We start from the raw sequence: 57671 nt of genomic DNA, 5'->3' as shown, positions 1-57671 counted from the left end.
AATAACCCAATTTGGTATGGGTTTGGTGGCACAGCTTTATGCAGGGTTGAATGAAGTAAAATAAGAATTTCTATCGATGATTAACCCTTCACTTCAGATTAAAGAAAGGAAGTTTGATACATGTTTAAATCAATTATTTCCCTCCAAACCTTTCAACTTTCGCTTCCAGAATTAAGCTTTTAATGACGTCCAGATCAAAATCGGTCAATTTCTTAATTTTCAAATGACGCATCAATTTACCGGTACCTTGGAGTAACTTTTTTTCATCAGGCAAAATCGCACCTCTGAAGAAACCAAGATTCACACTGTCCTTAAATGGTGCGATGTAAATAATCAGGTCCTTATCTGACCTGCTTTCGCCTGTTCCGTAACTGATGTTTTTCCAGCCTTCGTAAAAAATCTCTTCTGCTTCAGGAAGTAGTTCTTTGGCTAATTTTCTGAGTTGCAAAAAAGCGTCCTGAACCTTTGGGTCGTACTGGGCTATGAATTCTTCAACTGACATTAGTAATTAATTTATTTTTCAAATGAAGTAATCCCAAAAGTTAAAACAAACTTTTCCATGTATAAAAATAGAAAAGCCATCCAATTTCTTGAATGGCTTTGTGGGCCCACCTGGAATCGAACCAGGCACCTACTGATTATGAGTCAGTTGCTCTAACCGAATGAGCTATAGGCCCTTTATAATCTTATACCATCTAAATTTTCATCACGATAGCGATAAGACTTTCTTAAACCTCAAATTTCCAGCTCAATTGGCCTCAAACCTTGGTTTTGGGAGTGCAATGTTACATATTTGAGTTCATATACACAACCCGTTTTGCGAATGAAAAATGCGATTGATGCAGACTTTTTGATCTTTGACCTTGGCAATGTGATTATCGATATTGATTATCACCGATCCCTGAATCTCATTAAATCATTGCTTCCCAGTTCGTTCGAATTGAAAGTAGATTCCTTTTACATCACAGATTTTCATAAGGCCTATGAAAAAGGTGGAATAGATTCACCAACTTTTCGAAATGAAGTAAGAAATTATTTCCAACAAAACTGGGACGATCAGAAGGTGGATGAACTTTGGAACAGTTTGCTGGGAAAGATTCCAAAGGAGCGCTTGGAATTAATTTCCAAATTGAAACAATCCTACCAAGTAGGAATTCTCAGCAATACCAATGAGATACATATTGATGCCGTCTATGAGATGTTGAAAACTGATTTTGAGATGGATCGATTTGAACCGCTTTTTGATCGAGTATTTTACAGTCATGAGATGGGCTTGGCAAAACCATCCAAAGAAATCTATACTAAAATGCTTGACGAATTGGGTACTTCTGCTGATCGGGTGGTATTCTTTGATGATTTGGCAGCGAATGTTCAAGGGGCGGCATCTGTAGGCATTCAGGCAGTTCATGTGACCGGTCCGAATGTGATTTTTGATTTTTTCAAACATGTATAAACCCAAAGAGTACCTCATTCACGGATTTCTTTTGATTCTTACTTTCATCACCACGACGCTGGCTGGTGGTGAGTGGGTTTATGGCAAATCAGTCATGGCCGACGGAGACTCATTTTTGACTTGGGAATATTTCGTAAAGTCCATGGCATTTTCGATTCCATTTGTAGGAATCCTTCTTATCCACGAGCTGGGACATTTTTTTACCTCAATCTACCACAAGGTAAAGTGTACTTTGCCCTTTTTTATTCCGGCTTGGTTTGGATTCATTGGCGCACCATCAATTGGGACTTTCGGTGCGATAATCCGTATGAAAGGCTCTATCAACAGCCGTAAAAAATTCTTTGATATTGGAGTAGCCGGCCCGCTGGCAGGTTTTGTGATTGCATTTGGAGTATTGGTTTACGGGTTTACTACTTTACCACCTGCTGATTTTATTTATTCGGTACATCCGGAATATGCCGACCCTGATTTTGAAGGGTATGGAGAAGATGTGTTGGATTTTGAATTGGGAGGGAATTTACTATTCTGGGCGATGGGGGAGGTCCTTGCAGATCCCGAGCGATTGCCCTCGATGTCTGAGATGATCCATTACCCCTTTTTATTTGCGGGCTATTTGGCGCTTTTCTTTACTGCGCTTAATCTTCTTCCTATCGGACAACTTGATGGAGGTCACGTGGTTTTTGGGCTTTCCCCAAAGTATCATAAGCAAATTTCTATCGCAGTCTTTACGCTATTTCTAGGGTATGCTGGGGTAGGGATGATCAGTCCGGCAATGCCAGTGGAGGAGCTCATCATCCGGTTGCCGCTGTATATAGGATTCTTATATATCTGTTATTCCCGAACTGATTTTACGGCTCAAAATAAACTCACCATTGTACTGCTACTTGCCGCAAGTCAATACGTCTTGGCATTTATCAAACCCGAATGGGAGGGATATCAGGGATGGCTTTTTTACGGCTTTTTATTGGGTAGAGTGATGGGAGTTAATCATCCTGAAGTATCGGGATTTCGACCTCTCGATACCAAAAGAAAAATACTTGGATGGATCGCAATCCTGATTTTCGCGGTGTGTTTTTCACCGCGGCCTTTCATTTTTGAATAAAAAATAATTCCAAGTTACTATTCAAACTCGGGCCTTAATATTAAAGTGATCTGTAGGCTAGAATTCCTCCAAGGACATTCCTTACTTGACTGAATCCCTTGCTTTCCATGAATTTCTTAGCATTGCCACTTCGAGCTCCAGACCTGCAGTGAACGACGATTTCCTCATCCTTGAATTTCTCAAGTTCTGAAATTCGGTGGGGCAGTTCTCCTAGGGGAATATTCATTGCACCAAGATTGTCTTCTTCGTATTCCCATTCCTCTCGTACATCAAGAAATTGAAATTTCTCTCTCTTATCGAGTCGATTTTTGAGTTCTGATACTGTGATATCTTCCATTTTATTTAGTGACTAAGATTCGAAATGATTTTGATCCGACTTCGGTAATCAAATTGATTACATAGACTCCCGGCCTTTGTCCTTCAAAATTAACAATTTCTCCTTCATCGGTTCGCTCTCTTGGTAACAAAATCTGCCTTCCAAAGGAATCGAAGATTAAGATTTCTGAAAACTTACCCTCAATCATTACTCGATTAATTGCAGGATTGGGGAAGATTCTATAGTTTGATGGAGGTGCTTGGCTTTGTTCAAACGGGGCAGCTAATGATACATGTGGTCGGATCATGAGGGAGCCTTTGACATCTTCGTTTTGCACCCAGCCTCCGCCGACATTGTAGTAAATTTTTGATCCTTGATCGTTGACCTTATCTAAGCCCACATGAATAAATTCATTTGAAAACTGAGTGAAGCCAACGAAAAATTCTCCTGATACCCTGATGTTTGTATCCAAAGCATAATAGGAGAAATCCTGTCCAGGCACTTTTTCCGGGATTAGTGATTCTTTCGAAAAAATAGGACGTCGATCAATTTCATCCCAAATCACAATATCTATTGGCTGATTAGCTTGACTTGCGTTGGTGAAATTGATTGAAATTCCCTTTATGAAAACAGGTTCAGGAGAATCATATTGTACTGCCAATTGTCCGGAGCGTTGATTTATACCGGCAGAATAATCCGCTGAGCCATTGTCATATGCGAAGAAATCCCGAATGGGGAAACTTGTTTTTATAGTATCATTTATTCGATAGTCCACCGAATTTGATCGGATGGTATCTCCATTCTGTATGGTGAACAAAAAGCCATCTCCTGAAGTGAGGGAAGTCGTGATGATTATGTCAATTTCTTCAAGTGGAATAGGAATATTGTCAAATTCTCTGCTTAAAAAAGTTCTTCTTTCTAAAGAATTTGGTACTGGATTAAATGGTGTGTCGTCATTGACTATCACTAGTGGATTACCCAGGTTATCTTCAATTTGTATTGAATATTCCATTGCGCGAAAACGATTCTCAAGATTCAGAAACTGATTTTGGATTCTTGACCAAAGTCCTTTTTGATCGGTTTTCAGCAACTCCAAAGGATAAGCACTATAATCTCCAAAATTCACCTGATTGGTTTGGGTCAATGCTCTATCCCGATAGGTTAGGTCATTTTGATTTCGATTGGAGTTCAGGTAAACATAATCCAATAGCCAACTATCAAAAGGACCAATTTGTCTTCCTCTGGAAAAAAACCGAAACTGAAAACTTGAATGCTGCCATTCGGGTAGGATTTTTATGATTTCCTGGGTGAATGTCGTCCTGTTAAGATCATTTCCTCCATTTTGAAACCAGACCGTAATCCATTCTCCAGCCTGATTTAGAATTTGAAGTGTAAAACGGTCATTTGAATCAGGAGCCTCAGCTTTTCCACCAGCTTGCCAAAAGAAGCTTAGGTATAAGCTTTCTTTTTCTGAATTCGATAAAGAACTGAGGTTAAAAGGTTTGCTGGTAAGAAAATCGGTTTCACCTTGATCACCAATCTGATTTGAATAAGGTCTACCATTTTGATCCACTCCATTGAATAGAACTGAACCAAAAGAGGGTGGGTTTTGAGCGATAGTCTCGGTATAGGATGAGCCCCTAGTTGTCCACTTAAGTGTGTCAATTCCGGTCGAAAAATCATCCCAAAAGGGAAGGGAATTTATATTTTGAATTCTTCCTGAAGTAGAAGTCTCAGTATTTGATGTAAACTTTTGTTTATGAATTGGAGCGATCTCGACGAACTGGGCAAAGGCTAATTGTCCTTGTAAAAAGATGATTACAAAGTTGAAAATTAGGGGCCAAGGTTTCAAGAACTTTCTCAAACGATTAATTTTTGGATATCCAAATATTGATTAATTCACCGGTTCTCACTTCCATGCCTGGACCTGGTGACTGCAAGAAAACTCTCCCTGATGCCACAGAATCAGTTGAGGAGTAATTTTTATTACCGAGGCGAAGTCCAGATCCTAAAATTAGAAATTCAGCCTCTTCTTCTTCCAATCCTTTGAGATCAGGCACAAAAAGTAATTGATTCCCCATACCATCACCTACTAGGAGGTCTATAGTAGCTCCTTTGGGTATTTCAAAGCCTTCTTTCACACTTACTCCTCTGTAACGTTGGTCCAACACTACGTTAATTCCTATATCAGGTACATAGACGATATCTCCTCTTTGCAAGCCAATGTTTGAAAGAATTTCTTGCACATTCTTCAACGGCATGTTGACAAGGTTTGGCATTTTGAGGAGCGGAGCATTTCTAGCATTCAAGGTCAAATAGACTCTTCTCCCTGTTTTGACTTGAGAACTTGCATCAGGAATCTGTTTCAAAATAGCCAAGGCTGGCAGATCTGCACTGAATCCTGAGTCCACAGAAACCTCATATTGGAGTCCCGTATTTTTTAACAATTGACTGGCTTCAAGAAACCTGTAACCGGATAAGTCCGGTACAGTAACGGTCTCCCCATGGTGCGTATAGAAGGGGAGATAGACTTTTAGGAAAAGGAATCCCAAAAGGGCAGTCAAGCCGATAACGATCAGTAAATTGACCAGAATTTTTTTGAAAGAAGAACTAAATGAATTCATTGATACAATTGAAACAGACTAAGTTAATGGGATTTTTGGACGCACAGCGAACAAAAGTGATAAAAACACTTTGAATTAGCAGACAAAAAATAAGCCGAAAGACCTCTTTTCGGCTATTTTTAAGATCAATTAATCAACAATCGTTTCATTTCTTGCAGTGAATTACTGCTAATTCGAATGATATAAACTCCCGGCCGAAATAATTCTGTGCTAAAGGTATAGGTCTGGTTCAAAGTTCTGGCATATTCAACTTCATGGACAATCGCTCCTGTAGCCGAAATAATCTGGATCGTCACATCATCTTCCTCAGGGAAATTGAAAGCTAAGCTAAAGAAGTCTCTCGCTGGATTTGGATATAAAACACTCGATCCTTGTGAAGGAATTACCGGATTAGGATTTGCATTAAGGAAGAGTTCCAAATTATCGAGATAGACTGGGTCATTATTACTTCCTGATATGGTAAGGACAAATGCCAGTCTTACATTTGATGCATCCTCTCCGGCAAAATCGCTGAGGTTGACATAGGTTCGAGTATAATCTCCCGGATTATTTGGATTAGCTTGACCAGAAGTTACAGTCGACAATGCTTGCCCTGTCGCTATCCAAACTGTATCATAATTTATTCCTCCATCTTTGCTCGCTAGCAAGTATAAGCTTGTCGCTGCATCTACTTGGCCCGCTGCCAAATCAAAGAAAATACTGGCTTGTCTGGATATGGTCAAGTCAAAAGCCGGAGATCCCAGCCAATAACTATTTCCTGCCTGACCATTTTGCATTCTTGCTGCGTTGTTAACTCCTTGCCCATTTGAAATTGGAGTCACTGTCCAAGCTGGTGAATCATTCTCAGGATTGATTGTCAGCCAGGGTGCAAGGGTTGTGCTTGTATTAAAATTTTGCCTCCACGGAGCAGTAATTGCTTCTGTATTTTGTAGATGATATCTACTCAATTCAGAGATCGGTCGTGGATTTTGATCGAAGTTAGGTTCTCTCACCGAATACCGTAATCTGTTTTTTGCACCAAATGTGGATTTTGGTATATCAAGATCAATAGAGGCGTTAGGTGCGATATTTACCCCTGATACCAAAAACGTTTGTGGTGAAGAGGTATTGGAGGTACGCGTAAAGAGAAATTTCGAAAATGGTAGGTTTCCAGTGTTGGTAACCCTTACGATTTCCTCTGTGTGATTTCCGGAGCTTATCGGCGTGGGCACTAATATTTCGGCAACTTTGACCCCGTAGTTTAATTCCTCTACAGGAAGGATTCTGATATTTTTTAAATAAATATTGTTGCCGTATGCATTTCTGGTAATGATTGAAACCCTCACCTTGCCAAGATTTTTGAAACTACTCAAATTGAATACTTCGGTTCTAAATTGTGAATTCGAAGTAGGTATAAATTCGTCCAATGTTGGTGAAGAAGTTTCGAGTTTTTCACCGGATTTCTGATAATTTACACCCACCAAGTTGAAGTTTGAACCACAATCCTCTGAGACAGAAATAATCAATTCGTCCTGAAATCCAGCCTGAGCGTAAGGGGCATGTGCTACTTCAAAGACCAGCTGTGCATTGGGGAATTTGGCGAGATCAATAATTGGTGAAGTAAAATAATCCAATTGACCTTGCCCTTCATATTCATAATGGCGGATAAAAATCAGTTGCTGCATCTGACCACCGATTACAACATTAGTTCTTTGCCAAGTAAAGGATTGGTCTGGATTATTGATTACCCAATCACTTGGGAAGGCTTGGATGTTGAAATTATATGGTAAAGTGATTTCTCCCTGTAAAATCGGATTTGAGGTCTTGGAGTTATTTGCAGGATTTTCGTCTAATTGATCATTTACTTGAATAATCCGAAATTCAATTTGGTTATTTCCTTCGGCAAGTTGATTTGGATTGAATGTCAGTATTTCCGATCCGCCGGTAGCCAAGTTTAAGGTAAATCTTCTGGACTCCAGGACGGATCCATTTCTCCGGAATTCTATCAAAGCAGAAGTTATGGTAGATGAACCTGCATTTCTTACTTCTATTTGCGGAGAAATAGTTAATTCACAAATTGCATCTACGGGTTGGATGATTCGTAAAATGGCTAAGTCTAAATTAAATAATTCAGGTTCTTGGGTAGCTCTATTATTTATCAGAGTCACGCGACGAGGACTATTTTCAAGAACAACATTGAATCGCTCCACTTGCCCTTTGGTAAATAAATTCATACAGGCATCGGGCGTGTAATCCATGTAGTTTTGGACCATATCATTGGATCCGCATGAAGTTCTGCTTAGGGTCGGATTACATGCGGTATTGGGGTTGTCCTGTTCGGGAGTGTCAAGTACGAAATCATCTACTCCACACCCTCCATCTCCCCAAATATGCCTAAGTCCGAAATAATGCCCCACTTCATGAGTTGCTGTTCTTCCCAATGAAAAAGATGAAGCATTTCCACCAATTCCAAAAAAACGATAATCAATCGTCACTCCATCAATTAATGCTGGAGTTGGGGAGAAATTCAATCCGGGTAAATTAGATATTGGGAAAGAGGCGTATCCAATGAAAGGTTGGACCAATGGGACCACATACATGTTCAAATACTCTGCAGGGTTCCATTGACTAAGTTGTCCAATAAGAACTGCATCATTGTCAGGGCTGTAGGAGTTTTTAGTCCCTTGAAGCCTAACGATTCCCGAGGTCGGTATTCCCATAGGATCCTGCTTTGCAAGAACGAACTCAATATTTGCATCTGCTGCCACAGGAAGAAATTCTGCAGGCGTTCGATTGGCATCGGCGTTGAGCCTTCTGAAATCTTCATTTAAAACTCTTATTTGCTCAAAAATCTGAGTATCAGGAATGTTGGCCCCCGAACCTACCGGTGTGCCATTATGAATAACATGAACCACGACGGGGATTAATCGACGTTCGTTTTGAATTCGTGCGATTGGTGGGGCCTTCCTTTTAAGTATAATTTGTTGATCTATCCAATCCTCAAAAAAATCTTGGGATCCGAAATAGCCCATTTCTTTCTCGATTTTCGACTCAATAATTGTATGGGCGCATTTCTCAGAGTGGTCATGCAATATTGTCGTGCCGATAACGGGAGAGAGATCTACAGGTGAGATCTTCTGTCCAAATGAGGTCAACGAAAAGATCAGAAATCCTTTGAGGAAAAATAGAATGCTGAAAATCCGAAAACCTTTTCTCATTTAAAGGGGATCAAGCCACAATAAGATTTACTGCTTCCACCCGGATGATTTCAGGAATGGCCCGCTTTATAGCCTCTTCAACTCCCGCTTTTAAAGTCATGGAAGACATAGGACATGATCCACAGTTGCCCATCATCTCAATCTTTAATATGAGATCATCAGTTAATTCGACCACACGCACATTTCCACCATCAGCCTCTAAATAGGGCCTGATTGTGTCTAAGGCAAATTCAATTTTTTCTCTTAGTCCGGCTTGCATTATCTCTAATTACGCTTTTACTTCTACAATGGATGTTTTCTTAATTGATGCATTTCGGATAGCAATCTGTCGAGCCACAGTTTCTGCCAAGTCCATGTATGCATCTTTTGTTAATCCGTTTTTCAAAACTGCTGGATAACCCGTATCCCCACTTTCTCTGATGCTTTGGACAATGGGTATTTCTCCAAGAAACGGCACATCATATTTTTCGGCTAATTTTCTCCCACCTTCTTTGCCGAAAATATAATATTTATTTTCAGGCAATTCCTCGGGTGAAAAGTAAGCCATATTTTCTACAACACCTAAGATGGGAACGTTAATTTGTGGCTGCTTAAACATAGACAAACCTTTGTTTGCATCGGCTAAGGCTACTTTTTGAGGCGTTGTCACAATTACTGCTCCTGTGACAGGCACTGTCTGCACCATCGTAAGGTGAATGTCTGAAGTTCCTGGTGGCAAATCAATGAGTAAATAATCTAATTCGCCCCATTCTACATCAGCGATAAATTGTCTTAACGCAGAACTCGCCATGGGACCTCTCCATACCACTGCACTATCTGTGGGAGTCAAAAAACCAATAGACATCAATTTTACACCATACTGAAGGATCGGCATAATGATGTTTTTTTCACCTACCTTTTTTACGGAGGGCTGTTCCCCTTCGACATTGAACATGAGCGGAACAGAAGGACCGGAAATATCAGCATCAATCAAACCTACTTTTGCTCCCAATTGAGCTAGAGCTACCGCTAAATTTACAGCAGTAGTGGATTTTCCCACTCCGCCTTTACCTGAGGCGATGGCAATGATATTTTTTACTTCAGGCAAAATTGGCCCGGCATCCCGTACTGTTGTTACCTCAGAAGTCATAAAAATATCCCACTCCCACTCGGATCCATGATCCTGTTCGAGCACTTCCAGACAATTGTTTTTGATTACTTCTTTCAAAGGGCAGGCAGGCGTTGTAAGGACCACTTTAAAGCTTACTTTATTCCCATCAATATGAATTCCTTGAATCATTCCCAAAGTCACCAAATCTCTTTTGAGATCCGGATCTTGCACTTTGGAAAGTGATTTCTTTATTAAATCCGCAGTCAATTGCATGCCTTATTTTAAATTTTTCGCAAGTTACTCTAAGAAAGTGGCTTTATAAAACCACTTTTGACCCAGTCAAAGTGAAACTCAGAGCCTTTGCAAATAGTTCTCAGTTTCTGTGTTCTTAATCTAATCTGAGCGCTTAACTTTGTTTACTTTCCCATTTCATGAGCATAAGCAAGCTGACTTCTGATAAAGTAAAAGAACGCGCCGACATTGTAGAGGTAGTGGGTGATTACTTGCCCTTAAAGAAAAAAGGTCAGAATATGTGGGCTTGCTGCCCTTTTCACGGAGAAAAATCACCCTCCTTCTCAGTTTCACCCAACAAGCAGATCTATAAATGCTTCGGATGTGGCAAGGCTGGCGATCCGATTCAATTTGTGATGGATATCGAAGGGGTGGGCTTTCAGGAAGCGATCCGTCACTTAGCCGGTAAATATGGGATAGAAGTAGAGGAAGATGAAGCTCGTACGCCGGAGCAGAATATTGAGCAAAACGAACGGGAAAGTCTTTTTATAGCCTTGAATTTTGCCAAGGACTTTTTTGTGAAAAATCTCCAAACCGATGAAGGGAGGTCAATCGGCTTAAGTTATTTTAAAGAAAGAGGATTTAATCCTCAGATTATTGAAAAGTTCGACTTGGGATATGCCTTGGATGGCTGGGATTATTTTCTGAAGGCTGCAAAAACTGCCGGATTTGAAGAAGAGATCCTCTTGAAAGCAGGATTGATTCTTCAAAAAGAAGGAGATCCAAGCCGGCTCTATGACCGCTTCAGGGGTCGGGTTACATTTGCAATCCACAACATCAGCGGGAAGGCAATTGGCTTTGGTGCAAGAATCCTGACCAAAGACAAAAACCAACCCAAATACATCAACTCTCCGGAGACACCCATTTATCACAAAAGTGATGTGCTCTATGGGATGTTTCAAGCCAAAAAAACCATTCGGGATCTTGATAATTGCTTTCTTGTAGAAGGCTATACGGATGTGATTTCGATGCATCTGTCGGGTATTGAAAATGTCGTGTCATCTTCTGGTACTTCGCTGACAGATGGTCAGATCAAGCTGATTAAGCGCTTTACCAATCAAGTGACAGTGCTCTATGATGGTGATGCCGCAGGGATCAAAGCATCCATTCGTGGCATTGACCTCTTGCTTGAGGGTGGCTTGAATGTCAAAGCTGTCGTTTTTCCTGATGGAGATGACCCGGACAGTTATTCAAGAAAAGTCGGTTCACAGGCATTTCAGGATTATCTCAAAGAGAACAGCAGAGATTTCATCGGTTTTAAGATTGGGTTATATCAGGAGGAGTTTGCAAAAGATCCCATTCGAAAGGCAGAAGTAATCCGGGAAATCGTTCAGAGTATCGGTAAAATCCCGGATCCGATTATTCGGTCAGTTTATGCCAAAGAAGCCTCAGGACTCCTTCAAATCGAGGAAGAGATTATTCATGCTGAGCTCAATAAGTCCTTAATAAAGAGTCAAAAGGATCATTTTCAAAAAGTAAAAGAAGAAGCCGAAGCTGAGGAAAAACTCGAGGAGTTGATTCCAACTCAAACGCAGATTTCGGTAGAAGACACGCTTAGAATTCAGGAAAAAGAAACTATTCGGCTTTTGCTCAATTATGGTTGGCAAAAAATAGATGATGAAGAATTACACCTGTGTCAATATTTGATGACAGAGACAGCGGATATCGAGTTTCAGACACCAATCTATCAGAAGCTTTTAGATCTCTACAGGAATAAACTTGCACAAGGAGAAATACCCAAAACTGATTTTTTTGTTTCTTCTTCTGATGCCGAGGTAAGGCAGGAAGTGATCGATTTGATTTCCCCTCGACATGAGATTTCTGTACACTGGCACGAGCGTCATCAGATTTTTATTACAACGGAATCCGATGATTTGGCCGGTACAGCCTTCAAGTCTATTCTGAGACTTAAAAGAAGGCTAGTCCATAAAATGATGGATGAAGCGAAGCAAAAAATTAAATCTGCCGAAATGGAACATTTGGATGCGGACAAAGTATTTGAGCTTCAGCAGGTTTATTTTGAATTGAAAAAAGTCCAGCTTCAAATAGACAAGGAACTAGGAATTGTGATCGGATAAAACCAAACTTTCTTTGGTCTGATCCTGTTTTAATGGGAAAGCGGCTAACTTGCGCCTTGAAATATCACCTCAAAAACTACAAAGTGGAAAACTATACTTTAGACCCGATAGAAGATGCAATTGAAGCTATCAAAAACGGTTCAGTAATCATCGTTGTGGATGATGAAGACCGTGAAAATGAGGGTGATTTTGTATGTGCAGCGGAAAAGGTTACCCCGGAAATTGTCAATTTTATGGCCACTCATGGGAGAGGCTTGATATGTGCACCACTTATTGAGGATCGTTGTGATCAATTAGGGCTGGAATTGATGGTTGGTAATAATACGGCTGCTTTTGAGACACCTTTTACTGTATCTGTGGATTTGGTAGGTCATGGTTGTACTACCGGGATTTCAGCTTCGGATCGAGCCAAGACGATCAAAGCATTGATTGATGATTCGATTCATCCAAGCGAATTGGGTAAGCCGGGTCATATTTTTCCATTGAAAGCAAAACGAGGTGGAGTCCTCCGAAGAGCAGGTCATACTGAGGCGGCAATTGATTTCTCCAGATTGGCCGGATTAGCTCCCGCAGGAGTTTTGGTGGAGATTATGAATGAAGACGGTTCAATGGCCCGGTTGCCAGATTTGGTGAAAGTGGCTGAGCGATTTAACCTGAAATTGGTCTCCATCAAAGATCTGATTGCCTACCGTCTTAAAAATGAATCTCTCATCAAACGTGAGATAGGAGTTGATTTACCAACCAACTGGGGTGATTTTGATTTGATAGCTTTCAGACAAACCAATACAGATGAGATTCACATGGCACTAATTAAAGGAACATGGGAGCCCAATGAGTCCGTATTGGTGCGAGTGCATTCATCCTGTGTGACGGGAGATATATTTGGTAGCTGCCGATGTGACTGCGGACCTCAGTTGCATGCAGCCATGGAAATGGTTGAAAAGGAAGGAAAAGGAGTCGTCTTATATATGAATCAGGAGGGCAGGGGAATTGGCTTGATCAATAAACTCAAGGCTTACAAGTTACAGGAGCAAGGTATGGATACCGTTCAGGCAAATCTTGCTTTGGGCTTACCGATGGACAGTAGAGACTATGGAGTAGGGGCTCAGATTTTGCGTGATTTAGGGGTAAGTAAGATACGGTTGATTTCCAATAATCCTCAGAAAAGAGTAGGGCTACTTGGTTACGGATTGGAAATAATCGAACAAGTTCCCATCGAAATTCTCCCCAACCCACATAACGTTAAATATCTCACAACTAAAAGAGATAAAATGGGACATAATATTCTGAAGTAGTAAAAAGTTATTAACTTATAGTGTAGCGGTCAAAAAAATTCAAAAACCCAACTTGGTTTTGATCGTTTATTCAAGGCAAGATAATGACCATGAAAAAGACAGCAATTACATTATGTTTGGTTTTTTTGGGCTTGATTTCAGGCTTTGCTCAAAATAGTCAGTTTCCTTCTCAAGTATGGCATAAGGGGAACATCTATCTTACGGATGGTACGACTCGCACTGGACAGATCAAATATGATCTTGATAATAACCTTGTTCAACTTCAGACTGAAACAGTAGATACTTTTACGGCTTCCAATGTTTCTAATTTTGAAATCTTCGATGAGATCTTTGGTGGAATGAGAAGATTTTACAGTCTTCCTTATGCCATCAATGGAGAATATGAAGCCCCTACTTTCTTTGAAGTATTAACTGAGGGAAATGACCTTGCATTGTTATGTAGGGAGTATATCGCAACTGATACTCGAGGAATGAACAACTGGGGCCCCATGGGGATGAACCCGTTTTGGGGTCCGCAAAACAATTTTGGATATCGCCTTGCTTTCAATTATTATTTTTTCAAAAATGGCCGCTTACAACGCTACAGTCTGAAAAAGAAAGATCTCTTTGCCATGCTTCCCGGATATGATGACGAAATAGATCTGTTCATGAGAAAAAACAGACTTGAGCATGATAAGCGCGGGGATTTACTAAGAATTACCGCATATTATAACGAATTGAAGAATTAATTTTTATGTCAAAGCCGCTTATCCTCGTTTCCAACGACGATGGAATTACCTCTAAAGGAATCAGAGTTTTGGTTTCTGTAATGAAGAGAATTGGGGACGTTGTAGTAGTCGCTCCCGACAGTCCTCAATCCGGAATGGGACATGCCATTACGATAGGAGAGACGCTGAGATTATATGAGGAAGATATTTTCGAGGACGTTTTAGCCTTCAAATCCAGCGGCACCCCAGCGGATTGTGTCAAGCTTGCCAAGCATTATGTTTTAAAAGACAGGACCCCAGACTTGGTTGTCAGCGGAATTAATCATGGTTCTAATACCTCTATCTCTGTTTTGTACTCAGGGACCATGTCAGCTGCCATCGAAGGAGCGCTTGAAGGCTTACCATCCATTGGATTTAGCCTATGTGATTATTCTTCCAAAGCAGATTTTTCCCATGTGGAGGAGTGGGTTGAGAAAATTGCCCATCAGGTTCTTGAGCGAGGGATTCCTAAAGGAGTTGCTCTAAATGTGAACTTCCCGCCAAAGCGCAATGAGGCTATAAAAGGAATTAAAATCTGCCGTCAAGCTGATGCCAAATGGCAGGAGGAGTTTGCAGAGCGTTATGACCCAACGGGTAGGAAGTACTTCTGGATGGCCGGAAATTTTGTGAATTTTGACAAGGGAGAAGATAATGACGAATGGGCGATAGCCAATAATTATATTTCCATCGTTCCTTGTCAATATGATCTCACAGCTCATCATGCAATTACACAGATCAACAAAGACTGGGATTGGGATAATCTTTAACCCGAAATATGCATTAGAAAATCTATTGCGGATTCATCCGCTGCGGCGGACTCGCTCTCCAAAGTGACCGTTTTTTTTTGCAGTTTGAACCCTCGCTACGAATCCTAATGCATAATCCGGGTTTAATTGTAATAAGTTTTTTTAATTTTCGAGACAGAGAAAGCATAGCTTATCTCTGATAATCTCTATTTTGCAGCGAGTTTTGATCAAGAGAAATATTGTGAGTCGCCCGATTCTAACCCTTTTATTTTCATTCTTACTTTTAGCTTACTCTGGAGATGGATTTTGTCAAAATTCAACTGTAGATAGCCTGAAATTGCTTTTACCTGATAAAACGAATGAAGATCGTGTCAATTTATTGAATCAAATCGGTACAACTTTAAGGGAAAGTTTCCAAAAAGAGGCCATGGACTATTCTTTCGAGGCCGATTCTTTGGCTAATGACTTGGGTTATCTTTCCGGTAGAAGTAGGGCATTGGAAAATATTGGCTGGATTTATTACCGACAAGGCCAATGGCAAAAATCCTTTGAATATTCTGAAAAAGCCTATGATTTTGCCATTCAGGCCAATGATCAACTTCAGGCTGCAAGATTGATGAACAACATGGGAGCGCTCTATTATGAGCAACAGAATTACTCCATGGCGATTCAGCAATTCAAAAAAGGTTATGAGCTAGCGACTCAAGTAAATGATCTTGCCACCCGAATTCGTTCATTGAATAATGTTGCATTAAATCTGGTCCAAACCAATCAACTTGATTCTGCCTTGGCCTATGCCTCAAGGTCTATCAAATTGAATGAGAATGCCGGCTCCCCTTATTTGACATCTTTTGCTCATCGAGTCATTGGAGACGTGTATTTAGCAAAGGGAAATTACGATTCCGCCCAGTCCATTTATTATCGCGCCTTGAATATGGCCCAAGCCCAAGGTGTCAAATCTTTTGAAGCAGGAGTTTTGCATCGGTTAGGAAATGCATACCTACTAGATGGAAAGTTTGATCAGGCCGAGAAGATTCTGTTATATTCAATTGAACTCTGTAGCCAAAATGGATTTTTGGATGAACTCTCCAAAAGCCACCGTTATATTGGGCTTCTGTACGAGAAAACTGGAGAAATTCAAAAAGCCTTTTTTCATCAGTCTGAGTATCTTGTTTTAAATGATTCACTTCTCAATAAGGCAAACAGAGATCGACTGGTATTGCTTCAGGAAATGTTTGAGAAAAATTTGAAGGAATCTGAGCTTGAACTTTTAAAAGCTCAAAATGAGAACCAAGCATATCGGCTTCAAACATCAGGTCGCTATTCCATCTTTTTTGCCATCACGGCATTTCTTATTGGAGCACTGGGCATCAGGCTCCATTTAATGAATAAAAATGTGTCCAAGATCAACACTAATTTATTGATTCAACAACAGAAAATCGAAGAGCAAAACCTTGCTTTAGCAGATCAATCTGAGCAGCTAAAGGAAATGAATGAAACTAAAAACAAGCTTTTTTCTATTCTTGGCCATGACATGAGAGGACCTGTTTCACAAGTCAAATCAGTAGTGGATTTACTTTTGGCCGGTCACTTGGATAAAGAGGAATTTAATGAATTGCTCCATGTCTTAAATAAAGATATCGACTCAGTCAATTTCACCTTGAATAATATTCTTAAATGGTCTATGTCTCAAATGGATGGACTTCAGGTCAATTACTCAAATTTTGACCTTAGAAATGTGGTAGACAATTCTTTAAAACTTCTTCAAGGATCGTTTAATGAAAAAAATCTTACAATTTTCAACCAAATGGGGTCCAAAGTCGAGGTTCTGGCCGATCAGGATTTGATAGAAGTGGTAATCAGAAATATCCTCAACAATGCCGTGAAGTTTTCAAATACAGGAGATGCAGTGACCATTTTTTCAGAGACGGACGAAAACTGGGTTCATTGGTGTGTTCTCGATCAGGGAATCGGTATGGATGAAGAACAGATTCAATTGTTACTTTCTGATTCTTATTCGATTACCAAATCACGCCCCGGAACCAACAAAGAGAAGGGTTCCGGATTGGGTATTCAATTAGCAAAGGAGTTCACCCGTAAATGTGGGGGTGAAATTAAGATTGAAAGTCAATTGGGACATGGAACAAAGTTCTGGGTTAAACTCCCATCTGCAAAATCAATCCTCCAGCCTCAAGCTTTCAAGGGTGAGGAAGAGTTCAAAGCTTAATTCACGTTTGATTATCCTTAATTCTTTCATTATTCCCATTGATTTTTTTAATTCCTTGCTGGAGACTTTTGCCTCTACACTCCATCTCATTTGATCCAGCCATTTTTCCACATCATTTTGATCCAAATTATAAAATGCCGCTAGAATTGCTGCGAGATTGGGATTTTCACTGAAAGCGCTCGAAATCGAATAAATCTTATTGCGAATCTCGAATATTATGTCACCAAACTCCTCCAAGGCTTTTTCAGATGCTACCATTACAAAGCACGGCCACGGACTTGCCACTTCTCCAATTAGTTTCATTGTTCCATTTTTGACCATCGGTGCAGTGGTGTACTTTTCCCAAAGGAAGAGTCCTTCATTTCCATTATCCATTACTTCTTTGGCACCGTCTATATTTCCAATGATTTCGAAAGAAAGTTCTTCCGCATTCCAGCCTTCTCTTTTTGCTAAAACAAGTGCCATCAAATGGGAACCGGAATCCATGCGACTTACTAGAAAATGCTTCTTTGGCAACTCAAATAAGTTATCTGATTGAGAATCAGCCCTAACGTGGATTCCCCAATTCAGTGGAGTTTGCACATGATATCCGATCATTTTGGAAGGGTTTCCAGCTTCAAAATCTTTCAGAAAACTTTCTGTCAAAAGAATTGCGATATCTGCTTCATCGTTCCTTAAAGCTTGATTCATTTGTCCGGATCCCCGGGATTCATCGATCCATTGGATTTGAATACCCCGATCTTCGAATGGTTGATCTTTCTCCAAAAGCCGAAAGGGAAAATTAAAATGCTCAGGGACTCCGATGATTCTTAGGTTTTTCATAAGTTTTTTATTCATTGCTTATCCCTATGTGACCTTTGATACTTTGTGTTTTTCTTTTTGGACAACACAAAGTCACATAGAAGGCAAAGTTTTTAGTCGTGGGTGGCAGTCCGATCGGTAATCAGCAGATTTGAAAATCCTGCCAGGATCAACAGTGTCCCCGCCAAGAGCATGGTATTGATTACTGCCTCTCCAAAAAGGATTTTGTAAAGAAAATTGACTCCTCCAAGTGCTGCAATGATCTGAGGAATAACGATAAACATATTGAAAATTCCCATGTAAACTCCCATCTTTTTTGGTTCGACGGAACTGGAAAGCATAGCATATGGCATGGATAATATACTGGCCCATGCTATGCCCACCAATGAAAAACAAATGTGAAGCATCCAAGGTTCTGAGATATGGTAAATCAAAATGAATCCAAAACCTCCGGCAATCAAACTGACCATGTGTAGGAGCTTTCGGTTGATTTTGATTTTGGAAGCTATGAAAGCAAGAATTAAGGCATAAAACATGGAGACCAAACCGTAAGTCCCCAGATAGTTTCCAACGCTGTCTGCTGCATTATTATATTCCACAGAAGTGGTGTCCGTAGCTCCGAAAATATGCTCGGTGATGGCCGGTGTGGCAAAACTCCACATGGTAAAAAATGCAAACCAGGAGAAAAACTGCACCACGCCGAGTTGTTTCATCACGGTTGGCATTTCTTTAATATTTTTAATGATCTCCCCAAATCCGCTAAAAAAACCTTTATTCTGAGCTTTTTCTCTTTCAAATTCTTCCAAATCCTCCGGAGGATACTCATCAGTGGTTAGAATCGTGTACAGGATCGAAGTGAAAAGAACCAAGGCCCCAATTGCAAAAGCAAATTTGACCGAATCCGGCACCACGCCTTCAGCAGCTGTGTTTGGTACCCCGATTTGAGTCATTAGCCAAGGTAAATTCGAAGCGATCCATGTACCAATACCGATAATCAAGGTCTGGACAACGAAGCCATAGGATCGCTGAGAATCGGGGAGTTTGTCTGCTACCAATGCTCTAAATGGCTCCATGGAGATATTAATCGAGGCATCCAATATCCAAAGTGCACCAGCGGCCATCCATAAAGCAGAAGAGTATGGCGCAAAAAATAAAGCGATTGTACTGAAGACCGCTCCAATAAAAAAGAAAGGCTTCCGTCTCCCAAACTTCGGATGCCAGGTGCGATCGCTGAGATACCCAACAATAGGCTGGACCAAAAGCCCTGTTAAGGGTGCCGCAATCCATAGAAGAGGAATGGCGTCTTTGTCAGCACCAAGCGTCTGGAATATTCTGGACATGAAGCCACCTTGCAGGGCGAATCCGAACTGAATCCCCAGAAATCCAAAGCTCATATTCCAGATTTGCCAGAAACTCAGCCGATTTTTGTTTTGAGTCATTTTGGGTAATAAGGTTAGGGGTTATTTTAAAAGCAGATTAGGCGAGATCTTTGATTTCAAAGGCTTCTTTCATGTGCTCCAACTCTAGATAAGGAAGGTTTTTGATTTCAAAATAAGGGTGTTCGTTTTCCGGAAGTGGATCAAATTCAGTCAATTTTCCCAGGAACGCATAGTCCTCAGTTTTAAGAGAATGAATTTTTCCTCCAATGCTTACCGACTCCGTTGAGAATCCATGAAAGTAGATCTTAATCTTCTCGAAATCCCCAGAATAACTCCCTTCAGCTTGTGCAAATTTTAATGACTCAAATTCTGGATTATAGGTGATAATTCGTTTAAAATAACCACCGGATTGATATTCAAGACCATCTCCGGCATCTTCATAATGAGTGAATTCCGAACCGGATTTACCCATATATACATGGATTCTCAGGATTCCATCTCTTTGATCACCGGTATGCGACACATCAGATTGTAGGATGAAAATTTGCCCTGCTTTGACATAGACAGGGAGATAATTCAAGGGACAATCCTGATAGATGACATAGTTTCCAGAATGTTTTTGATCTGAAAAGAGGTAATACCAATCACCCTCCGGAAGATAGACTTTGGTAATTTCTTTAGTGCTTTCCACAGGTGCAATCAATAATGCATCGCAAAAAAGATATTCGTTTTGGAAGGCTGTCAGGTAGATATTTTCATCCTGAGGATATTGGATTGCCAAACTTTCGGAAATAGGAAGTCCTGAAATACTGCTTGAATAGAACTTGCTATAAATGGTGGGTAATAGCCTATATCTCAGTTTGATATAATTTCGGCTGATTTCTTCAACCTCTTCTCCAAAAGCCCAGGGCTCAGCATCATTGCTATTGATCATCGAATGAGCTCGATAGAAAGGGGAAAAAGCCCCAATACTCATCCATCGAGCAAACAAGGACTGAGTCGCCTCACCTGCAAATCCTCCCACGTCATATCCTGCAAAAGAAACCCCACTCAATCCAAGACTATTGACCAGTCGGACACCGGCGAGCATGTGCTCTTCAGAGGCCACATTGTCTCCAGTCCAAGCAGCTGCAAAGCGTTGGATTCCTGCAAACCCAGAGCGAGTCAACACAAAGGGTCTTTTATCAGGGTTTTGAAACGTAGATCCTTCCTGAGCACTTCGGGCCATCTGCATGCCATAGATGTTTCGAGCTTTTCGATGTGAAGCCTTTTCTCCCTCGTACTCAAATTCGATTAGATTTGGTGTGAACTGTCCCCAAGAAGCGGGCTCATTCATATCTGTCCAAAATCCATCTACTCCTGCATCGGTATAAAAAGCCATTTTTTCGGCCCACCAAGATCGAGTTTCTTCTTTTGTGAAATCAGGGAAGGCGCACCAACCCGGCCAAACTTGTCCTTCATAGGTTTTTCCGTCTGGGTATTTTACAAGAAGATCTTTTTCTAATCCTTCGTCATATGGCAAATAACCTCTCTGGGTTTTAATTCCCGGATCCATAATTACTACGACTTTGAAGCCTTTTTCTTTTAGCCGTGTGATCATTGTCTTCGGATCAGAAAATTTCTCCCCATCAAATGTGAAAACCTTATATCCTTCCATATGATGGATATCCAAATAAATCACATCAGCAGGAATTTTTTTGTCACGAAATGTCTGTGCAACGGTGTAGACTTCAGAGTCAGGATAGTAGGAATAGCGGCATTGTTGAAAACCCAAGGCCCACTTTGGGGGCATCTGCATCCGCCCGGTAAGCGAGGTATATGCGCTGATGATTTCTGAGACAGTGGGCTGATAAATGAAATAATAATCCAAATCTCCATCTTCTGCACTGAAGTAAACAAAACGATTGGTTGATGCGCCAAAGTTGAAGACTGTTTTATGGGTGTTGTCCAAGTAAATCCCATAGGACCCTTTTTCATGGACACCGATATAAAATGGGATACTCATATAAAGTGGGTCATCACCAATACCGTAACCAAAATAGTCTGTATTCCAGTTGGTATAGGCACGTCCAAATCGGTCAAGATTCCCGGTTTTTTCTCCTAAACCGATGAATTTTTCATTTTTTTGAACTTGCTTGTAAGCAGTTACTTCAGAGCCAATCCAGGAAATCCCAAGAGAATCATCAGCATTGAGCAGGCTATCATCCGCATTATAAAAAGAAAGATTGAAGCTGTTCAAATCTAAATTTAACTTGATCAGTGAGGTGGTGAGTTGAAGTTGACCTCCTTTTTCCAAGAGTGAAAAGTCAACTTCCTGTGGCCCATTAATTACCGAATAGGGATTTACTTCAAAGTCATCATATTTGCTTGCCTGTATTCGGATGATACCGGATTCGTAAACTGAAATCCGGAAGTGGCCTAATTCACTATAGCCTTCAAAACCAGAAGTGGTTTTACACCATTCTTGGATGGCTCCAAAACTGCTATGGCGTGCTGAGTTGCGAGATAGTTTAGAAGCCGAAGTTTGACTACTCATGAATTTTTGCGTTGAAAATTTGAAAAAGAACTGCGCTAAATTAATTAGGAAACCCAAAATAAAAATCTGCAAGAGGTGCTAGGGACATCACCTTTTTTCCACTTCTGGGCTAAGAATCCTTATTTTAGAAAAATGAGGCCTATTCAATCGTTTGCATTTTGTCACATAAAAAAATCAAGAATTTTTTAATTTTTTAGCGAACTGAAGATTTTCTGATGAGGAGTTCTGTTTCAAGTACTACAGAATTGTTAAACTCATCGAGTTGAATCTTTTTTTCGATTAAATCCAATAGAATTTCGGTTGCTTTGGCTCCCATATTGAATCCGGGTTGTGACACAGAAGAAAGGCTTGGGTCGATCATTGAGCAAAACTGCCAATTACTGAATCCGACGATTCCCACGTCCTCTGGGACTCGAAGTCCAGCCGCCTTACAAGCCAACATTGCACCTACAGCCGCCATGTCATTATTGGCAAAAAATGCATCGGGTCGTGTGGGAAATGTTTTTAGGATTTCGCTGGTGATTTTTTGTGCCTCATCATCAGTTCCTCGGGTACATTCCACAATAAATGAAGGGTCGGGCGTAAAACCATGATTCAATAAGGCATCTGTATATCCTCTCGCTCTTTCGCGGGAGATGTTGAGATTGGCAGGGCCGGACAAGTGAACAATCTTCCGATACCCTTGCTTGAGAAGATGTGTCGTAGCTTCATAGGCTCCACTATGGTCATTGACTGTGACTGTAATTGCATTGTTGATTTCAGGAACTCGATCAAAAAAGACAATAGGGAAACCTTTGTTCAACAAGGTGCTAAAATGATCAAAATTCGTAGTTTCTTTGGAAAAGCTCACTAATACACCATCAATCTGATTTGATAGCATGGTGTCAATACTGGATTTTTCGCGTTCCAGATTTTCATTAGTTTGGGTCAAGATCACTTTATAACCTCTCGCATACGCCACTTCCTCTATTCCACTGATGACTGTGGAAAAAAAGAAATGGACAACCTCAGGTATGATAACTCCAATAGTTGAGGATCGGCCTTTTTGTAGCGAAAGTGCGATCGCATTGGGGCGGTAGTTCATTTTATCTGCGAGTTCCCGTACTTTCTTTTTGGTTTCATCGCTTATACCGGGGTAGTCTTTCAAAGCTCTTGAAACAGTGGAGGAGGAGACATTGAGTTCCCTCGCGATATCTTTTATAGTGACTTGATCAAGCTTCATAAAATTATACTATACCCAGAATTTATTTCAACTGTGCTAAAATACCCTCTTTTGAGTTGGCGCAATCGTTTTTGGAACAGTTTTTCAAGATATTAAAAATTAAATAATTAAAAGTAAAAAAAAGTTTATCAATGCAAACGTCACCGCAAACGTGTGCACTAATTTTTCCATTTGAAATAGCTTTTGGGTTCTTGTGCAGAAACATTTCCTGTCTTATGTTTTGATTCGCATAAGGATATCACTTTTGTTTTACATAAATATTATTCTTATGAATTGTAATTTTAAGTGAAAAAATTTAATTATTCCAACAATTAATAAAATCAATTTAAAACCCAAATTTCTATGAAAGTATTTCGACAAATCGGCTGGGCAGCAGCCTTAATTCCTCTCCTTTGGGCATGTGAGGCTTATGAAATGCCTCCAATCATTCCTCAGACTAGCTCGAACATTTCCAGCCCGGCAGCAGGAGCCTCAGTTATTTTGAAAAAAGACGACGCAGATAAAACTGATATTGAATTCACTGTGACAGCGGCTGATTTTGGGGCCACTGGTACTGTGAAATATCAGCTGCAAATGGACCTTCCCAACTCAAATTTTGCCGCTCCGGTCAAATTGGGAGCAGAGACTGAGTCAAATATTGTGAAAGTGAATGTAAAAGAACTGAATGATGCTTTGTTGGCGAAGGGACTGCCTTTCGCAAAAGCTGCAAATGTCCAGTTCCGGGTGGTAGCCTCTATTAATCTTGCACTTTTACCTATTATTGGAGAGGTTACGACATTGTCTGTGACGCCTTATGATGCTACAGTTCCTATGCCACTGATGTATGTGCCTGGTGACTACCAAGGCTGGGACCCAGCTAATCCCAAAACAGTCCTCTTTTCAGAAAATTTTGATAAAAATTTCAAAGGCTTTGTCCATATTCTTGGAGGCTCCAGAGAATTCAAATTGACGGAAGGACCTAATTGGGACGTAAACTATGGTGATACCGGTGCAAATAAGACACTTGATCCAGATGGAGATAACATCAAGGTAGCGGCTGATGGGACTTATGAAATCAATGTGAACTTGACTGCCAAGACCTATACAATTGGGGCTGTAAAAAGATGGGGTATCGTAGGTGATGCCACTCCAGGTGGATGGGATGCTGATACGCCAATGGATGTATTTGATAAGGTGACCAACTCGCTAAAAATAACCACCAACCTCAAAGCAGGAGAGCTAAAATTCAGAGCCAATAATAACTGGGACTTCAACTTCGGTGGTAGCAATGGAGCACTGACCGCAGGAGGTGCAAATATTCCTGTTGCCGCAGCCGGCAATTATACCATTACGCTTTCTTTTGATCCAGCTGGTGCTGTTACTTATACTTTGGTAAAGAATTAATCGGCCTGAGGTTTCTAATTTTATAAATAGAACCGGTTTTCTGGATTCAATCCGGAAAACCGGTTATTCGTTTTGATTTACTCCTGTTATGTTTAAAAAATCATCCCAACTCCTTAGCTTGGTTTTTCTGTTTTGCCTCAATTTTTCGGGTTTTGCGCAGATTACTACAGAACCAGCGGTACCCAGTGCAGCTTCAAGTGTTAAAATCATTTACGATGCTACCAAGGGAACCGCAGGGCTGAAGGACTGCAATTGCGATGTGTACATACATATCGGGGCAGTTACAGGAGGGCCTACTTCGACCACATGGACCATCGTGCCTTTTCAATGGGCAACTACCAATCCAGCCGCAAAAATGACCAAATTAGACGGTCAGGCGAATATTTACACGTTTGAACTCACCCCAAATACGTTTTTTCAAAATCCCAACAACCTGACAATCCATCGACTGGGAATCGTCTTTAGAAATGGAGACGGAACGAAAGAAGGAAAGGACACCTCTAATGGTGACTTTTTTGTAACTCTTGCCCAGGGATTTGATATTGCTTTTACCGCACCCCAGTCGGCCGGTTCGGTTTCATTGGAAATAGGAGAAAGCTATGAATTCAAAGCCGCCTCAACAGAGGTAGCTGATTTAAGTCTGGAGTTAGATGGTGTGAAAGTAGCCGAAGCCCTAAACTCACAGGAAATTACCTTCAAATTCACTGCTACGCAGCCTGGAAATTTCACACTGATGGCCAAGGCGAAAAAAGGGGCAGAGGAAGATTTTCAAAGCTTAAGTATCATTGTTTTTGCACCTTCTGAAACAGCATCATTACCTGCAGGTGCGAAATTGGGGATCAATTATTTATCGGGTTCGGAGGTTATTTTGGCCCTACATGCACCCGGGAAAAGTATCGTACATGCGATTGGCGACTTTAATGATTGGAAGGTTCTGCCGGAATTTCAATTAAAAAGAACGCCTGATAAGGAAGTATTCTGGTTAAAAATTTCAAATCTAATTCCAAAACAGGAGTATATTTTTCAATATCTAGTAGACGGGTCAATTCGAATCGGAGATCCTTATGCTGAGAAAACATCTGATCCATTCCATGATAAAGAAATCATAGACCAAAATCGATATCCTGGATTGAAGCCATATCCTGCCGGAAAGACGGAATTTCAGGCCACATATCTCCAAACTTCTCAAGATCCATATCCATGGAAAAATCTTTCTTATCAAAAGCCAAAACCCGAGGAACTTGTCGTTTATGAGCTGTTAGTTAGGGATTTTGATGAAAAAAGAACTTACAATGCGGTGATTGATCGCCTGGATTACCTCAAAGATTTGGGTGTTAATGCAATCGAATTAATGCCAATAGGTGAATTTGAAGGGAATTTATCTTGGGGTTATAATCCTTCTTTTTTCTTCGCTCCCGACAAATATTACGGTACAAAAAATGACCTGAAGCGCCTGATTGACAAGGCACATGGCAAGGGAATCATGATCATTTTGGATATGGTGTTAAATCATGCCTTTGGTCAGAACCCGATGGTTAGACTGTATAATGACGGTGATTATGGTGCTCCCACTCTGGATAATCCCTGGTTCAACAGAGTAGCAAAGCATCCATTCAACGTGGGCTATGATTTCAACCATGAAAGTCCCTACACCAAAGCATTTGTGGATTCGGTCAATAATTACTGGTTGACAGAGTACAAGGTGGATGGCTTTCGGTTTGACCTATCGAAAGGATTCACTCAGGTAAATACAGGAGACAATGTCAACCAATGGTCTCAATTCGATGCCTCCAGAATCAAAATATGGAAGCACATCTATGACCGAATCAAAGCAAATCATCCGGATGCCTATGTGATTTTGGAGCATTTTTCCGCCAATACCGAGGAGAAAGAGCTCGCCGATCACGGAATGATGCTTTGGGGTAACTTGAACTTTGACTTTCGCGACATGGCAAAAGGTCAAAACAAGAATTTTGATAACGCATCTTATAAGACAAGAGGCTGGAATAATAATCATCTGATCGCCTACCAAGAATCCCATGATGAAGAACGAGTGATGTGGGAAACATTGACACATGGAGCTACTTCCCCATTGAATCTCAAAAATCTGGAAGATGCCGTCAATCGAAACCAGCTTTTGACAGCTTTTTACTTTGGAGTTCCGGGACCTAAAATGATCTGGCAATTTGGAGAATTAGGTTACGATCAAGAGCTAAATAATGATCGTCTTGGTATCAAACCTACTAAATGGGACTACTTGAATATTCCTGAACGTCTCCGTCTTTTCAAACTTTATCAGGAAATGATTAAGCTGAAAAAAGACCACAAAGCTTTCAATTCTCCTGAAAAAACCACCTTAAATCTAAGCGGGGGAATCAAATCGATTATCCTGGAACATCCCGAGATGGATGTGGTCATGCATGGTAATTTTGGCCTAAGTACCGCCGGAAATGCTTCCGTGTCTTTTCCTAGAGCTGGAAAATGGTACAACTATTTTACCGGAGCAGAACTGACAGTGGTTGGTACTACACTGACCATGAATTTCCGTCCAAATGAATTTGTGCTCTATACCAGCAAGAAACTTCCTACTCCGACTCAGGGAATCTTGCAGCAGGATTTTGTGACTTCAATTCCGGAGATCATACCGAGTGGGAATTTCAATGTATATCCTGTCCCGGCATTTACCAAATTAACAGTTGAGCTGCCTCGAGACATGATTCAGGCCAATTATCGAGTGGTGGACATGGCGGGCAGGGTAGTTTTTGATGGGCAAACTGAGAGGGGAGAGCAGATTTTAGATTTTGATCTAAGTGGAATTAAGGCAGGGATTTATATCTTTGAGGCTTTCGATACGAAACGAGTGCTGCACAAGCGCTTCATTAAGAAATAATCAAACCTAATTCAGATTATGAAATGCACAAAAGAAAGCTTCTCACAACGGGAGATTTCCTAGGCATCCTATCTGACCACTTAAAACAAATTATAATACTATGAAATTTAAACCAGGGGTAAAATACGGAAACGAGCTTCGTGACATGTATGCCTACGCTAAGGAAAATGAATTCGCGTATCCAGCTGTAAACGTTATCGGATCCAATTCGGTGAATGCCGTGCTGGAAACAGCCAAAAAAGTAAACTCACCTGTCATTATTCAATTTTCGAACGGAGGGGCACAATTTTTTGCAGGTAAAAGCCTTCCAAATGACAAGCAGCAAGCTAGTATCGCAGGAGGTATCTCAGGTGCACATCACGTACATCAAATGGCGGAAGCTTATGGTGTTCCTGTGATTTTGCATACGGATCACGCAGCCTTGAAGCTGTTGCCTTGGATCGATGGATTGCTTGAAGCTGGGAAAGCATATTTTGCTACCCACAAAAGACCGCTTTATAGTTCGCATATGCTGGATCTGTCCGAAGAGCCACTTCATGAAAACGTAGAAATCTCCTGCAAATACTTCAAGGAATTTGCGAAGCTGGATATGGCAATAGAAATTGAGCTTGGTGTAACTGGTGGCGAAGAAGATGGTGTAGATAATTCTGACATCGATTCTTCTAAGCTTTACACGCAGCCTGAGGAAGTGGCTTATGCTTATGAGCATTTAAAAGAAATCGGTGATTTGTTCACTGTTGCTGCCGCTTTTGGAAACGTGCACGGTGTCTACAAGCCTGGAAACGTGAGCCTGAAACCAGTCATTTTGAAAAATTCCCAAGATTTCATCAATAAGAAATACGGAACAACAGGTAAGCCCTTGAACTTTGTATTTCACGGTGGATCAGGCTCCTCAGTGGAAGAAATCAGAGAAGCAAACAGTTACGGTTCGATCAAGATGAATATCGATACCGATATGCAGTGGGCCATGTGGGAAGGCATCCTGAATTTCTACAAGAAAAATGAAGGGTATTTACAGACTCAATTGGGAAGTCCTGATGGACCTGATAGTCCAAATAAGAAATATTATGATCCACGTAATTGGTTGAGAAAGGGCGAAGAGAACTTTGTAAAGCGTCTCGAGCTGGCTTTTGACATGCTGAATGCTGTGGGTAGAAATTGATCTTTGAATTGATAGCTTGGTGCTGTCATTCCAGAAAAAAAGTTCTAGCCTGTCCTAGAGATGGAAGTCCGAAGACCGGAGACCGAAGTAAGTGAAACATAATGTAAACAGTTTTCAATTAGATAATCGAGAATTCTATTGAAAACAAAAATTCACAACTTCTAAAATAATGCTGGAAAAGTCACTAAAATTTGGTGGCTTTTTCTTTTAAAAAGTATTTAGAAACATGAATAGTTAATCTTATCAACTAACAAAAAAAGTCTGAAACTTTAGATTCTTAATTCTCCCGTCTTCTGTCTCCCATCTTCTGTCTTCAATTTCTTTATTTATGAATCGAACCCTTTTAACCACCTCAATTTTGGCAATGGCTGTTTTTTCCTCCTGCGAAAAAAAGGAAAATCTGGAAGTAAAAAACTACTGGCCTCAGGCTGGGATTACCTATGAGATTTTTGTCCAATCTTTCTATGATTCCAATGGAGACAGTATAGGCGATTTCAACGGGGTAACTCAAAAATTGGACTATGTAAAGGAATTGGGAGCTAATGCAATTTGGTTTATGCCGATTATGCCTTCCCCAACTTACCATAAGTATGATGTGACAGATTACAAGGCTGTTCATCCGGACTACGGGACTATGGAGGATTTCAAAAATCTCCTTGACGAGGCACACAAGCGCGATATCAAAATTGTCGTTGATTTAATTATCAATCATACAGGAAGCGATCACCCTTGGTTTCTCGAAGCCAAATCAGGCCGAGACAACCCGTACCGAAATTATTATGTATGGGCTCAAAAGGATACGATTGCTGACTTTTTGAATAAAAAAACGATCACACTCGACTCGGATAATATCCGCCAATGGCATGATCCTGGACAGGGAGAGGATTTTTACTATGGATTTTTCTGGGGAGGAATGCCGGATCTGAATTTTGACAATCCAAAAGTTCGGGAAGAAATCTATGAAATCGGACGATTCTGGCTGGAGGATGTTGGGGTAGATGGTTTCAGACTGGATGCTGCTAAGCACATTTTCCCGGATGATCGACCGCTTGATAATCATGCGTTTTGGAAGGAGTTTCGAGAGAAAATGGTTGCGATAAAGCCTGATGTTTATCTTGTTGGAGAGGTATATGACAAAAAGGAAATTGTTGCTCCTTATCTTCCTGGGTTGCCGGCGCTATTCAACTTTGATTTCCATTATACCTTATTGGAAACTATGAATACTGAAAACGGAATGCTTTTGGCGAATAAGCAAAAGGAGGTTTTGGACTTTTATCAGGCGATCACTCCAAGCTTCATCGATGCGACTTTTTCTTCCAATCATGATCAACCTAGGATCCTAAATGAATTGGGTTCTGATCCAGCAAAATACAAACAAGCCATTGCCATACTGTTGACGATGCCGGGAGCACCCTACTTATATTATGGGGAGGAGATCGGAATGCTTGGGCTTAAACCGGATGAGCATATCCGAGAGCCATTCCTTTGGGATAAAAAGTCAAAGGATACCGGGCGAACCAAATGGATCAATGCAAAATACTCTAAGGATTCAACAGTCGTTCCTTTGGAATTACAACGAGCCGATCCAAACAGTTATTTCAACCATTATAAAAACCTGATTCAACTTCGGAATTCGTATCCGGCTTTGGCCTTGGGAAATCTAAAATTGCCTGAAACTGAACTTCCAAAAACAGTAATGGCTTACTTCAGAAATTCCGGAGGACAGGAGATTTTCGTCGTTCATAATGTGGGTAAAGAATCCGTGGAAATTGAAATGCCGGAGGGATTTAAAGAAGTGATTTTCAGCTTGGGTGAAAGTGAAGTAAGTGGGGGGATTTTGAAGCTGAATGGAAACTCAAGCCGAGTGATGGTCAGATAAGTCGGAAAGGAACGATTATAGATATTTGCCCCCAAATAGTCAACACTTATTGGGGGCTTTTATTTATTTCTTCATCAAGTTTCGGGAAAGGCCCAAGCCAAAATTGTAAATCTTGCCATCGAAATCTGACACAAAGTAATGGAGTCCACCTTCAGGCCTGATGGTCCAATTTTCTCCAAGATTTACAGCTAGTCCAAGATTTATTTTCAAAACGCCTTCATCAATTCCATCCCCCTTCTCCAAAGAAAATAAATAGCTAGGTGTCAAATTTAAATTGACTTTTTCTCCCAATGGAAGTGAGAATATCATAGTAGGATCTGCCATCCAATTTTTTTCAACTTCCTTAGAAAATATCTGGAGTAAAAAGAAAATATCTCAGATCCCTTTTTTGTATTCTTTTAATTATCTGGTTAGATTTAATTGAATATAAGTCTTTTAACTAGCCGGTAATTCTCAAAGGCCTTGACTTTTTTTAAGCGCTTTTTTGATTGCAGGTTTTTTTGATCAAACTGAATTTTTAAAAAACCAAATACGCCATGTCAACCTTCAAAATCAGATTAAGGGGCCAAGAGCTCCCAAAAGAAATTTCCAAACAGGAAGATCAGTCATTGGAGTTCTTCAATGTCCAAAAGACGTTTACCGTTGAAAATGCCACCCGAGGTGATGTCCCTGAGCATGTCTTGGAATTAAACGACGACGAGATTTTGGAGCTAAACTTTGAGGACAAATCTTTTTGGCTGGGAGATACGGATTCGATCAAGCAGATTTTTTCAAGGGAGCTTAAGCGAAGTGGAAATGAGGATGAAATTTATTTGTCCGGCGATATTGAGACTGATGAGCAGGATAGAAGCCTTGTTCAGAAAGTTGCAATTAAGACTGCCAAGGTTTTTGTGAAAAACAAAGTCATACGCCCGGGAATCAGAAACCTTGCTACCAAGGCAGAAAATGCTGCACTGAAGTTTGCAGGAAAATCATTTGAAAATTTGGGAGCCGCTGTTTTTCTCTCTGTTTCCAGAGATTTTGATTTGTCGGAGACAGATTTTTCCAAATTGGATCCCTCAAAAAAATGCCTTTTGATGATTCATGGCACAGGATCTTCATCTTTAGGGTCTTTCGGCGAGATGAAAGGATCAGAGGAATGGAATAGGCTTGTTGATTATTACGGAGAGACCAATCTCCTTGCCCTGCAGCATCGAACACTGACCTGTAGTCCACTGCAGAATGTGCTGGCAGCCTTGGAAGTTTTGCCAAATGGTATTGAATTGGATTTGATTACCCATTCTCGGGGAGGGCTTGTGGCAGATTTGCTGGCGAGATTTGCTTCGCATTCTGATGGCTTTGGTGCTGAAGAAAAGGAAGTTCTGGAAAAAGAGGAACGTGAATCCGACTTACAGACGATCAATCAAATCACGAAAGTACTCAAAAACAAATCCTTCAAAATCGATCGGGTAATTCGTGTAGCATGCCCCGCAAATGGAACCACTTTGGCTTCCAAGCGGATGGATATGTTTCTTAATGTGACCATCAATCTGATAGGTGGTGCTATTGGGGGCGTCTCAAATCCAGTTTTCACTTCACTTAAAGAGTTGGTTTTAGCCACTATCGAAACCAAGGATGATATCACAGTTCTACCGGGAATAGAGTCGATGAACCCTGATTCTCCATTTATCAAAGTGCTGAATTTTCAGGGGACAGAAAAGGAGATTGATTCGAAGTTGATCGTGATTGCAGGCAGCAGTGAGCTTAGTCTCGCTTTCAAGAGCTTGGTGGTGCTGGTTGGTAAGTTTTTTTTCCGAGGGAAAAATGACTTGGTCGTGGATACAGTCAGCATGGAGTTTGGAGCCAAACGAATTGATGGAAACGTTTACCTATTCTTGGAAGAAACGGGAAAAATCGACCATATCACCTATTTCAAAACTCCTCGAATCCGGAAAACCATACAAATTGGCCTAACAGGCAATCTCGAGGAATTTTCAGGGAAAAATAGAACTGATGGGATAACTTTTCTGAGAGGTGCTGAAAGGGGAGGATTAGTCCTAGAAGGGGGAAGATACAATGGTACTGAGGTGAGCGGCAAAAAGCCAATCCTGATTATGCTCCCCGGAATCATGGGCTCCAACTTGAAGGATCAGAATAGTCTGCTTTGGATCAATTATAAGCGATTTTTGCTAGGTCATTTGGCATGCTTGAGACCAAGTGATAAAGACGGAATTGATGCGGATTCTTTGATCAAAACCTCCTACAAGAAATTGGGAGACTACTTGAGTAGAAATTATGATGTGGTAGCTTTTCCTTTTGATTGGAGACTAAGTATGGAAGGAAATGCTGAGCTGCTCAACCAAAAAGTCAAAGAACTTCTGAAAGTGGGCCAGCCGATCAAAATGATTGGGCACAGTATGGGAGGGGTGTTGACTCGGGATTTTTTACTATATCATCCCGAAACCTATCAGGAGTTGAATGCAAGTCCTGGATTTAGGATTCTATTCTTGGGATCTCCACTTGGAGGATCATACCGGATTCCTTATGTGCTTTTCGGGAAGGATGGAATCATCAAACTTCTGGCAAAAATCGATATTCGGAATTCCCCGAAACAGCTGCTGAGTATTTTTGTGAATTTCCCAGGCATCTTGGCCCTACTTCCCATCAATAAATCCGGTAAACATGACTTTTCGGATCGCTCCTTTTGGGAGAAACTTCGCAAAGCTTCCGGCGATGAATCTTGGCCAATTCCCAATGAGACAGATCTCAGGGAGTTTGGAAAATATCAGAATTTGATCCTGAAGCAGGAAAGTAAAATCAATTATGACAACATCTTCTACATAGCCGGCCAAAGTCGTCAAAAGAAATCAACGATTTCGGATCTGGAGATTAAAGACAGGCAGCTGATTTTTCATGCAACCAATCTTGGAGATGAGAGTGTGACTTGGGAGAGCGGTATTCCAAAAGGGATCATTGACCGCAATAATTTCTATTATGCCAATGTCACTCATGGAGGCCTCTCAACAGAAAACAAGATTTTCGGCGCTATTGAAGATATTTTGAATCAAGGGAAAACCGGTCGCTTGCAAAATGCGCTTCCAAAAATCAGAGGCGAGGAAAAAAGCTTTGTTGCAAAAGAAGAGGAGATTTTTGACCTGAGTGAAGAAAATACCATCAATACCCTCCTCGGTCTTGGTGAAGATGGGGAACTGAGGGATCACGAGACTCCAATTCAAGTAAAAGTTTGCCATGGAGATTTGGTTCATTCTGATTATCCGGTATTGGCGGGGCATTTTCACTTTGATGCGATTTTGACTACCGAGAAAGTCATCGATAGGAAGTTGGATGGAGAACTGACTCGGTTGCTGAATTTGGGGCTTTATCCGGGTCCAATCGGGACACATCAGATCGTCCTTTCCAAAGATGTTTCTAATGTGGATAGAGACTTCAAGGGAGCAGTGATAGTCGGCATGGGAATACCTGGCGAGCTCACCCCTTTTCAATTGACTACGACCGTCTCAAGAGGAATCAGCAGATACCTGACGATTCGCAATGTGAGAGAGGTAGCCGATGAAATTGAGGATGAGGGAGATCAAAGCAAAAATTTAGAGCCTCATCATTCAGGGGAAAAAGAGGTAATGGGTATTTCAGTGATAGCTCTGGCTAATTCTTTTGGCGGTTTTTCTAACGACAGTTCTATCCGTTCGGTAATTGCAGGGATTCAGGATGCGAATCGAAGGATTAGAGAGACCTATAAAGGAAAGGTAAAAGTCATCGAAGAAGTGGAGATCATAGAGCTTTACCATGATCGAGCGTTAGGAATTCTTCGAACTGTAAAAAACATGGAGCAGGACGAAAGCAGGGAATTCAATATCAGCGTTCCCAACCTTTCCCTGGCCAAAAAGGTTGGTCGCCTTTCTCGTATTCCTTTTGACAACACGGCAGATTGGTGGACCCGTATCAAGGTCACGGAAGAAAAAGACAGACCTGAAAATAAAGATCGGGCAAAAAAGATACTCATGGCTATTGCCACCAATGGGGCAAAGGAGAATGAATTACCACTCCGGGCAAATGTTAAAAACATCGAAACGCTTTTGGAGCAAATGACTCATAAGAACCAATACGCACCGGAAATAGCCAAGACAATGTTTGAGTTATTGATTCCTTATGGATTCAAAGAAGATCTGAAACGGCAAACAAACATTACCTGGGTATTGGACAAGCGAACAGCGAATTTCCCATGGGAAATGCTGCAGGAGGATCTAAATGGAATGCCGCTTTGTATTCACTCGGGAATGGTAAGGCAACTGGCTACTACGGATTTCAGACGGAATGTCAGCAATGTGATGGAAAAGAGGGCTTTGGTTGTGGGTGATCCAGATTTGAAAGGTTTTATGCCACAGCTCAAAGGTGCCCAGAAAGAAGCAATTTTAGTAGCTGAAATGCTGAAAGTCCAAGGTTTTGAAACCCAAAGTCTAATAAAAAGCACTGCGCCTGATATCATCCTGAAACTCTTCACTCAAAACTATAAAATCATACACTTGGCAGGACATGGGGTTTTTAGCCCTAGCGATGAGCATGAGAGTGGTATGGTGATAGGAAATGGTAATTTCCTAACTACCAGTGATATCGCTCAGATGAGTAAAGTTCCTGAGTTCGTCTTTGTCAATTGCTGCTACCTGGGACAGATGGATAGCCAAGCTGAGGAAGAAAATCAAAATAAAAATCGACTGGCAGCGAATATCGGAACTCAGTTGATTGAAATTGGCGTCAAGGCTGTGATAGTGGCAGGATGGGCGATCGATGATGCCGCAGCGGTTGATTTTTGTGAGAAATTTTATGCATGTCTCCTAAGTGGAGTTCCATTCGGAGAGGCGACCAAATCAGCTCGAAAGCTGATTTTTGAACGCTATAAGGGTCGAACCAATACATGGGGAGCATATCAATGCTATGGAGATCCATTCTTCAAGTTGGACGGAATGGCTACTTCTTCGAGATCAAGCCAAAAATTCTATCTCTTGGAGGAAATCGAATTGGAGTTGTTTAATATGATTTATTCCTTGGAATCAAAAAATCTAAGTAATGAGGATGCAATCAAAAAACTTCTGATTCTCGAAGAAGCAATGAAGCAATCCAATCTTTCCAGTGATAAAATTCTGGAATACAAAGCGGAGGTTTACAATAAACTTGGTAATTATCAGAAAGCAATCGAACTCTATGAAAATTTGATCAAGTTGGAGAAGGCAGGATTTTCTCTTCGCGCTGTGGAGCAATATTGCAATATCACCTGCAAATATTGGGTGGAAGAATACTCCAAGGTGCCAGGCAAACGGAATGAGGCAGTTGAGGGTGTGGATCAGGCGATTTGTAAACTAGAAAGTTTATTGGCTTTGAGCAAGACCGCCGAGCGATATAGTCTGTTAGGAAGTGCTTATAAGCGAAAACTGATGCTGTTAAAAGCTGGGAATAAGGAAGAATTTGCCCAAATCTTGGCCCTTGCATCCAATGCCTATTTTGAAGCTGCTAAAATATCCAGGTTCAAATCAGCCTATCCTATCAACAATGCAGTCCAACTGGCAAGGATATATGAACTTCTATCAGATCAAGTATTTCCCTTTGAAGGTAAACCTGCTGTTAAGTTTGGAAAAGTGATCGATGAGTTAGAAATGCTGATAAAATCTAAACCCCAAGAGAAGAAAGACTACTGGGATTTGGTGACTGATACAAATATTTTATTGTCAAAAATCCTTCTTGATAAAAAGCCCGGTAAAGCTGCTTGGGTTAGCTTAAAGAAATCCTATTCTGAAGTTTGGGTGAAGGCAGGAAGTACCTCAGATAGAAGGGCAGAAGAGGAGCATTTGGATACTTTGATCAAAGGGTTGAGCTTCTCGGAATCTGAGCAGGGAAAAACTTTAAAAGATTACTTGACTAATCTAAGAAATGAACTAGGAGGAAAAAAGGAGAGCTAAATTAGATTCCAAAGTGAAAGACCCACATCAATTTGGTGTGGGTCCTTCTTTTAGGTTGAAAGAATATTCGCTACTCTGAGATCATCTTCATCCACTCTTTTGTCATCTACGATTGCTTTGACGATCGGAGTGAAGACCACTTTATGGTTGATCATACCTGCCATTACATCATATTTGCCTTGCATAAGACCTTCTACTGCTGCAACTCCAAGCTTTGAGGCAAGAAGTCTGTCAAAGGAAGTAGGTGCTCCGCCTCGCTGCAAATGCCCCAAGATGGTTACCTTAATATCATAGTAAGGCAGATGTTTTTTTACTTTATCGGCTATTTCCTGAGCCGAACCACTTTTACCTCCTTCTGCTACAATGACAATGTTGGATGTCTTCATAGCTTTGGTTCTGGATTTGAGCTTTTCCACCAGCGCCTCGATAGGAGTTCTGTTTTCCGGAATCAAGATAGCGGCTGCAGCACTACCAATGCCGGCATTAATAGCAATGAAACCAGCATCTCTTCCCATTACTTCCACAAAGAACAAGCGGTCATGGGAAGTAGCAGTATCTCGGATTTTGTCAATTGCTTCGATAGCTGTATTGCATGCAGTATCAAAACCAATGGTTGAATCTGTACCGGATAAATCATTATCAATCGTACCTGGAAGACCAATGGCGGGAACACCATATTCTTGGTAAAACAAATGAGCTCCTGTAAGTGAACCGTCTCCACCAATAACTATCAGCGCATCAATTCCGTGAGCTTTTAAGTTAGCATAAGCTTTTTTTCGTCCCTCAGCAGTTTTGAATTCTTCACTTCGGGCAGATTTAAGGAAAGTTCCACCTCTTTCTAAGACATGAGTAATATGTTTAGAATCAAGCTTTTTAATGTCGTTTTGGATCATCCCCTCGTATCCGCGATAGATGCCGTACATATCAAGGTTGTAATAGAAACCAGTTCTGACGGCTGCTCGAATCGCAGCATTCATTCCTGGTGAATCCCCACCTGAGGTGAGGACTCCAATTTTTTTTATGGTTTTAAGTTCCATTTAAGGTTGTGTTAAGGCTTTGAACATCAGCGCTGCTGAAGCAGGATTAGTCGCTAAGGGAATATTATGAACATCACAAATTCTCATGAGCATCTGTACATCAGGCTCATGGGGATGCCTATCAAGGGGGTCACGAAAGAAAATCACTGCCGTAAGTTTTTTCTCAGCTGCCATTGCAGCGATTTGAGCATCTCCACCCAAGGGTCCCGAGAGTAAACGCTCTACTTCAAATCCAGCTCTTTCAATATGTAATCCGGTAGTTCCTGTAGCCACAAGATCAATGTCAACTCGATGAAGTGCATCACGGAATCCGCTTAAAAAATGTACCATGTCAGCTTTTTTGCCATCATGGGCGATCAGGGCAATTTTCATGAATAGATGCTAATAGGTTTAGGCCAAAGTTAGGAAAAATTCGCACTTCCCTTCTTAAGACAAGTTTTTAAAGACTGAATAATGTAAATAAGAAGCCAAAATTAATGGTTCATGTTTTCTCAAAAAGCATTTATTTCCTTTTGATTTATTTTTGAAAACTGAATAGGGTGTCTGTCTACTATTTAAATTTTCCTCTCCAACTTAAACAGAAAAGCATATTCCAATGCCAATTCTTTCAGGGCATTAAATCTACCGGAAGCACCGCCATGACCTGCTTCCATATTGGTGTCCAGAAGTAAAAGATTTTTATCCGTTTTCAAATCCCGAAGTTTTGCCACCCATTTGGTTGGTTCCCAATACTGAACTTGAGAATCGTGTAATCCCGAGGTGACGAGAAGGTTTGGATAGCCTTTAGCTTCTACATTGTCATAAGGTGAATAGGATAGCATGTAATCGTAATATTCTTTATCCTTAGGATTACCCCATTCCTGAAATTCACCAGTCGTCAGTGGAATGCTTTCGTCCAACATCGTAGTCACCACATCAACAAATGGAACATTGGCAATGGCACCATTGAAAAGCTCGGGTCGCATATTGATCACCGCCCCAACAAGCAGGCCACCGGCACTTCCACCCATGGCGTACAGATGATCAGATGATGTGTAATTTTCAGAAATCAAAAACTCTGCGCAGGCGATGAAATCAGTAAAAGTATTTTGTTTGTTCAGCATTTTACCCTGCTCATACCAATGTCTCCCTAAATCTTCACCTCCGCGGATATGTGCTATCGCAAAGACAAAACCCCGATCAAGGAGGCTAAGTCGATTGCTGGAAAAATAAGCGTCCATGCTGTGGCCATATGAACCATAAGCGTATAGTAAGAGTGGGCTTTTGCCAGTCTTGGAGAAAAGTGATTTTTTATAGACCAATGAGATCGGCACCATTACACCATCACCTGCTTTTGCCCAAATTCGCTCTGAATGGTAAAGTTCAGGATCATGACCACCCACTACTTCTTGCTGTTTGAGCAAGGTCTTTTCCCCGGCAATCATATGGAAATCAAAAATAGAACTTGGAGTGACCAAAGAATTGTAACCAAAACGGAGGATGTCTGTGTCAAATTCAGGATTGGTACTGACCCAAGCCGTATACGTTTCATCCTCAAATTGAAGGGAAAAACCCGACCCATCCCATGGTTTGATCTCAATCTGAGTTAAGCCATTGGATCGCTCTTGGGTTACGAGGTATTTTGAAAATAAATCAAAATCTTCCAATAGCACATCCGGTCGATTTGGGATAACATCAATCCAGTTTTCTTTTCCTGTGTTGGAAACAGGAGTTTTTACTAGTTTAAAATTCTGTGCGTTTTCATTTGTTTTGATCCAAAAGAACTCGCCAAAATGATCTGCGGCATATTCTAGATGTGGAATTCTTTCTTGGAGAAGTTGGAATTCCCCATCAGGCTGATCGGATTTCAGAAATTTCATTTCTGAAGAAATGGTGCTTTCTGAGTGTATAAATAGGTATTCTTCAGTTTTGGACTTATGTACCATGCAGGAAAATTCCTCATCAATTTCCTCAAAAATCAATTGATCCATAGAAGGATCAGATCCAAGTTTGTGCTTATAAATGCGGTGGGATCGGAGTGTCTCCGGATCCTGTTTAGAATAGAATAAAGTCAAGTTGTCTGCCGCCCAAACAAAATTTCCAGTGATTTCGGGAATGTTTTCTTCGAAGATTTCCCCTGTTTCCAGGTTTTTGAAATGGATGGTATAGATTCTTCGTCCAATTTCATCTGAGGCAAAGGCCAGAATCATTTGGTTGGGTGTAGTGGAGGTTCCTCCTACTTGGTAGAAGGGTTTTCCTTGGGCGAGTTCGTTTACATTGAGAATAATCTCTTCAGGTCCTGCTTGAGATCCTTTTTTTCTGCAATAGATTGGATATTCACCTCCCTTTTCATAGCGGACGTACCAATAATATCCAGATTTGAAATAGGGAACAGTTTGGTCATCTTCTTTGATTCGGCCCTTCATTTCTTCGAAAAGTTCTTTTTGGAATTTTTCAGTCGGCTGCATGACAGCTTTGAGGTAATCATTTTCCGAATTGAGGTAGGCAATTACTTCCGGGTTTTCCCGGTCATTCATCCAGTAGTAATCGTCAATTCGCTGATGTCCATGAGCTTCTAAAAGTTGTGGATTTTTGGGGGCGATTGGAGCTTGCATTCAAATTTATTTTGTCTGCAAGATTAATGAAAAACAAGGGTGCTTGGTTCAAATTTCTAGTCATTTGATTCTTTAAGTCACTTTGAAAAGCCTTTTTTCTTTTTGCTCTTGCAGATCAGCAAGATTTTAGGAATATTTAACGATACTTCAACCAACCTTACTTTATATGTCAATGCTAAAAGAGTTTAAAGAATTTGCCGTCAAAGGCAATGTCATCGACCTAGCGGTCGCGGTGATCATCGGTGGAGCTTTCGGTAAGATTGTTTCTTCATTCGTCAATGATATCGTCATGCCACCAATTGGCATGTTGATCGGAGGAGTTGATTTCAAGGATTTGAACATAATTCTGAAGGATGCAACCACCGATGCCGCTGGTGAAGCGGTGGCTGCTGTCACGATCAATTACGGAATGTTCATCCAGAATGTAATTGATTTTGCGATCATTGCGTTCGTTATTTTCCTTGCGATCAAAGGCATAAATAACATGACCAAGAAAAAAGAAGCACCTGCACCTCCACCGCCACCTCCTGCGCATACCACTTCTGAGAAGCTTTTGGAAGAAATCAGAGATCTATTGAAAAAGCAATAAAAAAAATGGCCCTGAAGTGATTCAGGGCCATTTTTTTTAGTTTCCTCCTCTTCCTCTTTGATATAGTTGGCGGTTAAAATCACGGGAAATGTTATTTAGCATGAGGATTTGTTTGGATGACAAGACCTTAGATACCTCATTGATAAATACTTTTTCTTTGTCAAGTAATTCAGACTGAAGTTTCAGACGTTGTTGAATACGAGATTTTGCTTCGTCTTCACTGACTGTTTCTACACCTTTGCCTAATTCAGACATTTGCCGCATGGTCTTTTCACGTCCATCATTGTATTGATTGTAAATCGGCCAGAATTTTTCTGCCTGATCTGGCTTCAAATCAAGTCGGGTTGTTATAAAAGCAATTCTTGCAGATTGTAGTTTCTCTTGATCTACCTGTGGTCGCTGTGCGTAGGCATTGGATCCAAATATCAAGAAGACAAGTAGGGCGAGTAGATAGGAATTCTTCATAATTTATTAAAACCAGTTTAGTTCATCCTCAAACCATAGGTCTTCGGATAGTGGCATTTCTTCATTAATTATTTGATCGAGTATGCCATTGGGGTCATCGGCCATGCTTAAGATATCTTCGGTGGTCCAAATATTACTTTCAATATAAAGATTAGCGATTTCCTCCATTGTAAGTTGATGATAGGTAGGAGTAAAGAGGTCTGCTTGCCAAGTAATGGTTAAACCAATCACCACAACCGCTGCTGCGGCATATCTAATCCAACTATGAGATTTCTTGGCACGGGACTTTGCCATGATCTGATCTGGCAAACGGTCAAAGTATCCCTCGGGGGCATTGAAATCTTTGAGTTTTGGTAATTGATTCATAACAAGTTAGACAAGGATGATTAGGTATAGTTTATTCTGATAGCACAAATTGTTCAATTTTTTTTACGGCATGATGATAACTGGCCTTCAATGCTCCCGTGCTTGTCCCCGTGATTTCGGACATTTGCTCATAGGTGAGCTCTTCTTGATATTTCAGGTGAAAGACTAATCTCTGCTTCTCAGGAAGTCGTAGTAGGGCTTTTTGAAGTCGAATTTGAATTTCGTCGCCTGACAAATTTCCAGGTTGATCAAGGTAGGATTCGAGTTTATCCTGATGGTCGTCGATGGAAAATGAAAACCTTTTTTTCTTTTTCTCAAGAAAAGTCAAAGCCTCATTAGTAGCGATACGATATAACCAAGTGAAAATGGAAGAGTTTCCTTCAAATTTGTCGAGGTAACGGTATGCTTTAATGAAAGTATTCTGCGTGAGGTCATCTGCATCCTCATGGATGAGGACCATTCTTCGGATTACTTGATATACTCGCTTTTGGTACGTTTCGATCAATTGCCTGAATCCTAGCTCCCTAGTAAAAGGTGAGCGGATTTGCTCCAGTAATTGTTCATCGATTGGTGCCATACTTGGGTCATTAGACTTAAGTAGCGAAAAAGAGTTTAATAAAAATAAAAAAGAGTCAAAATGTCTGACTCTTTAATCGGTTTTAGTGAGATCAAATCTCGAGGATATAATCAAGAATCCCAGCGTTTTTGCCCTTTGGCCTCGTGACAAGTAATGGCAGGCTGTCATTGAACTGAATGAGTCGTTCGGCCATGCTTCCTATAAAAAGTGCAGTGGCTGCTGTTCTGCCTTTTGCACCAATGATTATCCCATCAGCTTCAATTTCGAGCGCCTTTGATACGATCTCCTGAACTGGATCATCGTCGTCGTCTTTGGTATAGATCGGGGTGATTTTAATTCCCTTGGTATCTATCTTTCGAATAAATTTCCTATAGTTGATTTCGGCATGCATTTTCATAATTTCAGTAAACTCCTCGTAGCTTTTACCTGTAAAATGATAGCCTGAGGGCACGGAGAATACATTCTGACAGACGATTTCAGCTTTTCCACCATGTTTGGAAGCTATCATAATGGCTTCTTCAAGTGCATCTTTGGAATAATCCGAAAAATCGCTTGGAACCAAGAGTTTGGAGACTCTTGGTTTTGATCCTTCGGGCACGATTAACAAAGAACAGCTGGCCCGTCTGGCAAGTCTTTGAGACGCAACGCCTGTGCCGGGAAGATCTACTTTTCGACCAATGATGATCATATCAGCAGATTTTTCCTCCGCTAGCTTTAATATTTTTTTAGATAAGTTCCCTTCCTTTACTACATAGCTTATTGTGAGTCCTTTCAGTTCTCTGAAATGCTCATTGACCAGTTTTTCCATCGCTTCTGTCCGTTCATTGATCATATTCTCGATCAGGTTGGGAAATTCTTCCAAGACTTCCTTCGGGATGGAAAGGTTTTTTATAACATTCGAAAAGTAGATTTTCTTGGTTTGATTGACTTTAGCTATGAAGGATGCATGTTCAATCAATGTCTGATCTAGTGGTGTCTGATCCAGACAAACAATCATTTTCTTAATCAGGTACATAGTAACCGTGGGTTTGCGGTACAAAGTTAAGTTTAAGCGAATGAAACTATTCAGAAATTCGCAAAATAAAATTTTGATTTTTTAATTGGGATTGAATTAATCCTTGAATTTGAAGCCTACAATAGGTTTTACTGTGAAATAAAATTTGGAACTACTTAAAAAGCTGTGATTTTCAAGATTGGAATTCAAACGATATAGGTTTCGTGAATTCGATTTTTTTAAACACTCTTGCATACATATCGTATATTTGTCGAGTCCGGGTCGCCGACTTGTTCAAACTTCACAATTTAATTACAATCACGAGTAAAGCCCTTTTCAAAAACAGGCCTCACCCTTTCCTTCACCGGCAAGGGCCTCGCCCAAAACGCAGGATAACAGTGGAAGTTTGCGGATTTAAGGCAGCTCAAATCTTGTCAGTACGGAGGTTTGTAACACTCTAAGGCCCGGACTTTTTTAATTTACTTTTTATCCAATTCCATTCCTCCTGACCCACGTTGGCTATCATCGACCAGAAAAAGAACATCCCAAGAATCAGGATTGATTTGACACCCATCATGATCAATGGATGAACTCCATCTAGGTAAAGGTCTCTTAAAACAAAAATCATAACACCCACAAAAATAATCTTCAGTGTCTCATAGCTGAATGGGTCAAGATTCAACTTGAATTTCAAATAGCCATATTTGACGAGGTTAAATAGCAGCATCACAGAGGCTGACCCAATCGCTGCACCCTCAATTCCATAAATAGGAATCAGCCAATAATTCACAGCAATAATCAGAATGCTCATCGCAATGGTCAAAACCAGATTGAAACGGTAATACTTTGAAAAGACTAAAATCTCGCTGTTAACTGAAAAAGCTACATCAAAGATTTTTCCCAAAGCAATATAGAAGACCACCATTTTACCTGCTTGATAAATCTCATTATTCGGAACAAAATGGTAAATGCTGTCGATATTGGACCAAATCAACGCAAACAAAAACAAGCAGATATACAGCTGCTTGTTGGAGATCTGCCGATACAGCGTATTGATTTCCTGGATTTGATTTTTTGCAAAATGATCAGCTATCACTGGCATGGCTACTTGAGAGATAGCCCTTCGTGGCAATTCCACCACCAATGCCATGTAAAAAGCAATGGAATAGATGGCGTTGGCTTCCAAGCTTACCATCGAACTGACCATGATGCTGTCGATTTTCATAATCAAAGTCGAAGCTGCGGTGGCCAGGAAGGTGATCAAGCTAAATCGAATAAATGAACTCCTGAAGCCGGGAGGGAAGTTTCTCCAATTGAAGTCTAGATGTACTTTGCCCAGCCAAATAAGGTAAACCAAAACTCCAAATAGTCCCAATCCATACACCACAACCAACCCGATCATGACCTGATCAAAACTGATCCAACCAATCAGGTAAATTCCAACTAGGATTGAGGTTAAGAATCTGAGAAATACTTCCCTGAAAAAGGTAGGAATCGCGACTTTCAGATAGGATCGGCTATAAGCATCCATCACACTGCTGAGCAAAGCAAAAAGGGTAATCAGCAAAACAATCCCTAGGAAATTGAGCACCTCGGGCGAATTGGTGGCAAATAAGTCCATGATTTGATCTCTAAAACCAAAGAAGATCAAACTGACTACAACAAAGCCCAAAAGGGAGAGAGCGAGGCTATAGGTCAGAAATGCCGATTGATTTTTTTCCAGTTTTGGGAAATATCGAGTAATCCCATGACCGACTCCGAGTTGCGCAAAAGGAACAAACAGCAAACCCAAATCCTGAATGGTCCGGAAGGTTCCCAATTCGGTAGCATCCAAAGCGTACGGATATAGCCAAAGGACATTGATATAACCCAATACCACACCGAAGTAAGAAAAAATAGTGGTTTGGATACTTTGCTGGGCGATTTTACTCATTGTTGAAAAGTAGAAAAAAAATGGGAATTCTTAAGAATCCCCGAGATTTTTAAGGCTTTGCGCATTTGTCGCAGCCAGCTTGAGTTTTGGGTTTTAGGAAGTATTTCTTACCTAAGTAAACCAAGGCTGCAATCACTAAAATACCGACTACGATTTCTTGCCACATATTAGGAGAAAATTTGATACGTGATAAAAGCCATCACATAGGCCAGCACCGTCAAGTATACTGTTTGGATCAACGGCCATTTCCAGCTTTTCGTTTCTCTTTTGACAATTGCCAAAGTACTCATACACTGCATGGCAAAAGCATAAAATACCATCAATGAAAACGAGGAGGCCAAATTGAAGGTCTTATCTCCTGTATTAGCATTGATTTGCTGGTCCAATTTCTCACGGATCGTTCGATCATCTTCGATGTCACCACCGATGCTATAGATCGTTGCCATCGTAGAGAAGAATACTTCTCTGGCAGCAAAGGAAGTAATGAGCGCAATACCGATTTTCCAGTCATAGCCTAAAGGCCTGATTGCAGGCTCAATGGCCCGGCCCATGATTCCGATGAAGGAATTCTCTAGAAGTTGGGAGTTTGTTTCAGCCTCAATTTCTGCAATTTGAGCTTCATCACTGATGTTTTCAAGTTTAGCCTCACCGTCTATTCGAATTTGTTCCATTGTGGATGGTGGACCATAGGTTGCGAGGACCCAAAGCACGATGGAAATAGCTAAAATGATTTTACCCGCCTCCACCACGAAGGTTTTGGACTTTTCAATCATAGTTAGCCCAACATCACTCCAGCGTGGAATTCGGTAGGGGGGGAGCTCTGAAAGTAAAAAACTTTTCTCGGCCGTTTTTAAAATCAATTTTAGAAGAAGGGCGGTTCCTAATGCTCCGATAACTCCCAATAGATATAAGCTAAGAAGTGCTAAAGCTTGTAGGTTAATGAATCCCAATACATTCTCATCCGGTACAGTCAATCCGATCAAGATAATATATACTGGTAATCTAGCTGAGCAGCTCATCATAGGAGTGACTAGGATGGTGATCATCTTTTCTTTCCAGTTTGAAATATTTCTTGCAGCCATCACTCCAGGTATCGCACAAGCTACTCCCGACACCAAGGGTACGATACTTTTGCCATGTAGTCCAAATGGACGCATCCATCGATCCATCAAAAATACGACCCGTGACATGTATCCGGTATCCTCCAGAATCGCTAAGAACCCAAATAAAAGAGCAATTTGAGGGATAAATATTACAATACCTCCAATACCCGGAATCACTCCTTCGGCCAGAAGCCTCGTAAAGGGTCCATCAGGAAGTAAGCCTCCAACACCTGCGCTGATATCCGCAAATAGTCCATCAATTAGGTCCATTGGGTAAGAAGCCCAAGTGAAAATCGTCTGGAAAATCAGGAGCAAAATCCCCACGAAGATCACATATCCAAGGATGGGATGAAGAAATACCCTATCAAGATTTGAAGTAGGTTTTGGTTCCGCTTTTTTGAACAGTGCTTTGGTAACGAGTTCAGTTATCTTTCGATAGCGGATTTTGGTTTCCTCCAGTTGTGCTTCTTCCAAATCAAAATTTGCAGTTTGGATTAGATTTTCAAGGTAAGCTCGGTCAGTAGCCGGAATTGCTTTATCCTTGGTCCCAAAGCGTATCATCTGATAGGCCTGATAGGAATTCTCCAGTTCAAACTTTACCTGAACTTGATTCAGCATTTCTGAAGGAATGACCTGTTGAATATCCAGAAATGACGGGGCTTTCTTGAAATTCCGCTGGCTGATCAGATTTTTGACTTCTTCCAGCCCTTTATGATTCCTTGCGTCGGTGGAAAGGATGGGTACTCCCAATGATTTAAAAAGTTCGAAAGTCTTGATTTCGATATTCCTTTTCTCTGCCAAATCGGCCATGTTGAGGATCACTGCCAGATTAATTCCCAAATCGATTAATTGTGTTGCAAGAAAAAGTCCTCTCGATAATTGAGAGGAATCAATAATCATCAATACATAATCAGGCCTTGTCTCGAGTCTGGTTTGATTCAGTACGCGGTGAGCAATGATTTCATCTTCCGAATTAGGGAAAAGACTGTAGGTGCCAGGAAGATCCAGGATTTCAAAGGTCTCTCCATTAATTTGAACAGAACCGCTTTTCTTATCTACAGTGACTCCGGGGTAGTTGCCGATCTTCTGGTTTAAACCCGTCAAAAAGTTGAAAATCGTAGACTTACCCACATTTGGGTTTCCTACGAGGGCAATTCGTGTCGTTAATGTTCTATTGGAAAGAGTAGCTTCTGACATGAAATTAAATCTGTTCTACACGGATCAGCGCTGCTTCGGATTTTCGGAGGGCGAGTAAAGTTTCTTCCATCAAAAATGCCATCGGGCCACCTGAAGGGGCTTGATGCTGAAGTTGAATCTGTTTACCCGGAAGAAAACCTAATTCCATCAGGTTGATTTTCAGAGGGGAAGGTAAAATTTCAACAATTTTGCCTGATCTGTTTAAAGGAAGGGTGTCAGCTGTCATGGGTTTAAATTCTCCTGACGGCAAAAATAGCACTATTTGGAATGAATCTAATCAAAAATAAAGAAGATTTTTATCAGATTTTCCCTTCTAGCGGACATTAAGTAGTTGATCGGTAAGTAAGAACTCCTGGCGATCATCAAATAAAAGTCGAATGGTGAATTTCAGATTAAGTTCTTTTCCGGGGTTTTCTATTACACCAATTTTGAAATAATCCTCCCTAATGAGTCTAAGGCCTGGGGCAGTGAAATTTTCTATAGATGTCAATCCTTGAGCGAAAAAATGATTCATTCCAAAAAGTGAGGTGATGTTATCTCCCACCGAAAAATTAGTTCCATCAGCAAGGGTAAATTCTTTTTGGTTGAGGATTTGAATGAGATAAAGAGAGTTTTTAGTTCGATCTGGTGCAGGATCGCAAGCGAAAGCAAGTCCCAGTGTTGATGAAGTTGATTCAATTGAACTTTGCACTTTGTATTCTGCCTCTTTGATGCGTAATGTTTTGAAAACCTGATTATATGCTTTTATTTCCGAATCCAAAATTTCATTTCCTGATTCATTTACAGTCAGCGTTTCAAATGATTTCACCCGGAGATCTCGGGGCTTTGGAAGAGAGCCACATCCACAAGAGTCATTACCGCAGAACAATCCACAACTCATCGGCATTAGAGCCAAAAATGAAAATAAAGTAAGGCTTGCAAATATTCGCTTTGATTGTATTTTCATCGATTATTAGTGATTAAAAATGACCTTTGACTCCTAACGTAAAATTTCTCCCGCTTGCTACAATTCCCGAACTGTAGGGCCTATACAATTGATCAGTTATGTTTTCTGCACCGGCAGACACAGTAATCCACTTCTGAATTTCAAATTCAGCATTGAAGTTGAAAATAGTCCATTTAGGAGCGAAAGGGTTTCCATTTTCATCTCGTGCATAGATCGCGGGTTTTCCGATTTCTTCTCTTGGCATAGCCATAAAAGAGCGCTCACCATTATAAATTGATGAAAGCTCAAGTTTCAATTTTTTGGATTGGTAGGAAAGCCGAGTTAGGCCAAAGGATGGTGCGGCATGTCGTGAAGGGCTGGCCGACCTGTCATCCAATTCCTCTGTTCCTTTTTGCCAGTTGTAACGAGAGGTAAAAAGAAGTTTTTTGGTGATTGCGATTTCTACTCCGGCTTGTATCCCATATACTTTCGCAAATGCGGCATTTTGTAGGGCCAGTACCTTGCTTAACTCACCGTCATACATAATTTCGGATTGACCATTCAGCATAAATGGACGTCGGACAAGCGCTTGGTCCAGAAGCGTATAAAAAGCAGTAAAATCAATTCTGACTCGATTTTGAAAGTGTTTATTGAAGTTGATTTCTGCATTATAGGCGTATTCTGGTTTCAAATCAGGATTTGGGACGAATACAGTTCCTGGTTCAGAATCGAATATTTTCCCGATGTCATCCACATTCGGAGCTCTGAAACCCGTGGAAATCAATGGGGAAATGGAAAATGAAGGTTCAGGCCTATAGATAAATCCAATATTCCCTGTGATAGAATGGTATCGGTTTTTGGATTCAGAAAACGGCAAGGGATAAAAATTCAAATTATTGGTGAAGTCAGCGTTTAGACTGGTGTAGTTGTATCGGATGGCAGTTTGAAATTGCAGGTTCCCGGTAAGGTTGGTATGAAAATTTCCATAGACAGCAATGGAGGACCAATCCGAATTGGGATAGCGAGCCGAGGCGGGATTGACTTGATTGCTCGATTTATTGGTCACTTTCCCATCGGAATTCACTTGGTTTAACACAGATTCAAAGCCATATGTAAAATACTTTTCAGACGTAAGATTTTTTAGAAAATCCGCATTTAAAGAAAAGGCATTGACTTTTTCGGTTCTGTAAAACTCATTATTTTGACCAAACCTCCGATCAATCCGACTCTCTTCAAAATATTGGTGGGCTGCAATTACTTTCACCTCATCAAACCAACTTGAAGCAGCCGAATGAGTCATCCGAATAGTATTCATCATCCAGATTTGGGGTCCATAATCCCAACGGGCAAAACGTAGCTTTCCATCTCTTTTTTCGATCAGGCGATCGTATCGAGGGATATCAGTGGATTTGCTGTAATGAAATCCGTAATCCCAAGTGGTATTTTCATTTGCTTGAAACCGGACTTTTTGCATCAGATTGAGTTGTTGGTATCCGCTACCCACTTGAACTAGCGGATTAGGATTGGAGACTTGAAGATCAATACCATTTTCAGTGGTTTGGTATTCGGTTCGGAGGTATGAATCGGGTCCGTTGTTTTTGCCCATTTTCAAATCTCCATAGTCAAAATGGGTGGCACTCGATAAAAACGACCACTTTCCCGAACCATAGGTTAAATCAGCATGGAAAGTTTTCTCTGAGTAGGCACTAGAAAAGCGGCTTAAAATATTCCCTGAAAGTGATTTGTCTTTTAGTACAGGAGAAAGCGTCTCAAAGGCCATGACTCCCCCTATGGCATCGGATCCATACATCACAGAACCGGGACCGAAAAGGATTTCAGTCGATTGAAGTGCAAAAGGATCTAGAGAGATGACATTTTGAAGATTTCCACTTCGAAAAATTGCTGTATTCATTCTCACACCGTCCACAGCGTAGAGGAGTCGATTAGCCGAAAATCCCCGAATCATCGGGCTACCTCCTCCGAGCTGGCTTTTCTGAACAAATACCTCACCACTGCTACCAAGCCAATCTGAAGTATTAGCCGGGTTACGTAAGGAAAGCTGGTTTTGATCAAGTGATCGAGCTTTTCCGGGGACATCCTGCGTATTCTGTCTCCATCTTGAAGCAGCAATAATTGCTACGTCTAAGGTGATCTGACTTGGGATGAGCGCTACCTGAAATTGGGAAGATGTAAGGTTTTCCCAAGTCACATTTTTAGACTCAAATCCCAAGAGCTGGAGTATGATTGATTTCTGATTTTTAAAAATTCCAATCTCAGCTGTCCCCTTTGCATCCGTGATCACACTTTTACCCGGATCCGCTGAATAGATCAGAACTCCACCCAAAGGTTGGTTACTTTCAGATTCTACTACGAGAAGACGCTGCGCCATCAAAAAATTGATACCTATTCCAAGGAAAAGTGCAATTGTAGAAAGATATTTTTTCATAGCCTGAGGTAAAACGTAAAATTAACGGAAACCTGAGAAAAGCGGAGACAAGAACATGATAAGTGGTTTTTGGCTTTTTTTGGAATAAGTTATATTAATTTGATTTAAACCTAAAAAATTTTATCTCAGAATGTATTAATAGTAAGAAAATCAAGAAATTATACTTGATTTTCTTTGGATGTTAAGCTGATATTTTATTAGATTCATCGGACTATTTTTCAGTTTTCAATCGGTTTCAGGTAGGAATTTTTAGTGGTTGGTTGAGATCAATTTTTAATTGGGAATAGGTTTTTTCTAACCTTTAATTTTTTCTCATGGAAAAAGATCACTTAAACTCACTACTTGCTGAGGTATTAGGTCACCTTCAGCTTAACAATTCTCAAGATGCCAAACTTTGGGAAGAAGGACTACCACTGCTAGCTAGAAACCTGCTCACTTCAGAAGACCCCAAAGTCAGATCGGACTCATTCAGTTTCGAAAGATCCCAGCTTTTTGCTAAAGAGCGGATCAAACCCGATCAAATGGAGAAAATTCGAAAAGAGATTGAAGTAGCAGAAATAAAAAAGGAAGAGCCTGAACTCAAGCCCTTTGTAAGGGAGGTGCCTGTCAGATCTACTCAATTGGGAAGAAGTGTCCCTGCTTGGGCGGCTGGTGCCAGAGTCGATAGAACTATCGGTCCTCTGATTCGTGACGACGGTAGAATTATAGCTATTGATTTTTATCGAGTTGTAAAGCTATTGGGTATCTATCAGCAGAATAGTCCACTCCCAGTTATCCTGTTTCAAGCCCAATTCCAGGAAAAAAGAAAAAAAGTCATCAGTGCACCACCTGTGGAGGTAACCAAAGATTACCAAATTGTAGCTGGTAGTGTTTGGATTCGTTGTGATATGCTGGCTACAGGAGCTCCATCCAATCGATACGCAGGTTTGAAGGTGAGATCAGGAAAGATTCAGCTAAGCCAAAATCCGGTACTGCAAAATGGAAAACTGGTTTTAGGAGCTCAAACTGGCGTTCAAGTTACTTTAGCTTTGGGGCAAGCTCCTCCTGAAACTTATACAAAAAAGAAACATGGGAGAGATGCAGTAGCAGCCAAAGTCAAAACTCCCGAAAGCCTACTTTTTTCATTTTCAGGAACTGCAAAGGCCCAAATTCATACTGTGGGAAGCGGAGAAGCCGACCTTTATGGTCAAAAGTTTATTTTTCAACAAATAAATGCAGCACCAAAGTATAACTCTCAACTAAGTAGGTTATTGATTCCAATGGCTTCAAGTCAGGGGGTGATTAACCCTGGCAAACAGCAAAGCCCCATTGTTGAGATTACAGAAAGTGCACCGGTAAATTTCGCAGCATGGGCAATCCCTGCAGCTGAGTTAGATGTCAATAGCCCATTGGAAGTGGCAGGTTCGGGTGGTTTTTTGATTGAAGGAAAACCAGGATTAAAGTTTAGCTGGAGTGGTTTGCAACTCAAAAACATAAAACTCCAAGCTCCTTTGTTTTTGATAGATCCGGGAAGAATTGGGTTGACTGATTTAATAGGGGAGGGAGAAGGTGCGTTTCAGGAATTTGACCACTGGAAGGATGAACAAAATCCACATGGAACTAGTCTTCATGTCTCCCTTGGCAAAAAGACATCGGTGCTTTATAATTCCTTGGCTGAAGGAGCTGAACTCTTGGCCTTTACTGGCAATACGATCCACAAAGTCGATCGACCAGTTTTGGTCAGCGGCCTTCCACTTGAAGTAAAAACCAAGGATAGCTTGGTTGTTCTTGCTGGCTCAGAAGATAAAAACCTACTTTATCTGATTGATGATAATATTCTCTGGGACAATAAATTACCATTTGATAGAGTTCCAAAATTCAAGAGCCTAGCACTTGCATTAGAAAATGCGCTTTTCACAGTAACGCCAGTTAATGGAGCGATGATCTTTGGGACCTGTACACCGGATTGGAAGGGGATTGTCAAGAGTAAAACCTTCTTGGTATTTGGACTATTGGGCTATTTGCCTACACTTCCTGATCCTTATTTGGCAAATGTAGCCCACTTAAGAAGAATGACAAGTAGGGGAAAAGGAAAGGGCGTTGAAGGAATTATCAGTTGGTTGGTTTGTCAGATTTCGCAAGATTCTGTACCCAATAGACCTGATAAAGTCATAGTAGGATTTCATTTTGGGCTGGAATCCAATCAACAGCAATCTGGCGGTGATTCTGGTGGAATTGTGGCAAGATCCTTTCAAGCCGAGGCTGTGTCCGCGATGAGTATAGGTTCCAGCATTCCAAAAGTTTTGGACAAAATAAAAGCCAAGAAGGTACAAGATCCTCTGCCTCCTTATGAGCAGCAGTTAAGTCCACATATTCAAAAATATCAGAATGAGCTTTTTGCCCTTTTGGATGTGAGTTCCAATGCCAATCAAATGGGGGTTAGCTTGGGTACCCCCTTACTAAAAAGGGTGACTACAGGAACGATAGTTGGTAGAAAGGAAAATGAAGGTTATGTCCAACCTACTTCCAATCAGATGTTTGGTGTACAAGGTATGGAAGTGGTGGTGCCCGGTGTAGCGGCTCGTTTATTTATGCTGCCTCAGGTGGCATGGGAGCCTGTATTCAATTTAACTCCTCCAGGTAAGGACGTTTTGGGGGATCCCCTTATGTTTTTTAATTATTACCCAAATGACGGCGGACCTTCTCGCATTGCAAATTATCACACAGGTAATGTTCCACTTGCTCCTAAGCCGCTAGTCAAGTACACGCTTGAGCAATATAAAGATCAAAAATCAGCCGTTGATGCACTTTTTACACTTCCATTTGGACTGAAGGCCTTGGCGGAGCTTTCGCATGATGAGCAAAGGGAGTCAGAAAAGCCAGAGCTTAATCTGGTCAATCCTAATTTTCCAAACGATTTAGTAGGGGGAATACAAATCCGGGCCATAGCAAAGGATTATGGTAAAGATGCAATAGTAGGAGCTGGCCCTGATAGTCCCATGTTCAAAGGGTTTACTATCCAGCTGGCAAACATTCTCCAAATGAATGGCCAACCTAATAACACCAGTACTTTGGGAAGGAGCGTGACCAAGATTTTCAACAGTGAATTTTTTGCTGATGAATCAAATCCTGGTACTTTAAAGAGAAGGGGCGTTCCATTGTCCTATATTGATTTTACAGGCTATGGAGCTAGTACTTTTAGCAATTGGTTCAGTCCACGAGCTGCAATAGCGGAAACAAGTCAATCGCGATTTGATATTATGCTTGGTAGAACGGGACATGAAGTCATTCAAGTAAAAAGCATTCTATATCCTTGGGGGATTCGAGTGGTCAGAACTATCACGCTTTTCAGAACTGGATCAGGATATGTCTACAGGACTGATAGCGGTTGGCAAGCAGAGTCTGATGGATTGTTTGATTTTACCTATAAATATTTAGATAAAAGCACATCGCAGACAATAACTGAAACCCCATATAAGCTTCATACAGGTGCGATCCGGGGACTATTTAATGTGACCAATATTCAGGAGGATGGAAGTATTGCGGAGTATAACGATCCAGCTGGTATCATAATAGCACCAAATAAACCATATGTGGATGAGTTTGGGGAATTGATAATAAATAAATCTGGTAAAGAAATCACACGAGATGTGATTTTGGCTCCAGTTTGGTTCGATGCGGATATCAAAATGGATAACCTCGTTCAGGGCCACAAAAATGGAATGACTCCTTCCAAAAAGATCTTAGGATATGTCCAACTAGCTCCTCAAGGGGTTACAATTCCTGAAGAGCATTTCGTCAATCTTTTGAATCTCCAAGGCGGATTAATTGGAGGCGATGTGGATTGCATCATGGATCTCAATAAATCCGGTCAATTGATGCGCATCACTCGCTTTGATATTTCTCCATCTGTAGCAAAAAACAATTCCTCACCGGTTTTTGTGGCAGCGGCACGTGGAAATGTACTTCTTCCAAAGGATGGAAGCTGGTCAGTGGTGCAGCATGAGACCGGAACAGGTGAAGTCACTCCACTACCAACTTACATTCCTGTACCTGTGATTCGAGAAGGCCTATGGAAAGTTGGAAATACGCTTGATAATTCGATTCTCAATGGAAATTTGCTTCGTGTGGCCCATCCTAAAGAGATTCTCCGAGATCCAGTCGATGATACGATCAATTTTGGTTTTCTCCAGACTACAGCTACTCAAAAAGCACTGTTTCTTACTCCTAGCTTCAAGAACAATTTAAAAAAGCTTTTGAGTAAAACTCCACCTGCATTTGCTGATGCATATCGGCTGATGGACAGCAATAGTATTTTTCCAAATATTGGTGATGGCTACTCAAACCTGGGAAAAGCCGTCGCTTTGGTAAATGGGGTGGACTCCAGCGGCAAGGCTGAACCTGCTTTTAAGACCAATCCTATCTTAGATGGGGGTAGGGAGGTGTTTGAATTGTTGGATACGGTACTAACAGATCAAAATGGAAAGATTGTAGATCGTGGATTCAAATTGCTTACTGGAGAAGCAAATAATACCCTCAACAAGGCAATTGCATTTGATGTACCTAGCATTGAGCCAATCAAATTGGTCAATATGGATTCCTTGAAAATCTATATCGAATACAAAGCCAAGGAGACCAAACCTAACAATAATACCTACATAGATTCCAAGCTGAATTTTGATGTCGATTCATTTGCTAAAGACCTCAAGGATACCTGGAAAAGTCGGGTGAACAATGTCGCCATGGTGGTTGATTTGGGGTCTTTTGAGCGACTGATGACTATCAAGGGTAATTTTGACGCTCAAAAAGGTAAGGAATCAGGATATGAAGGAGGGCCAGATAGTCCTAACAAGCTTCAGGGATTGCCTACTCCTGAAATCGAATTCAGTAAGGACCTTCAGCCTGTAATTGACCTCCTTCAGCTTCTTGCTTCTATGTCTACAGGCAGCTATGCTGATGTGATGAAAAAAGGTCTTCAAATCGCCATGAGCAATGCAGGGGAAATCTGGGAATATAAGTTTGAAGCAACAAAAGAAATCCCTTTGGTCAGATTCCCTCCGGAAGACAACTTATACAATTCTCCACAGTGCCCACTACGATTAGAGGCGGGTCTTTCATTAGGAGTGTACTTTAATGCCGCATTGAAGGTTACCACAGATCCCAAACAGCTTTTGCCGACTGCCGGAGGATTTATCCAATTTAAGGGTGGACTCGAAGTCATGTGTGTCACTGTCGGTGGTGCAACAATATATGCTATAGGTGCTGTAGAGCTTAAACTCGCCTGCGATACTAAAATAGGCCCTAGCGTGATGATGAAGTTCGGTTTTGGAGCTTCTATTTCTGTTGGTTTGCCAGTAATCGGAAATGTCAGTGTGACTTACATGGTGGGTTGTGAGATCAATGCTTCTGCAAAAGAAATTGCAGTGGCAGCATTTTTACTATTCAAAGGTAGGGCAAGCCTGGCAGGAGGTCTGGTAAGCGTGACCATTTACATCGAAGCAAGGGGTGAAGTCAAACGGATTAGCGGCCCTAATGGAAAAACCGATTGTACTGCATCAGTGACTTTCGGGCTGGATATCAGTATTTGCTTTGTCATTAATATCAGTTTCGAAGAAACCTGGCAGGAAAGCCGTCAAATAGCTTAATTTTTTTCACAATAATATTTTCATCATGGAACCAAGAAGAATTCTCACCCTTATGACATTTCCCCAGCGTTTTGAAGGGGATGAGTTGACTGTAAATATCGTCGTTGTACCTCGGAATAATGATCCTTTCAAACCTTGGCCAACGGGACTAATCAATCCATTTCCCACTTCAGTTTCTGGTTTTGCAGATTTACAACCGGAGTTTCAACTGGCAATTGTCAGTGGTACAGATGATTTTCCTCTGAGTAATGCGACTGCTGAAAGCCGAAAGCCTATTCTAAGGAATGTAAAAATTATACCTGCCGATAAAAAGGCGGATTTTCTTAAACAAGTAGCGGACTCATTCAAAGGAATAATTACAGATACCAATGACAAGCTTCCCGACCCTGTCCCATTAAATGAGTCGAGAAAACGAGGTATCAAAAAATACTTACCTATTTCATACCGGGAACGCTTCAATTTTACAGTTCCTCGCCATCCCAATGCGGTGACTGATGATTCTTATGAGTGCGCTGTTCGTGAGAAAATTGAATTAATTGAAGATTATAAGCCTAAAAATTCCATCAGTTGGGGTAAAGTATTTGCCACAATTCTTCGGCAACCGCTACTTGCTAAAGCCTGCGGGATGATCTATGAGGTCAAATTGAAAGTGGAGCCGGGATGGTTTGACAATGGAGGATATCTCTATGCAGAAATCGTCGGGGGAAATTATGAATTAGCTCAAAAAGAATTGCTGAACAAAGCTGATGGTCCTCTGATCAAGCGATATGCTGCAAAAATTCCTGATCTGAAAATTGGTGAAAATCGTCCTGTTTTTGCCCCAGTGCTGTTTCCTGTCTTGTACCAAAAACCAAGTGATGCTACCGAACCTATTCCTCCAGGACCTTGGGATGAATTGTTTCTTGAAGCACATCTATATAATGATGGCTTCGCTAAAATTGTCCATGCCAATCAACCTGAAAGCGGGAATTTACTTAAAGAAAAACCGGATGGACTACCACCTCAATCAGACTCCGGAATTCGACTCGGCTGGGATGATGAGCAGATTTTGGTCTGGTATCTGAGACAGATTTTAGAAAATCCAGGAGACTTGCCAGGATCAAACAAGCGTCTTGATTCAGCTTTGGGAGTCATGGGATACCATATTGATGTTAAAAAGGCTGAAGAAAGTGCCCAATGGGAAAGCCTAAATGTCGTCCAAGTCAATACTTCTCAAGAGAAACTTACGGGGTCATTTTCCGGACAATCGGTAGAACTTCCCTACCAAGTCTATCCGACCAAATTATCCGGGCCAAAAAGTGATGGCTATTGGCTTCCTATGTACTACGCCTATTGGATTGGTAAGAGCTTGTCGACTGAAGACAAGGATGCCATGGCGATTTACAAAACAGATAAAGATCATGGAAAGGAAATAAATGGCACTGAAATCGGTAAAGTAGCTCTGAATAGGGCGTTA

General features: G+C 41.0%; 40 protein-coding genes and 1 tRNA gene (2 of these 41 cut by a window edge). 16 read left to right on the top strand and 25 right to left on the bottom strand.

Going from position 1 to position 57671, the window contains the following annotated elements; all coding sequences use genetic code 11:
- A protein-coding gene (locus ACK4HU_RS05950) for a glycoside hydrolase family 88 protein (RefSeq protein WP_409804256.1) crosses the window boundary here: on the top strand, positions 1 to 64 show its 3' end. Its footprint begins 1475 nt before the window's first position; only the last 64 of its 1539 coding nucleotides appear in the window; its start codon lies off the left edge, out of view; the stop codon is at positions 62 to 64.
- Between the two features lie 69 nt (positions 65 to 133).
- On the opposite strand, the gene ACK4HU_RS05945 is transcribed toward ACK4HU_RS05950, so the two are convergent.
- Positions 134 to 502: a DUF1801 domain-containing protein gene (locus ACK4HU_RS05945; protein ID WP_409804253.1), complete on the bottom strand. Its 369-nt coding sequence runs from the start codon at positions 500 to 502 to the stop codon at positions 134 to 136.
- Positions 503 to 603: 101 nt separating this feature from the next.
- Positions 604 to 677, bottom strand: a tRNA-Ile gene (locus ACK4HU_RS05940).
- A gap of 146 nt (positions 678 to 823) precedes the next feature.
- On the opposite strand from ACK4HU_RS05940, the gene ACK4HU_RS05935 reads away from it, so the two are divergent.
- Positions 824 to 1453 (top strand): HAD family hydrolase, encoded by a 630-nt coding sequence (locus ACK4HU_RS05935; RefSeq protein WP_409804251.1) that lies wholly within the window; start codon positions 824 to 826, stop codon positions 1451 to 1453.
- Positions 1446 to 2555 (top strand): site-2 protease family protein, encoded by a 1110-nt coding sequence (locus ACK4HU_RS05930; protein WP_409804249.1) that lies wholly within the window; start codon positions 1446 to 1448, stop codon positions 2553 to 2555. Before ACK4HU_RS05935 ends, ACK4HU_RS05930 begins: the two co-directional genes overlap by 8 nt.
- Positions 2556 to 2595: 40 nt before the next feature.
- Here ACK4HU_RS05930 and ACK4HU_RS05925 read toward each other — a convergent pair whose 3' ends face one another.
- The 6 genes from ACK4HU_RS05925 to ACK4HU_RS05900 form a co-directional block, all read right to left on the bottom strand.
- Positions 2596 to 2892: a rhodanese-like domain-containing protein gene (locus ACK4HU_RS05925; RefSeq protein ID WP_409804246.1), complete on the bottom strand. Its 297-nt coding sequence runs from the start codon at positions 2890 to 2892 to the stop codon at positions 2596 to 2598.
- A gap of 1 nt (position 2893) precedes the next feature.
- Positions 2894 to 4735, bottom strand: coding sequence for a T9SS type A sorting domain-containing protein (locus tag ACK4HU_RS05920; RefSeq protein ID WP_409804244.1), 1842 nt, complete (start codon positions 4733 to 4735; stop codon positions 2894 to 2896).
- A 4-nt stretch (positions 4736 to 4739) separates the two neighbouring features.
- Positions 4740 to 5495, bottom strand: a complete 756-nt coding sequence (locus ACK4HU_RS05915; protein WP_409804241.1) for a PASTA domain-containing protein — start codon at positions 5493 to 5495, stop codon at positions 4740 to 4742.
- A gap of 125 nt (positions 5496 to 5620) precedes the next feature.
- Entirely contained in the window at positions 5621 to 8692 is a 3072-nt protein-coding gene (locus ACK4HU_RS05910; RefSeq protein WP_409804239.1) for a choice-of-anchor J domain-containing protein, read from the bottom strand.
- Positions 8693 to 8702: 10 nt separating this feature from the next.
- On the bottom strand, positions 8703 to 8951 hold the full coding sequence (locus tag ACK4HU_RS05905; protein WP_409804237.1) for a NifU family protein: 249 nt from the start codon (positions 8949 to 8951) through the stop codon (positions 8703 to 8705).
- Between the two features lie 9 nt (positions 8952 to 8960).
- Positions 8961 to 10055, bottom strand: coding sequence for an Mrp/NBP35 family ATP-binding protein (locus ACK4HU_RS05900; RefSeq protein ID WP_409804235.1), 1095 nt, complete (start codon positions 10053 to 10055; stop codon positions 8961 to 8963).
- Between the two features lie 158 nt (positions 10056 to 10213).
- Here ACK4HU_RS05900 and dnaG point away from each other — a divergent pair, with 158 nt between their 5' ends.
- The 5 genes from dnaG (at position 10214) to ACK4HU_RS05875 (ending at position 17165) form a co-directional block, all read left to right on the top strand.
- Entirely contained in the window at positions 10214 to 12151 is a 1938-nt protein-coding gene (gene dnaG / locus ACK4HU_RS05895) for a DNA primase (protein ID WP_409804234.1), read from the top strand.
- Positions 12152 to 12183: 32 nt separating this feature from the next.
- Positions 12184 to 13446 carry a bifunctional 3,4-dihydroxy-2-butanone-4-phosphate synthase/GTP cyclohydrolase II gene (locus tag ACK4HU_RS05890; protein ID WP_409804231.1) on the top strand — a complete coding sequence of 421 codons (1263 nt, stop codon included), beginning with the start codon at positions 12184 to 12186 and terminating at the stop codon, positions 13444 to 13446.
- A gap of 89 nt (positions 13447 to 13535) precedes the next feature.
- Positions 13536 to 14174 (top strand): hypothetical protein, encoded by a 639-nt coding sequence (locus ACK4HU_RS05885; protein ID WP_409804229.1) that lies wholly within the window; start codon positions 13536 to 13538, stop codon positions 14172 to 14174.
- A gap of 5 nt (positions 14175 to 14179) precedes the next feature.
- Complete coding sequence (gene surE, locus ACK4HU_RS05880; RefSeq protein ID WP_409804227.1) at positions 14180 to 14959, top strand: 5'/3'-nucleotidase SurE; 780 nt, start codon at positions 14180 to 14182, stop codon at positions 14957 to 14959.
- A gap of 406 nt (positions 14960 to 15365) precedes the next feature.
- On the top strand, positions 15366 to 17165 hold the full coding sequence (locus ACK4HU_RS05875) for a tetratricopeptide repeat protein (protein ID WP_409804224.1): 1800 nt from the start codon (positions 15366 to 15368) through the stop codon (positions 17163 to 17165).
- Here ACK4HU_RS05875 and ACK4HU_RS05870 read toward each other — a convergent pair.
- From ACK4HU_RS05870 to ACK4HU_RS05855, 4 genes are all read right to left on the bottom strand, one after another.
- The gene (locus ACK4HU_RS05870) at positions 17115 to 17987 is read right to left on the bottom strand and encodes an ABC transporter substrate-binding protein (protein ID WP_409804222.1); all 873 of its coding nucleotides are present in this window, start codon (positions 17985 to 17987) and stop codon (positions 17115 to 17117) included. The two genes, ACK4HU_RS05875 and ACK4HU_RS05870, sit on opposite strands and share 51 nt — an antisense overlap.
- A gap of 92 nt (positions 17988 to 18079) precedes the next feature.
- A complete protein-coding gene (locus ACK4HU_RS05865; RefSeq protein WP_409804220.1) occupies positions 18080 to 19405 on the bottom strand; it encodes an MFS transporter in 1326 nt (441 codons plus the stop codon).
- A 37-nt stretch (positions 19406 to 19442) separates the two neighbouring features.
- Positions 19443 to 21881 (bottom strand): TIM-barrel domain-containing protein, encoded by a 2439-nt coding sequence (locus ACK4HU_RS05860; protein ID WP_409804217.1) that lies wholly within the window; start codon positions 21879 to 21881, stop codon positions 19443 to 19445.
- Positions 21882 to 22074: 193 nt separating this feature from the next.
- Positions 22075 to 23103: a LacI family DNA-binding transcriptional regulator gene (locus ACK4HU_RS05855; protein WP_409804215.1), complete on the bottom strand. Its 1029-nt coding sequence runs from the start codon at positions 23101 to 23103 to the stop codon at positions 22075 to 22077.
- Positions 23104 to 23445: 342 nt separating this feature from the next.
- On the opposite strand from ACK4HU_RS05855, the gene ACK4HU_RS05850 reads away from it, so the two are divergent.
- The 4 genes from ACK4HU_RS05850 to ACK4HU_RS05835 all read left to right on the top strand — a co-directional run bounded on the left by ACK4HU_RS05850 (position 23446) and on the right by ACK4HU_RS05835 (position 30417).
- The gene (locus ACK4HU_RS05850; protein ID WP_409804213.1) at positions 23446 to 24486 is read left to right on the top strand and encodes a SusE domain-containing protein; all 1041 of its coding nucleotides are present in this window, start codon (positions 23446 to 23448) and stop codon (positions 24484 to 24486) included.
- Between the two features lie 88 nt (positions 24487 to 24574).
- Positions 24575 to 27376, top strand: a complete 2802-nt coding sequence (locus tag ACK4HU_RS05845) for an alpha-amylase family glycosyl hydrolase (RefSeq protein ID WP_409804211.1) — start codon at positions 24575 to 24577, stop codon at positions 27374 to 27376.
- Between the two features lie 100 nt (positions 27377 to 27476).
- Entirely contained in the window at positions 27477 to 28538 is a 1062-nt protein-coding gene (gene fbaA, locus ACK4HU_RS05840) for a class II fructose-bisphosphate aldolase (RefSeq protein WP_409804209.1), read from the top strand.
- Between the two features lie 328 nt (positions 28539 to 28866).
- Positions 28867 to 30417, top strand: coding sequence for an alpha-amylase family glycosyl hydrolase (locus ACK4HU_RS05835; RefSeq protein ID WP_409804207.1), 1551 nt, complete (start codon positions 28867 to 28869; stop codon positions 30415 to 30417).
- A gap of 63 nt (positions 30418 to 30480) precedes the next feature.
- On the opposite strand, the gene ACK4HU_RS05830 is transcribed toward ACK4HU_RS05835, so the two are convergent.
- Positions 30481 to 30741: a hypothetical protein gene (locus ACK4HU_RS05830; RefSeq protein WP_409804205.1), complete on the bottom strand. Its 261-nt coding sequence runs from the start codon at positions 30739 to 30741 to the stop codon at positions 30481 to 30483.
- A gap of 212 nt (positions 30742 to 30953) precedes the next feature.
- On the opposite strand from ACK4HU_RS05830, the gene ACK4HU_RS05825 reads away from it, so the two are divergent.
- Positions 30954 to 36365: a CHAT domain-containing protein gene (locus tag ACK4HU_RS05825; RefSeq protein ID WP_409804203.1), complete on the top strand. Its 5412-nt coding sequence runs from the start codon at positions 30954 to 30956 to the stop codon at positions 36363 to 36365.
- 50 nt (positions 36366 to 36415) lie between these two features.
- On the opposite strand, the gene pfkA is transcribed toward ACK4HU_RS05825, so the two are convergent.
- From pfkA to ACK4HU_RS05810, 3 genes are all read right to left on the bottom strand, one after another.
- A complete protein-coding gene (gene pfkA / locus ACK4HU_RS05820; protein ID WP_409804201.1) occupies positions 36416 to 37402 on the bottom strand; it encodes a 6-phosphofructokinase in 987 nt (328 codons plus the stop codon).
- Complete coding sequence (locus ACK4HU_RS05815; RefSeq protein WP_409804198.1) at positions 37403 to 37774, bottom strand: methylglyoxal synthase; 372 nt, start codon at positions 37772 to 37774, stop codon at positions 37403 to 37405. It abuts the gene before it with no gap.
- A 182-nt stretch (positions 37775 to 37956) separates the two neighbouring features.
- The gene (locus ACK4HU_RS05810) at positions 37957 to 39996 is read right to left on the bottom strand and encodes a S9 family peptidase (protein WP_409804196.1); all 2040 of its coding nucleotides are present in this window, start codon (positions 39994 to 39996) and stop codon (positions 37957 to 37959) included.
- A gap of 166 nt (positions 39997 to 40162) precedes the next feature.
- Here ACK4HU_RS05810 and mscL point away from each other — a divergent pair, with 166 nt between their 5' ends.
- A complete protein-coding gene (gene mscL / locus ACK4HU_RS05805) occupies positions 40163 to 40585 on the top strand; it encodes a large-conductance mechanosensitive channel protein MscL (protein WP_409804194.1) in 423 nt (140 codons plus the stop codon).
- 36 nt (positions 40586 to 40621) lie between these two features.
- Here the strand turns inward: mscL and ACK4HU_RS05800 are convergent, their stop codons facing one another.
- The 9 genes from ACK4HU_RS05800 to ACK4HU_RS05760 form a co-directional block, all read right to left on the bottom strand.
- Positions 40622 to 41050, bottom strand: coding sequence for a Spy/CpxP family protein refolding chaperone (locus ACK4HU_RS05800; RefSeq protein WP_409804191.1), 429 nt, complete (start codon positions 41048 to 41050; stop codon positions 40622 to 40624).
- A gap of 6 nt (positions 41051 to 41056) precedes the next feature.
- The gene (locus tag ACK4HU_RS05795; RefSeq protein ID WP_409804189.1) at positions 41057 to 41416 is read right to left on the bottom strand and encodes a hypothetical protein; all 360 of its coding nucleotides are present in this window, start codon (positions 41414 to 41416) and stop codon (positions 41057 to 41059) included.
- Between the two features lie 31 nt (positions 41417 to 41447).
- Positions 41448 to 41993, bottom strand: a complete 546-nt coding sequence (locus tag ACK4HU_RS05790) for an RNA polymerase sigma factor (RefSeq protein WP_409804187.1) — start codon at positions 41991 to 41993, stop codon at positions 41448 to 41450.
- Between the two features lie 91 nt (positions 41994 to 42084).
- Entirely contained in the window at positions 42085 to 43008 is a 924-nt protein-coding gene (locus ACK4HU_RS05785) for a universal stress protein (protein ID WP_409804185.1), read from the bottom strand.
- Positions 43009 to 43444: 436 nt separating this feature from the next.
- Entirely contained in the window at positions 43445 to 44920 is a 1476-nt protein-coding gene (locus tag ACK4HU_RS05780; RefSeq protein ID WP_409804183.1) for a lipopolysaccharide biosynthesis protein, read from the bottom strand.
- 167 nt (positions 44921 to 45087) lie between these two features.
- Positions 45088 to 47220: a ferrous iron transport protein B gene (feoB, locus tag ACK4HU_RS05775; RefSeq protein WP_409804182.1), complete on the bottom strand. Its 2133-nt coding sequence runs from the start codon at positions 47218 to 47220 to the stop codon at positions 45088 to 45090.
- Between the two features lie 4 nt (positions 47221 to 47224).
- The gene (locus ACK4HU_RS05770; RefSeq protein ID WP_409804180.1) at positions 47225 to 47446 is read right to left on the bottom strand and encodes a ferrous iron transport protein A; all 222 of its coding nucleotides are present in this window, start codon (positions 47444 to 47446) and stop codon (positions 47225 to 47227) included.
- An 87-nt stretch (positions 47447 to 47533) separates the two neighbouring features.
- Positions 47534 to 48166: a hypothetical protein gene (locus ACK4HU_RS05765; protein WP_409804178.1), complete on the bottom strand. Its 633-nt coding sequence runs from the start codon at positions 48164 to 48166 to the stop codon at positions 47534 to 47536.
- Between the two features lie 13 nt (positions 48167 to 48179).
- Entirely contained in the window at positions 48180 to 50591 is a 2412-nt protein-coding gene (locus tag ACK4HU_RS05760) for a TonB-dependent receptor domain-containing protein (protein ID WP_409804176.1), read from the bottom strand.
- Between the two features lie 314 nt (positions 50592 to 50905).
- Here ACK4HU_RS05760 and ACK4HU_RS05755 point away from each other — a divergent pair, with 314 nt between their 5' ends.
- Positions 50906 to 56215: a hypothetical protein gene (locus ACK4HU_RS05755; RefSeq protein WP_409804173.1), complete on the top strand. Its 5310-nt coding sequence runs from the start codon at positions 50906 to 50908 to the stop codon at positions 56213 to 56215.
- A gap of 25 nt (positions 56216 to 56240) precedes the next feature.
- Positions 56241 to 57671, top strand: the beginning of a protein-coding gene (locus ACK4HU_RS05750; protein ID WP_409804171.1) for a hypothetical protein. Its footprint extends 2796 nt past the window's final position; 1431 of the gene's 4227 nt are visible here — the first part of the coding sequence; its start codon is at positions 56241 to 56243; its stop codon lies off the right edge, out of view.

The organism is Algoriphagus sp., from assembly GCF_046296635.1.
Lineage (GTDB): Bacteria > Bacteroidota > Bacteroidia > Cytophagales > Cyclobacteriaceae > Algoriphagus.
The sequence above is the reverse complement of the archived record's forward strand: the minus strand, read 5'-3'. Positions and strand labels throughout refer to the sequence as shown.

Bases quoted from the DNA above. Each gene is read 5' to 3' on its own strand.
- ACK4HU_RS05835 (WP_409804207.1), top strand. From the start codon at position 28,867: ATGAATCGAACCCTTTTAACCACCTCAATTTTGGCAATGGCTGTTTTT.
- ACK4HU_RS05900 (WP_409804235.1), bottom strand. From the start codon at position 10,055: ATGCAATTGACTGCGGATTTAATAAAGAAATCACTTTCCAAAGTGCAA.
- ACK4HU_RS05885 (WP_409804229.1), top strand. From the start codon at position 13,536: ATGAAAAAGACAGCAATTACATTATGTTTGGTTTTTTTGGGCTTGATT.
- ACK4HU_RS05910 (WP_409804239.1), bottom strand. From the start codon at position 8,692: ATGAGAAAAGGTTTTCGGATTTTCAGCATTCTATTTTTCCTCAAAGGA.
- ACK4HU_RS05830 (WP_409804205.1), bottom strand. From the start codon at position 30,741: ATGGCAGATCCTACTATGATATTCTCACTTCCATTGGGAGAAAAAGTC.
- ACK4HU_RS05755 (WP_409804173.1), top strand. From the start codon at position 50,906: ATGGAAAAAGATCACTTAAACTCACTACTTGCTGAGGTATTAGGTCAC.
- ACK4HU_RS05870 (WP_409804222.1), bottom strand. From the start codon at position 17,987: ATGAAAAACCTAAGAATCATCGGAGTCCCTGAGCATTTTAATTTTCCC.
- ACK4HU_RS05905 (WP_409804237.1), bottom strand. From the start codon at position 8,951: ATGCAAGCCGGACTAAGAGAAAAAATTGAATTTGCCTTAGACACAATC.
- ACK4HU_RS05890 (WP_409804231.1), top strand. From the start codon at position 12,184: ATGGGAAAGCGGCTAACTTGCGCCTTGAAATATCACCTCAAAAACTAC.
- ACK4HU_RS05865 (WP_409804220.1), bottom strand. From the start codon at position 19,405: ATGACTCAAAACAAAAATCGGCTGAGTTTCTGGCAAATCTGGAATATG.
- ACK4HU_RS05790 (WP_409804187.1), bottom strand. From the start codon at position 41,993: ATGGCACCAATCGATGAACAATTACTGGAGCAAATCCGCTCACCTTTT.
- ACK4HU_RS05785 (WP_409804185.1), bottom strand. From the start codon at position 43,008: ATGTACCTGATTAAGAAAATGATTGTTTGTCTGGATCAGACACCACTA.
- ACK4HU_RS05800 (WP_409804191.1), bottom strand. From the start codon at position 41,050: ATGAAGAATTCCTATCTACTCGCCCTACTTGTCTTCTTGATATTTGGA.
- ACK4HU_RS05780 (WP_409804183.1), bottom strand. From the start codon at position 44,920: ATGAGTAAAATCGCCCAGCAAAGTATCCAAACCACTATTTTTTCTTAC.
- dnaG (WP_409804234.1), top strand. From the start codon at position 10,214: ATGAGCATAAGCAAGCTGACTTCTGATAAAGTAAAAGAACGCGCCGAC.
- ACK4HU_RS05815 (WP_409804198.1), bottom strand. From the start codon at position 37,774: ATGAAAATTGCCCTGATCGCCCATGATGGCAAAAAAGCTGACATGGTA.
- ACK4HU_RS05925 (WP_409804246.1), bottom strand. From the start codon at position 2,892: ATGGAAGATATCACAGTATCAGAACTCAAAAATCGACTCGATAAGAGA.
- ACK4HU_RS05935 (WP_409804251.1), top strand. From the start codon at position 824: ATGAAAAATGCGATTGATGCAGACTTTTTGATCTTTGACCTTGGCAAT.
- mscL (WP_409804194.1), top strand. From the start codon at position 40,163: ATGTCAATGCTAAAAGAGTTTAAAGAATTTGCCGTCAAAGGCAATGTC.
- feoB (WP_409804182.1), bottom strand. From the start codon at position 47,220: ATGTCAGAAGCTACTCTTTCCAATAGAACATTAACGACACGAATTGCC.
- ACK4HU_RS05860 (WP_409804217.1), bottom strand. From the start codon at position 21,881: ATGAGTAGTCAAACTTCGGCTTCTAAACTATCTCGCAACTCAGCACGC.
- ACK4HU_RS05760 (WP_409804176.1), bottom strand. From the start codon at position 50,591: ATGAAAAAATATCTTTCTACAATTGCACTTTTCCTTGGAATAGGTATC.
- ACK4HU_RS05945 (WP_409804253.1), bottom strand. From the start codon at position 502: ATGTCAGTTGAAGAATTCATAGCCCAGTACGACCCAAAGGTTCAGGAC.
- ACK4HU_RS05855 (WP_409804215.1), bottom strand. From the start codon at position 23,103: ATGAAGCTTGATCAAGTCACTATAAAAGATATCGCGAGGGAACTCAAT.
- fbaA (WP_409804209.1), top strand. From the start codon at position 27,477: ATGAAATTTAAACCAGGGGTAAAATACGGAAACGAGCTTCGTGACATG.
- ACK4HU_RS05765 (WP_409804178.1), bottom strand. From the start codon at position 48,166: ATGAAAATACAATCAAAGCGAATATTTGCAAGCCTTACTTTATTTTCA.
- ACK4HU_RS05850 (WP_409804213.1), top strand. From the start codon at position 23,446: ATGAAAGTATTTCGACAAATCGGCTGGGCAGCAGCCTTAATTCCTCTC.
- ACK4HU_RS05825 (WP_409804203.1), top strand. From the start codon at position 30,954: ATGTCAACCTTCAAAATCAGATTAAGGGGCCAAGAGCTCCCAAAAGAA.
- ACK4HU_RS05795 (WP_409804189.1), bottom strand. From the start codon at position 41,416: ATGAATCAATTACCAAAACTCAAAGATTTCAATGCCCCCGAGGGATAC.
- surE (WP_409804227.1), top strand. From the start codon at position 14,180: ATGTCAAAGCCGCTTATCCTCGTTTCCAACGACGATGGAATTACCTCT.
- ACK4HU_RS05915 (WP_409804241.1), bottom strand. From the start codon at position 5,495: ATGAATTCATTTAGTTCTTCTTTCAAAAAAATTCTGGTCAATTTACTG.
- pfkA (WP_409804201.1), bottom strand. From the start codon at position 37,402: ATGGAACTTAAAACCATAAAAAAAATTGGAGTCCTCACCTCAGGTGGG.
- ACK4HU_RS05845 (WP_409804211.1), top strand. From the start codon at position 24,575: ATGTTTAAAAAATCATCCCAACTCCTTAGCTTGGTTTTTCTGTTTTGC.
- ACK4HU_RS05770 (WP_409804180.1), bottom strand. From the start codon at position 47,446: ATGACAGCTGACACCCTTCCTTTAAACAGATCAGGCAAAATTGTTGAA.
- ACK4HU_RS05875 (WP_409804224.1), top strand. From the start codon at position 15,366: ATGGACTATTCTTTCGAGGCCGATTCTTTGGCTAATGACTTGGGTTAT.
- ACK4HU_RS05810 (WP_409804196.1), bottom strand. From the start codon at position 39,996: ATGCAAGCTCCAATCGCCCCCAAAAATCCACAACTTTTAGAAGCTCAT.
- ACK4HU_RS05930 (WP_409804249.1), top strand. From the start codon at position 1,446: ATGTATAAACCCAAAGAGTACCTCATTCACGGATTTCTTTTGATTCTT.